Origin of the sequence: Scytonema hankhaensis NUACC26, from assembly GCF_045865695.1 — a bacterium.
Taxonomy (GTDB): Bacteria; Cyanobacteriota; Cyanobacteriia; order Cyanobacteriales; family Nostocaceae; genus Scytonema.
In genome coordinates, this window is the sequence record NZ_BAACAP010000171.1 from 1 (window position 1) to 48,208 (window position 48,208).

Consider the following 48,208-nt stretch of genomic DNA (forward strand, 5'->3'; position numbering starts at 1 on the left):
CAGTTTCGCCACTCGCCCTTGGTAGCAACTTCGCTATTATAACCTATTTTTTGATTTTGCAACAACTTTTGATATTCTTTGCTGCTTGCCCAGCAATCGCTCTCTCTAGCTCTCAGTACGAGCAACTACCATATCGGAGGTTAGTGGTCTTAAATGAGTAGTAGGTCTAAGCCCCATTGTATTTCCATATACATTCATTCCTTTTACCACATAGCTGCCCTGTGCTTCTAGCATAGCTACCTTCGTTTTGACTTTTGAATGCGTAACTTTTGACTTCCACCTTGCGGTACTAAAACCGTTCTGTCAATTCTTTGTAAACAAAGAGTTTCCAAATTTGCTTTTCAGAGCTATTTTGTAAAGAAGAGAGGAGGCTCCATATTATGATAGGTAAAAGACTTAAGCTATCTCGCTTAAGTGCAGGATTCTCACTTAGAGAACTTTCAGACAAAATTGACAACCTGGTATCAGCTCAAGCAATTGGTAAGTACGAGCGCGATGAAATGATGCCAGGTTCTAAGGTGCTGATTACTCTAGCCCAGGCATTAGGGGTGTCAGTCAACTACCTTGTTAGCGAGAGTTTGATTAATTTGGACGGTGTTGAGATCTGTAAAAGTGCCCTTACCAGCGAAAAGGGAGAGGCTTTCATCCCGGCTACAGTCGAGAGCGCTGTCGAGCGTTACCTTGAAATTGAAGACATTCTTGGTATCAAGAGCCAAGAGTGGAAGCAACTACAGGGATTTCCTTTTTCAATATACGAAATAGCGGATGCTGAGTCTGCTGCTTTTCACCAGTCGTAATCCATTTGCTACTGTAGTAATGGCACACTTGGCTGCTTTAGAAACTAGCAGCGACAGACAAGGGCGCTTGCGGCAAAAGCTAGCTTTGGTGCAGCGATTATACTCTCAAGGATTTTCGGAAAAAGAAGTTCTTAATTTATTGGCTTTCATAGATTGGATGTTAACTTTACCATTAGATTTAGAACGAGAGTTTAAACGGTCTATAGAACAATTGGAGGCGGAGCAACGTATGCAGTATGTTACGAGTTTTGAGCGCAGTGGTATTCGATTAGGGGTGTTAGAAGGTATTGGTGCAAGTTTGGAAATAAAATTTGGTAGTGAGGGATTAAGCTTACTACCAGAGATTTCCCAAATTGAAGATATCGACCAGTTAAGGAAAATTTTAGAAGGAATAAAAACCGTACAGACAGTATCGGAATTACAGCAGATATATCAACTACCAGCTAAGTAGCGTATGTATCAAAAGCAACTTAATGACGTTGGTGCTTTAATCTAGTACAACCGATGGCAGAATATAAGCATTGCTCCTCCCGTTGGGAGGCTTGCTTCATCTCCAGCTAACAGGTTATATCAGGCATAAATACATAGATAGTGCTTTTAGTCGTTTTTTTTAAATAAGTGGTCACTGATTACTGTTCACTGACTGTCTACCAGTTTCGCCACTCGCCCTTGGTAGTAGGCTCACTATTATAACCTATTTTTTGATTTTGCAACAACTTTTGATATTCTTTGCTGCTTGCCCAGCGATCGATCTCTCTAGCCCTCAACACGGGAACCGGATGAGTCAACTGGGAAGTCCGAGTAGCTTTCACCATTTCACCCAACTCTGTCTTGCTAATATCATCATAAGCACGAGCCTGAGCAATAAAAGCATCTAGATTCAGTTGCGGTGCTAGAGTTGGCGAACCACCCGCTAGTTTCATCAACACCGACATCACCACTCTAGGATCTTGAGTCGCCAACAATGCAGCGCGATCGCAAGTAAACTCAGCACAGCGTATCCATTCCAAAAGCTGCGCTTGTATTGCCTGAGCAAGAATTGATCCAATATTAGGCACCACTGCTGCAGCCAATATCAATATATTCACCGGAGTCAGGTAAACACTGTGGTCGCACTTGAGATGTCCCAACTCATGAGCAATCACCGCCTGAATTTCCTCTGGCTCCAACATATCAATCAAAGAAGTATGCACCACTATAAACGGCTGTTTTCCCCGCATAGCAAAGGTATAAGCGTTAGGAGCCGGATGCTGCCTCACGTATAATGATGGTGGTTCAATATCTAATATCTTGCAAGCGTCTAGTAACAACTGGTGTAAGTGAGGCAGTTGTTGTTCGCCCACGAGAACACTTGATGCAATATTTTCTACATAAAACACCTGCTCTGCCAGAGGTCCCAAAATATTCCGTACTATTATATCGACTCCAGGTACCTGCTTAAGTGCTTGAGTTGCCTCTAAATCTAGTGGATGGCGAAAGGAATCGGCTTTAAGACCAATCAATTGAGTTTTGAGGAGTGACATGGCAGAAGTGTTTTTAATCTTACCATTGATAGTATAGCTTTTTATGAGAAGAGGAGGGCAAGAGCGACAAAGGAGACAAGAGAACTAAGATGTAAGAATACAAGTTAATATTGCTGCTAAATATCTCAAACAAGGAGTTTATTGATGGTTGACACGGTAAACATCACTGGTATCAAACAAACCATTATTCAAAAACTTGATACAGCTTCTGTTGACACTCTTGAGGAAATTCTTGAATTACTTCAAATTCGCTCCTCTGAAGATGAGGAAGACATTATTGAATCTCGTAAAGCGCTAGAAGAAGCAAGGATAGTTGGTACAATTCCTTGGGCTGAAGTCAAGAGACAAGCTGGATTGTAAGCGCTGTGCCTTATCAAATTGAATTCACGCCTGCTGCAAATAGGCAGTTTAACAAACTCCCCAAGACAGTTCAACAACGAATAGAACGAAATCACTAATAAAGAACGGACGAGGACGCCCGTCCCACAAGTCTCAGTGGTGTTAAAAAGCTAGAAGACACAGATTCTCTTTATCGGGTTCCTGTAGGAAGCTATCGCATTATCTACCAAATTCTGGATGCTGTTTTACTGGTAACTTTTGTTAGAGTCGCCCATAGAAAAGAAGTTTACCGCTCTCGTTAGTTATTTATTTACAAGTATTTGAATTTACCCCCCTTAGTCCCCCCTGGGAAAGGGGGGAAACTAGATTTCCTGTCCCCTCCCCTTTCCCAGGGGAGGGTTAGGGTAGGGTAAAACAGAAGCTCAAACTCAGATTTGTCAACTATTTCAGGCTTGTGTATACACCGTAGTTATTTAAACTGCAGCCGACTCCTGAGGATTAACAACGCTCTGGTTCTCTTCTTCCTCAGTATTTAGAGCAACAGGCGATCGCTCTATCTTAGCTCCCGCTTGCTGCAACTTCATGTCGAGTCTGTCATAACCCCGATCCAAATAACGCAATCCTTGAACGACAGTTTTTCCTTGTGCGGCGAGTCCGGCGATGACTAACGCTGCTGATGCTCGCAAATCCGTACCGAGTACGGGTGCGCCTGATAGCATCGGAACTCCCCGAACAAATGCAGTATTCCCTTTGACACGAATGTCAGCCCCCAAGCGATTTAACTCCGAAGCATGACGCAAGCGATTCTCAAATACGGATTCGTTAATGACACTATCGCCTTCAGCCAGTGTCAGCAATGCCATAAAAGGTGCTTGCATATCTGTAGGAAAACCGGGATGCGGTAAAGTTTCGATATCAGCCGCCCTTAAAGTTTCTGCTGGCAAAGTTCGCAAGCAATTAGGAGCTTCTTCAATAATCGTGACTCCAATCTCTTTAAGTTTAGCAATCACGGGAATCAGATGCTCTGGTACAACTGGCGAGAGAAGAAGTTCCGAACGGGTAATGGCTGCTGCTACTAAAAAAGTACCCGCTTCAATGCGATCGGGAATAATACTATATTCAGTAGAATGCAACTCGGGTACGCCGACAATCGTAATCGTGCTAGTTCCCGCGCCTTGTATTTTTGCTCCCATGGCGATACAGAAGTTTGCCAAATCGATCACTTCCGGTTCGCGTGCAGCATTTTCAATAATAGTTTCGCCATCTGCAAGAGTTGCAGCCATCATTAAAGTTTCTGTTGCACCCACACTGGGAATATCTAAATAAATCTTTGCTCCCCTCAATCGGTTGTTATTACCAGGAACATAAGCATTACAAATCCCATGCTCGATCTGAACTTCAGCCCCCATTGCTTGCAGTCCTCGAACATGGAGATCTACGGGTCTTGCTCCAATAGCACAGCCCCCTGGTAACGGAACTTGTGCAACTCCCAACCGTGCCAGAATTGGACCGATCGCAAAAAAACTTGCCCTCAATTGCGTCACTAGTTCGTAAGGAGCCTTAGATGTTGTAATCTCTCTAGCATCAATCTCTAAGATTTCTCCATCTTGCTTCAAGCCAACACCCAAAGCTGACAAAACTTGACCCATCCGTGCAACGTCCGTCAATAGCGGCACATTGCGAATATAACATTCTCCAGAGCATAATAAAGCCCCAGCCATTATGACTAGTGCTGAATTTTTTGCCCCACTAATTCTTACATGACCGTGCAAACGATGCCCACCCCATATTTGCAAGACTGAGGAGTCTGCTTCAGAAGTCTTGGCATCTGGTAAGCCGCTAGAAGGAATAATAAGCCTACCCTCCATAAAGAACTATTTTATACGATAATAAGTTGGTTTCGATTCTACACGATAGATTCTGTTTGTCCACTATTTTTTTATAAATGGGGATTGGGGATTGGGGAGCGCAATAGCCAACCAAATTTAAATATTGCACTGGCAGCAACTTTTCCCAAGGTACGATAGGTTAAATACAGCTTCGTCAAAAAGCTTTGTCTAATAGTACGCCAACTATGTCAGAAATTATTATTACTGCTGTTTACTCTAACGGGATGCTGCGCCCTCACAGTCCTTTGTCCCTAACTGATGGGCAAATTGTGCGGTTGCAAGTTTTGACGGAAGAAGCATCAAAGGACGCCGAACAGATAATTCAGTCTCTAGTGGCAGAGGGACTGGTCACTCCTCCTCAACATCGCGACGATGTTGAGCCAGTATCAGAAGAAGCGTGGCGTGAACTGACCCAAAGACTGGAGGCATTAGGAGGCAAGCCGCTCTCCGAAATTATTATTGAAGAACGAGGTTAAATGTGACCGCCCATTTCGTAGATAGCAGCGCCCTGGTGAAACGGTACGTACCGGAAACTGGTAGTGCCTGGATACGGACGCTCTCGACTCAGACTGGCAACTCATTGTTCATTGGCCGAATCACTTGGGTAGAAGTCCTTAGTGCGCTGGCGAGGAGAGAACGAGAAGCTAGTTTGACTCCCACCGATAGAGCATTGATTATTCAAAGGTTTCGCTCTGACCTGAATAATCAATACCAAGTCATTGAACTTGATGCCAAACTAGCAGAAACTGCGGGTCAACTGGTCGAGCAATATCCTCTACGCGCTTATGATGCGGTACAACTGGCATCAGTGCTAAGGATTCAACCCGCTTTCGCGGCGAAGCAATCCACTTCCTTGATTTTTCTTACATCTGACGATCGCCTAAGTACTATTGCTCAAGCTCTTGGGTTACTAACCGATAATCCTAATCATCATCCCTGAGTTGAACTAGGCAGAATTCAAGTGTCTATTTGGAAACTTGATTCGTCAGTTGTTAAGCGAGGATATTATGCAAGAATCGGTAATCTATCAGGATCTACTGTAGAAGGGATAACAAAAAAACTGGAGAGTGGGAGTTGACAATTGGAAATGATTGAGCGATAATAATCAATCGTGAGTAAAATAGCAAGTAAAGAATACACGCGGAACTGGCGGAATTGGCAGACGCGCTAGATTCAGGTTCTAGTGCCGCAAGGCTTCCGGGTTCAAGTCCCGGGTTCCGCATAAAATTGTGAATGATGAATGATGAATTGCAAGTTCACTATTCATAATTCATCATTCACAATTCATCATTCATTCGATGTTAACTAGTTTACAAAATACCCTGGTAAAGCAAATTCGCAAGCTTCACTCTTCTAAGGAGAGACACAAGCAAGATCTATTCTTAATAGAGGGAACGCATCTAGTAGAAGAAGCTGTCAGCGTGAATTACCCTCTGGAAGTGGTGTGTTGTACTCCAGAATGGCAAGCAGCAAATTCTTCTTTATGGCAGCAAGCTTGTAACCTCAGTGCCAGAGCAGAAACTGTCAGCGAAGAAGTTTTGAAAGCGATCGCAACAACAGTACAACCAGATGGAATCGTGGCAATAGCAAAAAGGGGCGATCGCTCTCTAGAGGTTCCCTTTACCAATGTTGTGTTAGCATTAGAAGCAATACAAGACCCTGGCAATTTAGGAACTATAATCCGTACTGCAGCAGCAGCAGGTGTATCGGGATTGTGCCTGAGCGAAGATTGTGTCGATTTAGATAATCCAAAAGTCTTGCGTGCTTCCGCCGGACAGTGGTTTCGCCTAGCAATGGCAGTGAGTCCAGATCTCAAGACAACAGTACAGCAAAGTCAAAAAGAGGGAATGCAAGTTGTAGCAACCTTACCAAATGCGACTTTAACTTACTGGGAAGTAGATTGGTGTAAACCCAGTTTGATTTTGTTAGGAAATGAAGGTGCTGGTTTATCACCAGAATTAACTGCAATGGCAGATATACAAGTCAAAATCCCCTTACAGCCCGGTGTAGAGTCTTTAAACGTTGCCATAACTGCTGCATTGATGCTTTACGAAGTTCAAAGGCAAAGGAGTTATAAATTATGAATTGTGAATGATAAATTATGAATATTATTGTCATAATTCATCATTCATCATTCATAATTTTTCTTTATATATTGCTCGATATCAGCAACTGCATCTTCAAAAGCTTCTAAATCAATTGCTGATAAATTATTATCTTCTTGTATTTCACTGATACTGGCATCGGGCAACTTTGTAGTATCTTTATTTTCAACAGCGTCCTCATGCAGTATGTCTCCCAACTGATTGAGAGATTCCAGAAACTCCTTAGCAGCAGCACGACGCTGTGTTTGCTCATTTCGATCCATATCTGTTTACAATCCCCTTTGCTACTGACTCCTCTACTGTTACAGCACCCGCTCCCTATAAAGTTGAACCTTCACAGTTTAAACGTAGATCGTACTCCTTTATATCTAAAACTGCCACTCTACGTGCGCTCTGGAGAGTTTTTATTAAAATTTTTTACAATTAAATACTTAGGGATTAGGGATTAGGGACTGGGGACGAGGGATTACTAATTTGTAAAAATTTTTCTTGCAAAAGATTGGGGATTGGTCGGGGACGCATTGTTTTAACGTCTACCCAAACCCACAATACCTCAGCAGTGACCAATAAATCTTCTTGGTTCTGCTTGCGAATTTCATACTGTCGATAGGCGCGAGTTCCTCGCATTTCCTTCAGCCAAGTTGTAACTTCTAGGGTATCACCTGCAACTGCCGGACGGAGGTAGTCAATTTCTACCCGTCGCATAACAAACACGCCACCCAATTCTCGATAAATATCTAAAGTCAAACCCAGATGTTCTGAATGTTCTATAGCAGCTTGTTCCAAATAATTTTGGTAAACAGCATTATTTACGTGTCCCAAAGCATCCATTTCATAGTGCCGAACCCGTAGTAATGTTTTAAATGCTTGCATGAGTGTTATGAGTTGCAGAATGCAGATGATATTGTAGCAGTCTCAATCCAATAATTACCTGTTTCTCGTAGAATTTTCCCGCGAATAAGAATCAGCATTAAGTTTTTTCTCAAAAAAGAGCGAGCGCGCAAGTGTAAACCTTTACTTGTGAGACAATAATTAAAGAGATACAGATAAGAAATATAGCATTCCTAAATTATTTGTAAAAATTTCCAGTACCGTAGGTAGGGCTAAAGCCCACAACTAAGACTTTTGTGCGGCATTGCCCACCCTACTTGTGTTTTATAAATTAAATTAGGATTGCCATATCTATTCTGTAAATCGCGTTTATTTTCTCAGAAAATTATACTGAAATTGGGTTAGTGGCGTTTGGTTGAGCTACTAAGAATCGGAGGTCATTAATATGGCTACTCATCAGAATTTAATAACCAATTTGTGGCATAAAGTACAGCAAGACTCCGTAGGTTGGGGTTCGTTGATACTGTGGGTATTTGGAATGGCTATACTACTACTAACGATCGTTATGTTTTCTACTCCTTAGTAGTAAATACCTTAATACCATGAACTTTCTTAAAGTTGTAGCAGGAACTATACTAGTATTAACCGCTACTAAAATGTCTGCTCCTGTTCGCGCTCAAGATTTGCCAGTGAGTAAACCTACTCAAAACACTCAAGTTCTTGATGCTTGTGTTCGCAACCAAGCAGAAACCTTACCTATACCTTATAGCGATGTATCGCCCAACCATTGGGCTTTTAAAGCAGTGATGACAATGTATTATTGCGGAGCATTCCGTCAAGCTACACCAGCTTCATTGCTGCAACAGCCTCAACCTTCTCAAAACGAGCAGTTACCTCAAAAAAAACCTCAACCGCAAACAGAGCAATTTTAAAGAGAAATTTACATTGAAATTCTTGAAAAGAGCCTAGTTTTGAAAAACTAGGTTTTTTGTCAGTAAAAAAGTATAAGCCAATAGCTAGAGAAACAAACACGAATGTTTAGTTAGTATAGAAGTGCTAAGCAATGGCATAACTATAGGAATCATAAATGATTTGAGAAAAGTTTTAAGTAGGTAGGGCTAAAGCCCACCATATAAGGCTTTTGTGCGGCATAACCCTACCTACATATGTTTCAAAAATCAAATAGAAGTCCTAACAAAAATTATGTTAAGATAAATTCATTATGAAAACACTTGTAGCTTCTTATCAAGAAGGAAGAGAAAAACTCAAAACTCAACTACAAAATGTAGAAAAAACCGAACAAGTCGTTCAGCTAATACAAAACGAAATTAACAGGCTTGCAGATTTTAAGAGTGAATATATTAACGGATTGACTCCACAGCAAGCACGTCTTGCAACAGTCATGTTAAAAATGCTCGATCGCTATACAAGTATTTTGATGTTGGTTGAAATGCAAAGCTATACCCAAAATACTCCAGAAACTGGTAATGATAAAGTGCGATCGCAAAACCAAGAAGGCTTAACTAAATTTAGCTTTATGACTATATTGCCATTGCACAACATCACTCATATAGAGAAAAGTTTGAGCGATACGGCTTCAGCCGTTAAGCTTTTGGCTTATCGCACACAAACAATCTTACAACAAATTCAACATAATCGTGAAGTCATTAGTAGTTTGCTAGCTGGAGGTTTAGCGGGAACTGTAGCGGGAGGTTCTTGGTGGGGATTAATAGGAGCAATTACAGGAGGAATTATAGGAAAGATAGTTCAGGAAATCAAGTTACCTGAAAACTCCAATAACATCACACAGGTAGAATCTCAAAAAGAGGTAAAAATAAGTATAAATATTGATAAGTTACTAGACAACCTATATCAAGCTTTTCAGTCAATAGATTTGACGGTTGCTGCTTATGGAGTCAGAGAAGAAAAAACATCCAAAATAGAGTTGGAAAATAATTTAGACTTGATAGAGTACTTACAAGACTTAATGGCAGATGCATTGGATAAACAAATTCAACTTCCAACTGCTGTACGCCGACGGATTGAACAAGCAGCAACGATTTTAAGACACTATGGAATTGAGGCTAGAGTTTATCAACCCTTGCAGGAAGAAAATTCAGGGATAGAAGCTTTATCAATGTTTTACTTCGAGCCAAGTCTCGATCCACAAGTTACAGATTACATTACTCTAAAACACGCTTTGATTAAAGATAACCAAGTCCTTTTACCAGGAGCTGTTATTGAACCATCATCAGTGACCAGTGACCAGTGACCAGTGACCAGTGACCAGTGACCAGTGACCAGTGACCAGTGACCATATAGATTTTACAGGTGTAGATAGATTTAATTAAGAATGCAAGATTATCAAGGAATCAAAATTATAGGGTTTGATTTGGGACACGGAGAAACAGCCCTTACTTGGGTGAGAGCTAATAATTCTGAGTCAGAACCTCAAAGTTTACTTATCAATAATCGAAAAAGTCAAATTACTGCCATTGCTCATCATCCTAATAAAGGAATTATTATTGGTGAGGTGGCTTGTCAAATGTCTGATGCGACTATTTTTGAAATAGCTTTTAAATCTAGAAAATTTCAGGTTACCGAATACAAAAAAAATCTTCAAGAGTTTGTTAAGGCTATTTACCAACATCTCATTGATACCAAACAAATTCAATTAGATGATATCAATCACTTTTTTATAGGTTGTCCGTCAGGATGGTGGCAAGAAGAAATTGAAAAGTACAAGCAACTTCTCTCGGAAGGGGGATTGCCAAATGTCACAGTTGTGAAGGAGTCACGAGCAGCTTTAATGCATGCTAAAGAAAGTGGCATATTCACTATCAATGAATTGCAAAAGTCAGTATTGATTGTTGATATTGGCTCTTCTACAACAGATTACACTCTTGTCAAAGGAATGTCTGATACTCCCATAGATTTCGGACACGATTTAGGTGCATCTCTGATAGATAAAGAAATTCTCAAGACAAGTCTTAAATGTCACAAACAGTACAGGGAGGGACGAGAAGAAATTGTACGTCTAGGAGAAATCCTCAAAGATGAGGAAATTTTACAACTAGAAGAAATTTCACAACTTGAAAAAATCTTTCAGCAAAGTCCATTATATAAAAATCGATGCGAACTTCGATGTCGAAAAGCTAAAGAAGAATATTTCACTTATGAGGATTCTTACGAACAGAATCTCGTGAATGTAGGTATTGAGGATATTCAGAGAAGATTTAAATTTTTGCCGATAGTGAATGGCAAAACGATGCACGCTATTCTCAATGAACCTTTGCCAGAACTAGGGAATAAAAGTTGGCATGATGCTTTCCGAAACCAACTGCAAGAAGTCAAACAAAAGTTGGAACAAATAGGGATTCAACCTAGTTCGATTCTTCTAACGGGTAGCGCTTCTAAAATGAGCTTTATAGCGGACATATGTCAGGAAGTTTTTCCGGAGATATCTTGCAAACGGGATGGAGAACCAGAACTTTCTATCGCTAGAGGATTATCGCGTTGGGGAAGAGTCTATATTCGGACATCAGGGTTTTTGGAGGAAATCACTCAATTTCTTGACCGAGAATTGACAGGTATTGTGGGAAATCGCATACCAGCCTTTCTAGAAAAATTAGCAGAAGACTTAGCAGATGGTTTGGTAGACAAGGTGATTCAGCCTTGTGTAAAATTATGGCGCGATCGCAAAATTTTAACTCTCTCTTCTCTTGAGTCAGAAATACAGCAGCAAGCCAAAATTTGGTTAACACGAAGCGATGCTAATGACAAAATGGCTGCTAGTTTAGTTTATTGGCTGTTGGACGTTCAAAATGAGGTGAGGGAAAAGACAGATTCTATTTGTCTCAAGTATGGTTTACCCATTGGTACATTTGGAAATAAAAGCATTGATTTGGGCGATCGCGCAGAAAAAGTACCTACTTCCATATCATTTAACGATTTTACAGGGCTTTCGATTTTTGTCGGTCACCTTGTAGGTATTATTGTGGGAGTTATCTTAGCAGGCTTATTTCATATTCTGTTTTTTACAGGCATTATTGCACCAATTGTTGGCGTCTTAGCTTACTTTGTGGGTGAGTCTTTAATCAAGGATACAGATATACCTGCTTGGATACGCAATTTCGTTTCAGACGCCAGAATTAATGAACTCGCACGTCAGAAGAAACCTGAGTTACAGCAAAAAATCCAACAAACTTTCATACAAGATCCAACAATTTCCGTCAAACTTGGGAAATCGATTGGCGAATGGCTTAAGGAAAGCGTTCAAGAACAAGCTGATAAAGCGAGGTTGCTTATTGCATAGAGACGGAAAGAATTTACCCCCCTTAGTCCCCCCGATGTATTGGGGGGAAATCAGATTTCCAGTTCCCTCCCCAATGCATCGGGGAGGGTTAGGGTGGGGTAAAACACAAACACGAACTCAGCTTAGTACTATTTCACACTAAGGTACTATCTCCGAGTCAGGAGGTGTTGTTGGTCTGAGTCGTTCTCGCCAAGAACGTTTTGGAGTAGACTCTGAGGAATTACCTGTATCGGGTGTGTAGCGGCGACGAATTCTTGGAGATGAATCAGAATCATCTCTCCTGTATCGCCTTTGCAAACCTGACTCGTTAGATTCAGATTGTTCTACACGGTAGCGTCGGCGGTAGCGCCTTCTGGAACTACCTGTTTCTTCCTCGTCTTGTCGATCGTAACGCCTACTACGTCTGTATGTGTACTCTTGTGGTTGCTGCTCCTCTTGATAATAACGCCTTCTATATCTGCGTCTCCTATAGGTACGCTCTTGTGAGTTATCATCTGAGTCAACAGATCGATCGCGCCTGTAAGACCTACGAGAATTATCCTCGTCATTATCGTAAGAAGCGGCGGAACGATTCACGATTCGTCTAGCTTTCACAGCCTGTGCTTTGATAGTGCCTTTTCTACCTGCTAACTTGGGTATTGCGGGAAACTTCTCAACTGGTATTTTATTGACCACCTGTTCCATAAATTCATGCCAGGTATAAGCAGCGCTACCACTACTACCCCAGGTTGGTTTGTTATTGTCATTACCCAACCAAACACCTGTCACGACTTGAGGAATATAACCAATAAACCACAAATCGCGAGCGTCGTCTGTAGTCCCTGTCTTTCCTGCAACAGGTCTACCTATTTGGGCGGCTCGACCAGTTCCTTCCTCCACAACATTACGCAACATCCATGTCATGATAGCTGCACTATCAGCATCTAAAGCCCGTTCTGGTTTAAAGTTTGGAGACCAAATTACCTTTCCTTTACGGTCGAGAATGCGTTTAATACCGTTAGGTTCTACGTGTAAACCTTTAGTCGCAAAAGTTCCATAGGCACTCGTCAACTCTAAAAGATTGACTTCTGAAGACCCTAGTGCCAAGGAATACATTGGCTTAAGTTCTGATTTTATCCCCATTTTATGAGCCATTCTAATGGTTGGCTCAAATCCCACTTTCATCATCACCCTCACCGCAACAATGTTAATTGATTTGGTGAGAGCATCCTTCATGCTAATCCAACCTCGAAAACCCTCATCGTAGTTTTTTGGTTCGTAACCGTCTATTATTAAAGGCGAATCTAAGTACCCATCGGTGGGATTAAAACCTGCAGCGATCGCAGTAGCATATACAAACCCTTTAAATGTGGAACCGGGCTGACGACGTGCTTGAGTAACGCGATTAAACTGGTTTTTATTAAAGTCTTTTCCCCCAACCATTGCTTTTATTTCACCATTGCGGGGGTCAATGGAAACTAAGGCAGCTTGTTTAAAATTCTCCCAACGCCCTTGATTTCTCAAAGTTTTAGCCACAGCTTTTTCTGCCGCCTCTTGCCATTTTAGGTCTAGACTAGTTTCTACCGTTAAGCCACCTGCTTTGAGAACTTCAGGAGAAACGTATTTAGGTATCTCCTTTTGGACGTAGCTGATGAAATAGGGAGATTCTACTTGCCATCGTCTAGGGGCGCTTGCTTTTAAGTTAATTGGTTCGGCGGTGGCTGCTTGAAGTTCTGCTGCTGTAATAAATCCTTCTTCTCGCATCCGTTGCAAGACTATATTTCGCCGTTGTTGTGCTGCAGTACGGTTGACGATTGGCGAAAAGTTGTTTGGGGCGGGTGGCAATGCAGCGATTGTTGCCATCTCCCCTAGGGTTAGTTTGCTAACTGGTTTACTATAGTATACCCAGGCTGCATCGGCTACCCCGTATGCTCCAGAACCTAAATAAACCAAATTCAGATACCGCTCTAAAATGGCGTCTTTTGTCAATTCTGCTTCCATTTTCTGAGCCAGACGTGCTTCTTTTAGCTTGCGCCAAACTGTACGCTCTTGTTTGAGGAAGAGAATTCTAGCTAGTTGTTGCGTGATAGTGCTACCGCCTTCTACCACATTTTGCGAGCGCAAGTTATTTAATATAGCTCTTGCAATTCCTTGAGCATCGACACCATTATGCTGGGTAAACCGTCGATCTTCTGAAGCAATAAAAGCTTTTTGAAATTTATCTGGTATTTCCTCTAGCGTTAACTGTTCTCTGGTTGCTTCTCCTTGCTGTTGTAAAATTGTCCCGTCAGCAGCTTTAATAGTGAGTGTCTGTTCTCTGACAACCGCGTTTAGTTCTGTTTTGTCAGGTAGAGAACGGTCTATTGCTGCAACACCATAGCTAGCAGCGATAATTCCACCGCTTACACCCAATCCCGCCCAAAACCAGTAACGACGATAAATAGGTTTATGACCTCCGGGTAATTTGGAAATTACCTCATTCAGTGTTTTCCTCAGATTTGCCAGGGGGCTTTGTAATTTTTTATTCTGAGTTGATTCCGTGTTTTCGTCCTGATAATTTGGTTGCGGTGATTGTTTCTCCTTATCAGATTCACTCGACTGTATTTGTCGGTCTTTGAACCAGGAGGTAAACTTTACCACGTTAATCCCTCACTTCAAGCAGTTGCAATGCGATCGCCATGAAAAACTTTGTCTAATTTTAGAGCTACAACCGTGTTAGTATAACATCCGCCAAATAATAATCTGTATACCTATTGAACAAACTTTATCGATAATTTTTACTTATTATTTTGCAATTGGCAAGTGTGTTTATGAAAAGTAGTGCGATCGCGTTAGGTAGTAATCTCGGTGATTCTCTAGTAATTTTAGAAGCCGCCATGAAAACATTATCCCAAACTCCCGGCATTATCTTACAGGCAAAATCCAGTTGGTACAGAACAAAAGCTGTCGGACCTCCACAACCAGATTACATCAATGGCACTGCCATTTTGCAAGTAGAGATGATGCCAGAGCAACTGCTTGAAACTTTACTCAATATTGAAAATCAATTTGGAAGAGTGCGTTGGGAACGAATGGGACCCCGCACGTTAGATTTGGATTTGTTGTTATACGATCGCTTAATTCTACAAACTCCAAAACTCCAAGTTCCCCATCCTCGAATGCAGCAAAGAGCATTTGTGTTAGTTCCACTCGCCGAAATCGCTGCAGATTGGATAGAACCAATTTCCGGATGTAGGATTAAAGAGCTTGTTAAAGATGTAGACTGTACAGAAGTGAAACTATTGGTGGGCAATTAATTTTACAATAAGTAAGCGCAGAAAACGCTATTTTCACATCCACCGAAAGTACTAGTCTGTGTGCTTTTTAACCATAAAATAGAGTATGCCATTAGGTAGAGAATTACCCCAACTGTTAAAGCAACGCTTGTTGTACAAGGGACGCAAGTTTGACTTTGAAGTCAATCGCTTGCGTTTACCCAACAACTCTGAAGGAGAATGGGAGTGTATCCGTCACCCAGGTGGAGCTTTAGCGATACCTGTGACTTCAGAAGGTAAACTTTTGCTTGTGCGTCAGTATCGATTTACAGCAGAAGGAAGAATATTTGAGTTTCCTGCAGGAACTTTAGAATATGGAGAAGATCCTCTAGAAACCATCCAACGTGAAATCCAGGAAGAAACAGGCTTTCGCGCTCACAAGTGGCAAAAATTAGGAGAGTTTTTCCTAGCCCCAGGATATTCTAGTGAAATTATTTACGCTTTTCTCGCACAAGATTTAGAAAAGCTAGAAGAACCGCCACCACAAGATGAAGACGAAGATATGGAAACGGTTTTCTTTACGCCTGAAGAGTTGGAGAAAGCAATTCTTGAAGGCGAACAGGTAGATGCTAAATCAATTACTAGCTTTTTTCTCGCCCGTCCTTTCTTAAATCAGTGAACTGAGTTAGACTCCCGACTTCTTCAAGAAGTCGGGAGTCTAGACATTTGTTATCAATTATGAAAAAAAGTAAAGCCTTTAACAATGCTGGAAAGCTGACAGCACTTCTATGTTTAATCGCATTGTTCCTGACACCTTTTGCGATCGTCAATGCAGGAGAACGAGGTGTATTAATGGAATTTGGTAAAGTGCAAGGCAGAGTTCTCGGAGAAGGTATTCACGTTATTATACCAGTAGTCAACACAGTAAAAAAATTGAGCGTGCGAGTTCAGAAGCAAAGTATTTTTTCTGAAGCTTCCTCAAAAGATTTGCAGAATATTGCCACAGACATTACTCTAAACTGGCATTTGATTCCAGAGAGAGCTAACACTATTTTCCAAACAATTGGAGATGAAAAGAACGTTGTCGATCGCATTATCACTCCAGCAATTGAAGAAGTGCTCAAGGCAATATTTGCTCAATATACAGCTGAAGAAATTATTACCAAACGAGCAGTAATGAAAGCAGGAGTGGACGAGACCTTAACAAATCGACTAGCGAATTACCACATTGCAGTTGATGATATTTCTCTTACTCACATTCACTTCTCCCAAAATTTTAATGAAGCTGTGGAATCAAAGCAAGTTGCTGCACAAGCAGCCAAACGTGCAGAATTTGTAGCCTTAAAAGCATCAAGAGAAGCAGAAGCCAAAGTGAATTTAGCAAAAGGTGAGGCGGAAGCAGACAGAATACTCCGCGAAAACTTAACACCAGAGATTCTGGAAAGGCACGCATTAGAAAAATGGGATGGCAAGCTTCCAACCGTTGTTGGTCAAGGCAACCAAAAGTTATTAAATTTGACAGATTTTTTAAAATCTTATTGAATTGGTTAATGGTTAGTGGTTGATACAACTAACAACTATCTACCAACAACTATCAACTAACTATTTGAAAACAAATTCGGAGTTTCAAGAACTTTTAACTGAATTAATGCTAAAATAACAGCTGTAAAAATAGTTGATGTGACTAAGCCTGTAATCAACTCTTTTCTGGGATTGCGTTCTGTTGATTGGTTTTGAAATACATCCAAAGCTCCTCTTTGCATCAATAGAATTCCAACAACGTTAGAAAGCCAATATCCTGCGATCGAACAAGGTATTAGTAGTTTTGGTGAGAATAAACTGCAGAGATATCCAAAACCGTAAGCGATGGGTAGATTGAAAATAAGGTCATTCCACCAACACAGAGGAGATAGCAAGTATCCAAAGCTGAAAAATAATCCGCCTCTTATTTTTTTGAAAATTCCTTGTTTCAAATCCAGAGGTGCATCTGACTGTAGTTGCTCTGTGGTTACCTGTGCTGCTAAGTCCGACTCCTGAGAGACTTGTGGAATATTTTGCATAATACAAATCCCGAAAAGCTTATTACATTACCGTATTATAACGGAAAATAAAGAAAAAGTCTAGTTGCAGTGCAAGATCCCCGACTTCTCTAAGGATTCATCTGGTTAACAGGGGCGACACTCCTCCTGTGGTACTCTCTCGTTCCCAGCCTCTGGCTGATACCATTTCACCAAATGATTGCTATACACGATCCCCCCTAGCCCCCCTTAAAAAGGGGGGTAAATCCTTAAAGTCCCCCTTTTTAAGGGGGATTTAGGGGGATCGCTAAAGATGTGTGTACACCGCAGCCTTAAAAAGGGGGGTAAATCCTTAAAGTCCCCCTTTTTAAGGGGGATTTAGGGGGATCTTTAAAGAGGTGGGGATATAACCACGCTATAATTAAGAGTAGAAAAATTGTTGACAACTATGAGCGCTTTACCTTTAACTAATATTTTTTTAATTTTAGGGATAGTCTTCCTCACGATTTCTGTTATTGGACAATCGCGACTAGGTTTTATGGAAATTAATCCTGGTTTTTTTGGAAGATTTATAGCTTTAATTATTGGTTTGTTTAGCTTAGCTTCTGCTGCTGCACTGGGATTATTCCCAACTGAAATGGTGGAGCTGGTGAGAACTTCTGTTTCAGAATTTATTCAACAAAATTTGGGTTAATGCAACAATTTAATTCAATGTTTTTTGATTTTAGAAAATAGTTTCAATAAACCTCAAAAGGTGGGCATTGCCCACCAGACAGGTATTAAAAAGCACCTAAAAAGCTGTATATCAGAGCAGTGAGGACAATAGAGACGATCGCAACATAAGTATATTCTCTGTGTCGTAAAAATATAACTAGAGAAATGACAACACGCAATATAGGAGTTGCAACTAGTAGTAATAATCCAAGTTGAATGATTCCACGATAGCTACCCGCTCGAATAACATCGATAACACCAATGGGAGAACGAAACTCAAATGATTCTTCTTGAAAAATGTGATACTGGGCTGGTTCAGAACCATGGCGAATTAAGTAGAGTAAACCTCCAATGAAAATAACAGCACTAGAAATAAGTACGCCATATTTCAATAAATTGCTCAGTAACGGTTCGAGTTGTAAATCGCTTAACGTCTTTGCACCTTGTTTGCTATTATCAGGTTTAGAGTTGGGAGAGGCTTGTGTGGCAGCGTCAATGTTCGGCTGAGTTAAGTTGCGATAAGCCGGAGGCTCAACGGCTAAAGCTGTATCGCCCAATTGGTGTAGCTGAAGTTGAGTTGATTCACTTTTGGAAAATGTAGGTGAACCCCGCCAAAAACCAAAACTCGTTTTTTCCATATTACGCTGCCCCTGTTGTGAAGCTATTAAATACGATTTTGCAAGCCATAAGAACCAGCACAAGACTGAACACAATTCTTAAAGTTTGAGTTTTAACCCCTATAAGAACTCGCGCTCCCAAAAAAGCACCAGGTAATACCCCTAATATGACTGGCATTGATAATGCAGGATCGATATAACCTCGTGCTAAGTAAACTCCCGTAGATGCTGCTGCTGTTACCCCAATCATAAAATTGCTTGTGGTTGTAGAAACTTTAAAGGGGACGCGCATAATTTGATCCATGGCAAGTACCTTAAATGCACCCGAACCGATACCCAATAAACCGGAGAGCACGCCAGCAACAAGCATCACGCCAAATCCAGCCGGAACGGACTGAACTTGATAAGATGTCTCTCCTTCAGCTGTGGGATAGCTACCGTTAAGTTGTAAATAATTTCCTAAAGGATCGGGTGACTCGCTTTCTGGATTATCAAGTTTAGGTTGTTGTGAAAGGTAAGCTGAATAAAGTAGAACAACAGCCAGTACTATAGTTAAAGCTTTCACAGAAATAAACGTAGCAATCAAAGCTCCAATTAAAGCCCCAATCGTTGTTGCGACTTCTAAAAACATTCCCAATCGTAAATTTGTGTAACCTTTCCTTATATATGTAGATGCTGCACCTAAAGATGTAGCAATAACAGATACTAAAGAAGCACCAACTGCATATCTAATGTCAACTCCAAAAACCGAAGCTAACAATGGGACAATAACAACTCCTCCACCCAAACCAGTTAAAGCCCCTAAAAATCCAGCAGTAAACGATCCTATCCAAACCAATAATGAAAATTCTAAAATAGTCAATTTTATTCCTCAAATTTATAATTTGTTAGTTGTTAGTTGTTGGTTGTTAATAGCAAATAACCACTGTACGGGCGCGGCGACCTTGCGCCCCTACCGCTCGCTAACTAACAAAAGAAAGTAGAGGAGTCAAAACACCACTTTCTATCAAAATCAAAGTACCTAATCCCATCAAGACAAACGGGACAAAATTATTGCCATGACAACAGAGCATTTCAGCTATTGCTCTTTGATTCGTTAATTGATACGCTGTAAAACACAAAGCTCCTACAAGCAGAAAAAACACTCCCACAATAACAAGTAAGCTTTCCAAAGAGCTACTAGCAAACAGAGGAACATAAATACTAATGTTATCGCTGCCATTAGCAAACGTCACAGCAGCAACGCTATAAACTTGTACGTTAAAAAATTTAGCAACAAACGAGCTATGGACTTGCTCTGACTCTTCCTCATCTGTGTCCGAATCTTCATCTTTACTCATCAAACCCCTAATACCAATTAGGATTGGCACTAAGCCAAAGAGTCCAATCCATGGTTTCGGTACAATAAAACCTCCAAAAAAACCAGGAAGACTAGCGAAAACCAGTACTGCAAAGCCTAAGTACTGACCGAGAATAATGTGCCAGCGACGAAACGTCTCATTGACTTGTGAAAAAAAGATTGTCAAGAGAACAATATCATCAATATTAGTAGCACCAAAAGCAGCTACCCCCGCACCCACTGCAGTTACTAATTCATTCATGTCAATTTTGGATTTTAGATTTTGGATTTTGGATTAGGTAATTTTGAAAGATATCTTTTGAATCAGATTTTATGTACGATCGATCCCCCCTAGCCCCCCTTAAAAAGGGGGGAAAATACTCTCACTCGCCCTTCTTAAAAAGGGGGGAAATACTCTCACTCGCCCCCCTTAAAAAGGGGGGAAAATACTCTCACTCGCCCCCCTTAAAAAGGGGGGAAAATACTCTCACTCGTCCCCCTTTTTAAGGGGAGCTAAGATTTCGGTTATCTGAGCTATCACTTTATAAAACATCCTCTTAAATCAATTGAAATTAAAGTCGATCGCGATCGCTAAACCGGGCATGAATTTCCTCCACACCTTGCCGCATTTCTGCAACAATACTAGGCGATCGCAATCGCTGTAATACAAACGTACCGCAAGTGACTACCAAATACATCAAGAACAGATAGGGGAAAACATCATAAGGCGCATCCGGAACGGGAAACATACTGCTCCCAGGAACACCTACACTTCCCAAGACAGGAATCATCATAAATGCAACCGCAAGCACAGAGAAAACGACATGATGCAAGCGGAGTTTGCCGATTTGATACAGATAAACTGGTGCTGCAAGAGAAATGAGGATATAAACAGTGAGAAATCCATAACTACAGATAGCTCCCAGGTAACCCATACTATCAAACAACTTAATGTTAAACAGGGACATCACCGCCGGAACTAAGAAGATAGCAAACGAACACAAAGTCACTGCAATATGGGGAGTTCGATTAAAAGAATGTGCAGCACCTAGCTTGGAGTAGAACAATCCGTGACGCGCCATCATAAAGAATACTCTAGCAGCAGGATTGATACAACCCAAAACGCAAGCAAAAAAGCTAAATAATGCTCCAAAAGCAATAAACTCTCCCAAAAATCCCATACCGACTTGTTGGGATAAAAATCTTAGAGGTTCTTCAGTTTCGGTAATCGACACACCAGTGTTGTTAAAACCCAACACTTCAATATATGTTGTCAATATATAGAATAGACCTGCCAGAACAACACTACCAATAACCGATCTGGGAATCGTTTGCAATGGTTTCTTTGCTTCATCTCCCAACGATGTCGCACTTTCAAAACCAGAAAAAGCAAACATCACCAACACCAATCCCGTTGCAACTTTACCAGGAGTGACATCGGAAAGTGTGAGTTGCGACATATCTAAAGCAAAGCCTTTATTTGCCCAAACCATCGCACACAACACTGCAATCAGAGCCAGCGAGATTCCTTCAAGCCAAAGCATTGCCATAGCAGAAAGCTGAATATCTTTATAGGCTGCATACCAGGCTATTCCCGCACCCAAAGCCAATAGTGTAATGCTAGAGGGATGAATACCTAAATGACCGATTAAAATTCCACTGAAGTTGGCGAAACCGCACAATACAGACATTCCCGTGAACAAATATGCCAGCACTAAACTCCAGCCACAAATGACGCCAGCTGTCGGACCTAAGCCTTTAACAATGTAAGAGTAGAGGGAACCAGGAGAAGCCGAACGACTCGCAAATTGATTAATGTTGATACTCACTAAGACGAGTCCAATTAAACCGATGAGAAAACTTAACCAAGCTCCTTTCCCTGAAAGTGCCACTATCAAACCAATATTAGATGCAGGAATTGTGGTAGGTGCAATAACAGCAAAGGATTGAGCTAGAACTTCCCCAAATGAGAGACAAGATGGTTTTAAACCGTGCGTACTTTTACTGTTCGATATTATTTTTTGTTTCATTTTGCGAGGTTTTCAGACCGGGAATAGCGTATATTTTGGGAGAGATTTGAGAAAATTCCAAAACGGTTAGATAAATACATTTTAAATTGTCTAATCTTTTGCATAAAAATACCTAATATATCATATTAACAAATACAATATCTCCTTTAAGTTGTCTCATTGAATTGCGATCGCGAAGTAAATCATAGCTCATATAATTTCGGCAATCAAGTCTTCAAAAACTTCTAAACGAGCCTTTTTTTCTAGCTTTTAATTCTACGCCAAGTTCATCGGAATAGTAGTCAAAATTTGCCATAAACTTGCGATCGCTCTATATAAAATGAATTTTTCCCTAAGATTATAAGACGGACAGCTATAATGGTAATGTAAGTTTTGAATTAATAATTTTGTGATTTGGTTTGGAAAAAATCATGAAAGCTTTCAAATATCTTTTGATGGTGCTGCTACTACTAGCAAATTTTGTGTTCGCTCAACCTTCCTTTGCAGATGCACCAAAAATTACGAAAAGCCCTGAATACAAAGCGTTGACCAAAGAGATTAACAAGTTGCGAACTGTCCAAGAATCTCAAACAGAACTTGCGGGTTATACGCCAAAAGAAATAGAAAACAAGCTGGGAGAATTAGAGTTACTCAAATACTCTTTTGAGTCGGGCGTAAATTGGGGTCAGTGCGAAAACAAGACTGGCAAAACTCTAGCTATTTATGGGCCAATACCAGCAAACATGGAACAAGAAGATTTTCCATATGATGCTGGGCTTTATTTTCTGGCTGACGGTCAAACAACACAAAATGACTGGGATTGTCAGGGAATTTATATACCCAGCGATGTCACTGCTACGTCCCCAACCTCTAACGGACAAAATCAGGAAATTAGTGGTGGTGTCGTTGTCAAAGTACCCAAAGGAACTAAGTTAGCGATCGCGTCCAATCAAAATACAGGAGCACTGGATTTTAATATGCCTGTTGCTCAAGTGTCCAAATCTAGTAAGATGAACTGGTTTGTTCCTAAAATCTCTCAGGCATTCTTAGATACACGAGCTACCACTGCGCCTACAACTGAGACTCCACAAATCAGTCTTGAGGATTAAGTCATTCAATAACCAGGTGCTATTAACATTTGTGGTGCTATTAACATTTGTGGTGCGGGCATCTTGCCCGCTATAAATCATTCTGTAATTCAGGTGCAGGTATCTTGCCTGCTATGAATCATCAAGCAATTCAGGTGTGGGCATCTTGCCTGCTATGAATCATCAAGCAATTCAGGTGTGGGCATCTTGCCTGCTATAAATAAAGGACGGGCGAGGACGCCCATACCACAAGAGATTGAAGATTTTTATTTTTCTTTCAAAATCTGCTTCTCTTGTGGAAGCAATGTAGTTTCTTCTGCTGTTGGCGCTTCGGTGACAGCAGTTTTTTTAGTTAAATGCGGTCTGATAATTAGGGTAACGCCAATAACCCAAGCAATTGAAACCATCCAGCCTGCTAAAATATCGCTCGGAAAGTGTACTCCAAGATAAAGTCTTGTCCAGCCAATGGCTACGACAAAAAAACTTCCAGCAATGAGCGCCACCCAAGACCAAATCGTACCCCAAGTTAAAACAACTAAGGTTGCTACTAGTGCCATGCTCATCATGGAATGACCGCTAGGAAATGAAAAATCTAATTCCGGTGCAAGTGAATCCCACAGGTGAGGGCGGACTCGATGCATGAACTCTTTTGCTGTACGGTTGATAATGGCGCTTCCTATAGTGGTTGTTAGCAAGAAAGTGAGCGATCGCCATCGTTGTAGCAGCAAAAGCAGCAGTCCAAGAAACCCGATTGCGGGAAACATAAATTTTGAAGAACCAAATTTGGTCAGTACTACTGCGATCGCATCAAGTTGCGCTGTTGCTGTAGAGTGAACTGCTATGAGAACGGGTACATCCCAAGGAAACGGAAAACCGCCTTTGCTTTCCCAAACCGCTATTGCTAGAAGCCCAAAGACTTGTAAGGGCAAGTAGATACCTATCAGTAGCAATAGCAAAGACTGCCAACGAGCAGCGAGTAATGCTTTGAAAAAGTCGAAAAAAGACTGGTTTGGTTTGTTTAAGTCAGTTTGAGACATTTGTGTAACGCTAAAACGCCGAAAGGATAAAGGTTAAACGACTATACCCCGGAACATAGGTAGGATATACCTGCATACCTCATACTTTATCCTTCATCCCTATCTAATACTCTTGGAACACACGCGGGATATATTTTATCCTTCATACTTTCCCCGATCCAGGGTGATTTGGGAATTAACAGACTAAATAGTAATTTTTTTGCTGTCAGATTTTATTCTATAAAAAAATTTACATCGCTTCCATTCCTTGCTGTATCCTGCTTTTAAGGTTTAGTTTTCTCTGTGAAGCCCTGTAACAAATAATTTATTTGTATCTGTGCGAATACGCTGGACGTTTGCGCGTCACTTAGGTTAAAGTACGGTAAGCTTATCGACTTTTGTTTTATTAAAGAAAAAGGGGTTTGAATCTACTAAGCTGACTTCCATTGGAAGTTTGGGCAACAAAACAACCCTATACAAGAGCAACCGTATGGATTATTTCTTATTACCCCTCTTTAGTTTTTTTGTTGGTGTCGTCGTTGGCTTAACGGGGATTGGTGGAGCATCTCTCATAACGCCAATGCTAATTTTTCTCTTTCAAGTTCCACCCTCCGTTGCAGTCAGCTCTGACGTAGTGGCGGCGACATTAATGAAATTTGTGGGCGGTTTTAAGCATTGGCAGCAAAAAACTATCGATTTGCAAGTGGTAAAGTGGCTAGTCTTGGGTAGCGTACCCGGTTCTTTATTTGGTGTAGGAATCCTGCACTTCATCAAGCAAACTGGAGAGGACAATCTCGATCGCGTTTTGTTGCACTCGATTGGGGTCATGATTTTATGCGTTACAATACTCGCCCTGATACAGCTATTGCTACTCACATTTTTCCCAAAGTTGAAGTTTCCCGATCTGCCAAAGTTCAATTTAGAAACGTTATTAGGTCGCGTGTTGGCAATGGGTGTTGGAGCAATTCTAGGCTGTTTGGTTGGTTTAACGAGTGTCTCTTCCGGTTCGATGTTCGCGTTGGTGCTGATTTCTTTTTTCCGCTTGGATGCTCGTAAATTAGTGGGTACAGATATTTCACAAGCAGCTATCTTGTTATTTTTTACTTCTCTTGGGCATTTGAGCTTAGGAACAGTTGATTGGGGCTTAGTGTTACCAATATGGTTTGGTTCTGTACCTGGAGTTATCCTTGGTGCTAAGCTTTGCAACATTGCTCCTCAACGTCCATTGCGTTTTGTCATCTACACGCTTTTGCTCATGGTGAGTTATAAGTTAGTTTCTCCAGTGTGAGTAAAGCCATGCGATGGTACCTCTTTCATAGAGAATGAATAAACCCAAACCAATCAATACAAAAGGAACAGCTGCTCTACCATAGCGGCTTAAAATATGAGCGATCGCCTCTTGACGGGATAATAGGTTTGCGATCGTACACCAAACTCCAATCATAACAAAGAATACAATTAAAATTACGCTCAAACTGACATAGCTATTTCCAGCAAATAAAGGTATGTAGATGCTGATATTATCGCCGCCATTTGCAAGAGTCACTGCTGCTACTTTATAAGTTTGAGGGTGCAAAAGACTGACTAGAAAAGACCCCAGAGGATGGTTTGATGAAAACAGCTTAGAATCGCTAGTTACAGTCTGAACTTCTGTCGATTCTTCTTGACTTAAGAGTTTTTTGATGCCAATTGCGATCGGTAATAATCCAAGCAATCCAATGACTTCTTGGGGTACTGCCAAACCACCAAAAAATCCAGGTAAACTAGCGAGGATAATAGCTGAAAACCCAAGGTACTGACCAATAATGATATGACGCTTGTGAAAATTAGCATCTACTTGTGAGAAAAAAAGTAGAAGGATTAAGATATCATCAATATTAGTTGCTACAAAAGCAATTATACCTGCTGTGAAAGCCGCCCAAAGTGTAGTCATGCTTGCTTTTCTGAGAGATTGTTACTTTTTGAAGAAGGCAGGAGGCAGAGGGCAAAAAGGTTACGGGTAACCTTGCGGAACTAACATTTCCTCCTACCTCCTGCCCTCTGCCTTTCAAGATAAAAACAATATGGTTGAAACGAGCGCTGCAATTAGCACGGGAATCCTTGCCTTTACTGCCACTAATATAGACGACCTTCTCATCCTATTATTGTTTTTTTCCCAAGTAAATGCCACCTTCACATACAAACATATTATTACAGGTCAGTATTTAGGTTTTTTTATCTTGATTGTCGTTAGCCTTTCTGGTTTGTTTGGGGGGTTAGTTTTATCAGCACGTTGGATTGGATTACTTGGTTTAATGCCAATCGTTATGGGTCTTAGCAGTTTGGTGAATGGGGAAGAAGAATTTTCAGAGGAAGGTGCATCTGAGACAGAAGAGTCTGAAGAATCTATATTGTCTAGTTTAGTTTCTCCTCAAACTTATAGTGTTGCATCTGTAACTATTGCTAACGGTAGCGATAATATCAGTGTTTACGTACCATTATTTGCTAGTGGTAATTTAACAAGTTTTTTTATAGTAATCTCTATTTTCTTTCTATTGTTAGGAATGTGGTGTTATCTAGCTTACAAGTTGACTCAGCAAAAAGAAATAGCCGAGATTATAACCCAATATGGTAGCTACTTTATTCCTTTTATCTTAATAGGATTGGGAATTTTTATTATTTTAAAAAGTGATTCATTAAGTCTAACGAAGCTCATTGCTAGCTGTTTTTGTTTAACAATTTTGGTAAAGAAAAATGATAATTTGTCATGAAAGTTTGCGAGCGCTTAATTTTACCAATATATAACAAAAGCGCTAAGTTTTCTCACTTCCTTAACGCTTTTCAAGAGAGAATTTACGGAAAATGTGAGAAATTTTCCTTTACTGAGCTGGCAACCAAGCTTGCAAGTCGGCAACAGTTGTAAAATCTAATAAAGCTTCTGCCAAATCTTCTAACGAAGATACCGATAAATTCTGAATTTGCTGTTGTAGCTGAGAATCCAAAGTTCTAAAGCGACGGTTAAGTTGGCGCAAAACAAGAGTTACCGCTTCTTGCTCTCGACCTTCAGCGCGACCTTGTTGCAAACCTTCTTCCATCCAACTCGTGACAATTTGCATAACTTCCTCCTTCTGCCTTGGTTCAATCCTAGCAAGCTGTTCTTCAAAAATGGCTGTTTCTTGTTCGTTTAACCTCAAGTAGGTGTCGATAAATATATATAATAAAAGCGCTAAGTTTTCTCACTCACTTAACGCTTTTCAAGAGAGAATTTACGGAAAACGTGGGGAATTCCGTTTTATGGAGTCCAAGCGATCGCAAAACAATCAACCGGGATAAGAAATAATATATATAGCTGAATAATTTATATATAATACATGAGTTCCATTTGCCGTTTGGAGATTCGCTGTTCGCAAAGATCTTGAAGCGTATGTTTTTGTAATACGTCGTAAGCTGCTTGACGAACTTCTTGCCAAACGTCATGAATAACTTCAGTTTCTACTGTTTTGATATTGGAAGGCTTACTCGGTTCATCTTCCGATCCTTCTATACAACGTAAAGCTTCCAAAACTGTAATTTTTTGAGGTTCTCGTGCTAGAACGTAACCTCCTTTCACTCCGCGTATACTCTTAATCAAACCTCCACGCCTTAAAGTTGCTAGAAGTTCTTCTAAATAGCGGTTGGGAATATTTTGACGTGCTGCTATCTCTCGGATCTGCAATGATTCGCCATCAGCATAGCATTTTGCTAGCGCTAGCAAAGAGAGAATTGCGTACTCTGTTTTGTTTGAAAGTTCCATAGCTAAGAGAGATGAGACACCAAAAAGTTACTTCATCACCTAAGACAGGGATTCAGCCTAACTTCGTAAGATTGGGTTAAAGTTCCACGTTAGTGCTCTACAGCAACCCTACTCGATTTGCAAACTCCAGATAGGTAGGGCTATACCGCACAAAAGACCTGGTTATGGGCAATGCCCAACACCACTCCTCTGGTCGCGCATAAAGACGCGCACTTCGGGTGGCTCCCCTACATGACTTCAAATCTCTTATAAATGATTTAGGATTGCTATGCGAGCTTCTGTGTTGATAAGTTGACATTACTATATAAGAAGACTGTCAATAAAATCAAGTATTTTTTTTTCTGATTTTAATAAAAAAATGTGATTGATTAGAGATTGGGGACAAGGTAGAAAATTCTACTTTATCCCTAATCGCCAATCGCCAATCCCTTGTCCCTTGCTGAGAATCTGTTCAAAAGCGCTTGCCACTCTGGTTTGAAAACGCTGTAGGTGTTTCAGCTTCCACACGGGTTGGACGATTTCTAACTTTGTGTCCGCATCGCCATCGACAACACGAATTGCGTGCAGTGTAGATAGCTGTAGTTCTTTTTTCACCATCAACTCTGGAATCGCTGCTGCGCCGACACCACTTTCAACGACTGCTTTTACCATCTCACTGCTACTGAGGACGAGAACAACTTCTAGTTCGGTCAGATCGATTCCCCAATTCTGTAGGGCTTGTTCAAACATCTGTTGCGCTCCCGAGCCTGACTCTCTCATCACCCAAGTTGTTGTTAGGAGTTCTACAGGGGAAATTTCTCTTCTTTCAAACCAAGGATGAGATCGACCTACAACTATCTGCAAGCGATCGCTTCCCACAACTTCTTTTTCCAGATAGTTTCTGAGAGAGACTTTCACATCACCCGTAACCAACCCGAAATCAAACAGCCCTGTTGCTGTTCCTTCACAAATTTCTTCCGCATTACCCAAAGTACAATTTATATGAATACCGGGATAGTGACGATTGAACTGGCTAATCTTCTCAGGTAACCAGTAATTACCAATGGTCAGACTTGACCCGAGCTTTAACTCACCCCGTTGCATATTATTTAATTCTCGCAAGCCTCTTTGAGTTAAAGACACTTGATCTAGAATTTTTTGTGCTTCTATTTGAAGCAACTTCCCAGCATCAGTAATTTCGATATGACGACCAATCCTATGAAATAATTTGACCCCATATTCTGTTTCCAGACTTTGAATGGCTGCACTAACTGCAGGTTGAGTAATGTATAGCGATTCTGCTGCACGGGTAAAGTGCATCAATTCTGCCACTGCAAGAAAAATTCGTAACTGCTCAAACGTCATATAGGCTCTTTCAAGCATTCCTGACTAAGTATTATCACCCCAACAAGCTTATCAAAAGTATACGGCTATACGGCTAGTCGGGAAAGCTACCGTAGTAAATACTGCTAATATTATGAATATTTATGAGTCTAAATTCAAAGACTGCTAAAAAAATTTTGTTCATACAGTTCCCATAGAATTATGACAACAGATGCAGAAAAACCTGAAAAACGAAAAAGCCCCAGTGCTGACCGAGTTCGAGAACATCTAGCCAACGAGCGCACCTACTTGGCATGGATGAGAAGTGGGATAGCCCTCATGGGTTTTGGAGTTCTCATTGTCCGGCTTCGCATACTCCGCCCTCCCCTTGCACCTCAAGGTCCAGGTAATGGCTGGAAACTAGGCTTAGCCTTTTCACTAGTTGGATTGCTAACGGTCATGCTTTCAACCCAGCACTACCTTGTCGTTCGTCGAGATATTGACGAAGATGCTTATGAACCAGCAGACCGTTGGGTTATTCTTTCTAGCCTTGCGGTGATTCTCCTGGGAATTGGAGTTGTCTATTATGTTTTCACCATTCCGCTTGACTCATTAAACTCCGTAATAGTTGAGTAAAAAACATACAAATCACTCCTTTGTTCATATGTAATACATTGGACCCTGTTGTATTCGAGCTTCCCTTTCCTGGCACAAATCTTGAAGCGTATGGCGACGCAAAACTTCAATAGCGGCAGTATTGGCTCGATCCCAAACTTCATGAACTAAGTTCTTTTCAAGAGTGGAAGGAACAGAAGATTCTCTCTCCTTCCTCTCACCTTCAACGACAGTCACTATTTCCAGTAGAGTAATCTGCCAAGGTTCTCGAACTAAAACGAATCCGCCTCTCGATCCGCGATGGCTTTGTACCAAACCAGCTCGCCTCAAACTCGTGAGAATTTGTTCTAGGTAACGTTCCGGTATGGGCTGTCTTGCTGTAATCTCGCTCATGGTAAGGGGATCTCTTTTTCCTTTGTTACTTGCCAGTTCTAAAAGAGCTAGCAGTGCATACTCTACTTTGGAAGACAACTCCAAAAGAGTGTAGTTTTGGCTATTCAATTCTTTCCTCAGTATACTACTGTTCATTGACGTACTTATAGTAATTTTACGAGAAACGAGTTTCCATGACAGAGTGGAATGTGGTATGATACCAAGTGCCCTTTTTAAAAAAAAGACTCAATTTTTTATCGGCTTACCGTAGATTATCTAACAAAATTCTCAAAATAAAAATCATTAAAAAATTTCTTGTGGTACATTAACTGCATTCTCAACGAATGACACCTTACATATTTTTTACTTGAAATTGTGAATTTCCGCCGCCTAATTCCATTCTTCGATGACTCCGTGTCCAGTTGGGCGCTTGAGGCACGGTTATTGCGTTGGTTGACATTGATCTGGCTGTTTGTGGGATTAATCGTTCTATTTTCTGCATCATATGCAGTTGCGGACGATCGCCACAATGACGGGCTGTATTACTTTAAGCGTCAAGTCCTGTGGGTATTAGTAGCATCAATCGTATTCAACATCATAGTCAATCTGCCCTTACGCAAGGTCATAAACATATCCCACTGGGTTGCAATCGTGCTACTGGGGGTGATTTTCCTCACTTTAGTACCGGGATTGGGAAAAAAGGCATTTGATGCATCTCGCTGGATTGCGATCGGACCAATACCAATTCAACCCTCCGAACTCATTAAACCCTTTTTAGTGTTGCAAAGTGCGCGACTCTTTGGGCAATGGGAAAGGTTAAGTTGGCGAGTGCGCTTTTTTTGGTTAGGTATTTTTTCTCTGATTATTTTAGGAATTTTAATCCAGCCTAACTTAAGTACAGCAGCACTCTGTGGAATGACAATCTGGCTAATTGCCCTTGCTGCAGGTTTACCTTACAAATACTTAGGAGGAACAGCAGCTGGAGGAGTGCTCTTGGGAGTCCTTAGTATTAGTATTAAAGAATACCAGCGCAAACGAGTGCTTTCTTTTCTAAATCCATGGGCAGATCCAACTGGAGATGGTTACCAACTGGTACAGAGCTTGTTGGCTGTCGGTTCTGGTAAACAATGGGGAGCAGGGTTTGGGCTTTCTCAACAAAAATTGTTTTATTTGCCAATTCAAGACACCGATTTTATTTTTGCTGTTTTTGCTGAAGAATTTGGTTTTGTTGGCAGTATAATGCTGCTAGTACTGCTTGCTTTATATGCTACTCTAGGATTAATCATAGCTTATAAGACCAAACATTCGGTTTATCGACTTGTAGCCATTGGGGTAACAGTGTTGATGGTGGGACAATCCTTGCTTCATGTTGGTGTTACCACTGGTGCGTTGCCAACAACTGGTTTGCCATTACCTCTATTTAGTTATGGTGGAAATTCAATGATTGCTAGTTTGCTATCTGCTGCTTTGCTGATTCGCGTAGCACGCGAAAGTAGTGAAGCCGACGTAGTACCTTTGAGAGAAGAATCAGAGAATAGACGAAGACGGCGTCTTTTTCAAAGAAATAACATCAGTTAAGAAGTTAATAACTAGTCAATTGGTCACTGGTCACTGGTCACTGTTAAATTTCTGGTTGTTTGTTGAGGCGTAACCAGTATTGGTTAATAATGTTTACCATTTCTTGTAGGTTATCAATTCCGATTGGTTTTGTTAAATATGAGTTGGCACCTAGTTCATAAGCTGAGTTAATATCACTATCTTGATCGGAAGAAGTCAGCATGATAACAAGCAAGCGTTTTAAGTCAGGTTGCTGGCGTATCCATTCAAGCACCTCAAGACCAGAAAGACGTGGTAGTTTGATATCTAGGAGTAGCAATGTTGGCAAAGGATATCGTTCGCGATTTGCGTACTCACCAACACCACTTAAGTAATTGATGACTGCATCACCGTCTTCTAAGACTTTCAAAGTATGAATTAACTGTGTCTTTTGAAAAGCTCTTTGGATAAAGAATGCGTCATTGGGATCGTCTTCTGCCACTAGAATAGTATATTCAGTCAGAGACATATATGGGTTGGTGTAGAGTTTAGTCTTGTAGCTTAACACAAATCCTTGTCAAGAATTGTCGGTTTCTCTAGAAATGGCAAAGGTTTCAGCTACATTTACGTTCTATAGGAATCCTATTTGATTTGTGAAATATACGGTAGTAGGGTGGGCATTGCCCACCAACAAGACTTTTGGTGGGCAATGCCCACCCTACTGTACTTAAAAAGTGTTACAAATTATTTATGATTCCTATATAATTCTTAAGATAAAGATTTAATGGCTTCTTTAAGCTTGACAAATTCGATTTCTTCCTGTCCTGCAACGCCCAAGCGACAAATATTAACAGTACCATTGACTTTTTCTTGTTCGCCAACGATCGCGATTAGAGGAATTTTTTTTGCTGAGAGTTCTCGAATCTTTTTAGAAATCGTGCACTCGCCAATATAGAGCTAACTACTAGTAAGAAAAATTAGTATCATTTTGGTTTTCCAACCAATCCTTGCCCAACACAATTGTCACAGGCGAATCAATGGTAATATTTGAGTCAAAGCTACCTTCTTCTTGCACGCGCACTTCTCCAAATCCCAGAATGGTACGAATTGCTTCAGCAGTATCGCGATTTCCATTTCGGACAATAATGTAAGTTGTATCTAAAGGTTCTCGCCAAGGTTCGGGTATGTAAGTGCTCGAGTATCCCACGACTTCTAGGGAACGCATTAAATTTTGCAAACTTTCACTATTGCCAGACGTACTGTCTTTAATGACGATTTGTTGCTGAGTTGAATCAGAAGATTGGGGTAGATTCATCACTTGCAGATCGAAATTCTCGAGCGCCATTTTTTCAATCTGCTTGGCATCGGGTATCCAATAGCTGGTTTTGTACTCATTAAATGTGCTAGCTCTACCTGGAAGTGTTAGCATTTCCATATTAGAGTTACCTGTCTGTACTCCAAAATTAACGAGGGTCAAAATTTCCTCAACTGTTAAATTGGTATCCAAATGAGACCGAACAACATTAAGAATTTGGGGAAATTTTGCTAGTAAAGCGGGGTTGAGAGTTTGCTCTGCTAGCGATCGCATAACTGTATGCTGTCGCTCAACTCGACCTAGATCGCCACGACCATCATGACGAAAACGCAACATTTGTAACGTTTTATCCCCATTAAGATGTTGTTTCCCTTTCTTTAAATTTATATATAAGTGTTGAGAATCATCTCGATACTTCATATCATAGGGAACATCAACGGTGACGCCTCCCAAAGCATCAATTAACTTGTTAACTCCTAAAACATTAATTCTGATATAGCGGTCAATTTCTACTCCCCCTAGGAGTTCGCTGACTGTTTTAGCACTTAAAGCAGGTCCACCAACAACATTAGCTGCATTAATTTTAACGACACCATGCCCTTCTAAAGAAACACGAGTGTCTCTAGGAACCGAAAGAATAACTATTTTTTTTTCCTCTGGGTCTAGTCTGACCAAAAGCATAACATCCGAAAGCCCTTTAAAGGAGTTAACTTGGGGTAAGTAACTCGGCTTTTTTGCTCCCTTTGGTGGATCTTGAATATCTGGTGGAAGTACGCTCATCCCCATAACTAAAATATTGACAGGACGAGTTAACTCGGAAAATTTTAGCCCTTCTCCGGCTAAGCTCGCACTCTCAAAGACTTCCGCTTCCTTTGGGGTTAGTTTGGTCTGCATCAAAGGCGTGCTAGTCATAGAAACTGCAAGCAGTCCCCCCAATGTTGCGGAAACTAGTGCGATCGCACCCATCCCCAACCACAGCCACATCCAACGCGCATTGTTAGATGGTTCACTATAATCATTTTCTGCTACTAAAGGTTTTTTAGTGGTCACTAGCTGCCTCGTACTTACTTATAGGGATTGGGGAATTTGCAAGCTATGGGAATCATAAATGATTTATGAAAAATTTTAAGTAGGTAGGGCTATGCCGCACAAAAGTATCATATGTGCGGCATAGCCCTACCTACTATGTACATTTCAAAAATCAAATAGGAGTCCTGTAAATATAAAGTTATTAAATTTGATATAACTATTTTAGCTTTTTTTCTATTTCTCCGAATAACAGCTTTTTTTGCCTACTTTTCCAACATAATCCTTAGTATAGGCAGTTTTTCATACGCAAGAAACTCGCTCTTGCAAAATCCTCACAAGTTCCTCAAATTATTTTCATATAAAAAAAGCTAGGGGGCGTGAAATATTGTAGGCAGCGTTACAAATTCAAGTGCTGCTTTCTAATTACCTAGTCGCATATTGTATACGAGGCGATCGGCTATGACAAAGACTCAAGTAGAAAAAGAATTATTCCATCACAGTAAAATTAGTTCGGAGTTTACTCATCGCCTGAACGAACTAAATCCGCATCAAGTCGTTCGCGTGCTTGTTTTACTTAACTTGAAAAATAATATTAACCAACTCTCCCATCCTCAAAAATTTTCTGACCAGCATATATCTGCTATCAAAAACATTAGTAGATTGGAAAAGCAGGCACTAAACGATATTCGTAAAATTGCTCGAGACAATGATGGAAAACTGTTAGCTGAGCATTTCAATTTACTAGGTATCATCCCACTTGAAATAAGTGTTCCTGGGGTATATGAGTTGGCTGAACTGGATACCGTCAAAGCCGTAATGGAGGATCAAAAAGTTTATCCTCTTGAGTAAGTCATGTCATTATGCGTGAATAAACGATTCTCACAGATCCCTTCGGTGCTCTTATGATTACCTAAATACGTAGGGTGGGTACTGGAGAGGTTATTGCCCAGGAATTTGACCGGGAGATGAATAGTTATATTGAGGAATAGATTGTTGTTGCAAGCCCGAACTTCCATAGTTGGGAACGGTGGAGTTGGGATAGGTTATAACAGTACCTTGATTTGGGACAGAGTTATAGTAAGGTACGGGCGCGGGAACCGATGATGGCACAACTGGCGTTTGCTGTGGCACATTAGGCAATGCTGGAGTGCTATTGACATTGTTATATACACTCCTATGCCTGACTGAATCTACAAAGTTAGCCAAGTTGCGCTCATCACGATTCGTGTAAAAACTTTGAGGTTGGTACAATTGTGTTGGTTGAGTGTAATTTACACCAGGTGCAGTAGAGCTAGGTAGCTGATTAATTTGTGGCTGATTTGTTATACCGGGCTGCAGGTAACCTGTAGATGGAATAGTATTTTGGAGTTGATTTACAGGTAATGGCTGTGTATAACTTGTCCCAGGTATGGAATTTTGTGGTAAAAGCCCTGTTTGTCCTTGTGGTGTGTAGTTTGTACCTAAGTTAATATTTTGTGGTTGAGTGACTAGTCCTGGCTGTGTGTTGTACCCACTGCCATAGTTAATGTTTGATGGTGAATTGCCTCCACCTCCAATCAACCCATTGCTAGGTTTGGGATTCTGAATAGATGTACCGCTTACTGGTGGTGTTAGGGAATTGAGGGGGTTAACTTGAGTTGATGTGGTATTAACTTGACTGATTTGATTTGGGCTGGTTGATTTATTAAGTGCTGTTTGTAAGGGATTTTCTTGAGTTGTCGTTTGACCAACATTAGTACCATTGTTGAGTCCAATACCCAAACTCAAAGAAGTTTGTCCTACAGTAGATTGAGAAGATGTTGATGTTGGCTGACTTGCCTCTTGTAAGTTACTAAACTTCAGCAAAGTCTCTGCTTGTGCCAAAAAAGGATTATCTACCTTATTAGTTAATGCGGAGTTACCCGATGTATCTTCCGATTTTGATTTGTTATTACTTGAGGAACTCCGATCGCGATCGTTTAATCTATCTAATAAAGTTTTGTTCTTATTTGCTTGATTTTGGCTTAGGTTTTTGACTTTTGGTAAATTTGCTGGAACAGAATCACCAACCAAAAGAGGCAAATTATCAATATCGGCAGCAATAGCTTTGTCTTCTGGTGTCAAAGATGGGTCAGCCGCTTTATTAGCACCAAAGCGATCTTCCTGTTTGTTCGCCAAATCTGGTTGTACCCAATACTCCTTTATAACTAACCCGATGACAGATAAAAAAATCGCTGTTCCCCAAAAACCAGGTCTCGCCAAGTTCCATAACCGGGCTTTGAAATAGCGTAGGTAAGCGGGAGGGTAGTGACGTTGTGGCATGAGCGGCAGTATTGGAATTTACTAGAAGTTATCTGGTTAGCGAGCGGTAGGGGCGCAAGACCGCCGCACCCGTACAGTGATTATTGATATGTCTTGCGTTCAACAGTATATAAATTTACTAAAAATAAATTTCTAGAAGTGGAATCTTCTTCTATGTTACTCCTTTTACAAGGAGAAGTCATTGCCCTACGGATGACTTTTGAATTTAATTTACCTTTGGGCTACCCGTGATAAGAGATATAAACCAATTCCCAAACCTATAAAATTTGACAACCAAGCTGCCATAAACGGAGACAGAACAGCAGCTTCCCCCATGGCACCACTAATAAACCACAGTAAATAATAAGTGAAAATAACTATAACGCTGATCCCAAAACTTGTTCCTCTACCGGTTCTTTGTGGTATTGTTCCCATGGCTGCACCGACTAAGCCAAACACAACACATACAAAGGGTAAGGAAAATTTCTGTTGAATCCGAACTTCGAGTTTGCGAATTTTTTGCTCGTCACCGCCTAAACGCTCAATTTCTAGTTGCTCCAACGCTTGGGCTATGTTCATCTCGCCATAATCCCGACTTTTCTGTGCCAGATCCAATGCTGTACGCGGTAGTTTTAGTTGTTGGCGTTCAAATCGTAGAATATTACGATACGAGCTATCGGAAGCAACTAGATAAATAGTACCGTTGTAAAAATCCCAGACATTCTGACTCGGATTCCATTCCCCGGATTCTGCAACAACTATTTGATTCACTCCTTCTTGGGAACGGTCTAGAATAGTCAAGCCTTTCATTTGTTGTCCATCGAATTCATCCGCATAGAACAAACGTGTCAAAACTTTTTTCTTACTTCCATCCTCCTGCTTAACTTTTTGGTACTCTGGGTAGAAAAGATTTTGCCGCTTAGCGATCGCAGGTTGGTCTGACTTTAATGCCTTGTCTAAAATTTGAGATGCTTGGTAATTTGCTGCAGGGACAATCTGCTCGTTAAATAAAAATGATAATCCTGTGACGACAAGACTCAACATTACTCCAGTCAGTACCATGCGGTAAACACTCACCCCACACCCGCGTAAGGCAATCAGTTCGCTTTCGCTAGAAAGACGGCTGTAAGTCATCAACGTAGCCAGAAGCGTGGACATGGGAAAAGCATATACGATGAAACCCGACATTTTCAGGAAGAAAACTTGAATGGCAATGGTTAATGGTAACCCAGATTCAACTATTTTTCTGATTAATTCAAAGACAACATCAATTGAAACACCGATTGATGTAAATGCTCCGACTCCAAACAAAAATGGTGGGATTAATTCGCTGACTAGGTAACGATCCATGAGCGAAAAGGGTAACAGCGAATTAAAGGTATAGAAAGACTTAATTTGTGTCATTTGTCATTTGTCATTTATCATTTGTAATTTGTCATTTGTCATTTGTCACAGATAAATGGTAAATAAAATAAAAAAAATCTCTAAAGTACAAGTAGCTAGGCGGAAATAAACTGAACTACACTAGAAAATGTTTATATGCTGATAATTCTTACCAATGACGCATGACAAGTGACTAATGACGAGCGTCTATACCTGAAAATTATCTCCTAAATAGTACTGACGCACTAAAGGATTTTTGTATAGTTCGTCGGATGTGCCAGAAGCAAGAATTTGCCCCTCACGCATGATATAACCGCGATCTGTAATGGCAAGAGTTTCGCGGACATTATGGTCTGTAATTAGGATACCCATATTGCGATCGCTCAATCGAGCCACAATTTGCTGAATTTCTGACACAGCAATGGGATCGACTCCGGCAAATGGTTCATCCAGAAGTAAAAATGAGGGTCCTTCTTTTCCTGCAGCCAAAGCTCGTGCTAGTTCGGTTCGGCGTCGTTCGCCGCCAGAAAGTTGAATTCCTTTGCTTTTAGCGACTTTTTCCAAACGAAACTCTTGAAGTAAAGTGTCTAGTCTCCGCGCCCATTCCCAACGAGGTACATTGGTTTGTTCGAGGACTAACAAAATGTTTTCTCGGACAGTGAGTTGACGAAAAATACTGGCTTCCTGTGCGAGATAGCCAATTCCCAACCGCGCCCTTTTGTGCATTGGTAGTGGAGTCACATCCATTTTATCTAACCAGACCCTTCCCCGATCTGGCTTTTCCAAGCCGGTGGCTATGTAAAAAGTCGTCGTTTTCCCCGCACCATTAGGACCGAGTAAACCAACGATTTCTCCTTGCCCAACCGAAAGGTTAACGCGATTGACAATGGCTCGTTTGCCATAGGATTTATGAACGTTCTCTAAAACAATTTTCACTCTCAGGTTAGGGGGTAGGGGGTAGGGACAAGCTAGAGGTATTCATAAATAATGACAAATGACTAATGACTAATGACTAATTAGATTTCTTTAAAGGTGGTGTTGCAGGAGCAGGTGCAGTCGTTGGGTTATTGCTATCGTTAACGATATAAATGGATTCTACCTGACGACCTTGTTTGGGTGTAGCAACAAATCGCCCTTCGTCAATCAAATAAGTTACCGTCTCAGCTTTAATACTATTGCGTCCTTCTTGCAATACGTAGACATTACCGCTAAGAATAATCTGACGTTCGCGAGTAAAGTATTGTGCTTGTGCGGCAGTTGCTTGAATTCCTCGGGCTGGGTATACAAGCTCTACATCGCCGCGAACAGTTGCGACTTGTGTTTTCGAGTTATATTCTTGAACTTTGCCACGGATGTATAAAGGACGGTTTGGCTGTGCGGAAGTTTGAGGCGTTTGTGCGGTAGCTGTTTGTACTTGGCTAGGTAATAATGCGATTGCACTTGTAAGTGCAGCACTTAGCAGCAAGGCTAATCCAGAACAGTGCATTTTAATTTGAGGGAATTGGTAGTGGGGCTTCATATTATACGTTTGGTAATTACGAGGTCGCCTGTTATTCTAATTCTCGCAAGTACTTCTCCCAGAGATACAATACACAATTTGAACTATCCTGCGGATCGCTACTAGCTAAAGTTTTAGACGCTTTTTGACTCTTTAAGTTTCATTACAAAATTTTACAACCTTCCCTAATCCCTACTCCCTATTCTCACAATGTGAGGTAAAATCTCGTGGCTCAAGTCAAAAGTAGCATTCTTTTTTAGCTCTGCTTCTTGTAATGCTGTCAGTAGTGCCGCACTTCGATCTAATAATTCATCCACATCAATACTGCCGTAATCCGATGGGTAACGTCGCAAGCGATTGCTGCCTTCTCCAAGCAAAATCGCTGCTCCCCGCAAGTTATTGTTACCCAAATGATACAGTGCCACCGCAATTTGAAGAATGCCTTGATAAAAAGTTTTTTCTGGCTCTGTTGCTTCAATCCACAAAGCCTCTAAAGTGTCATGACAGTCATAATACTGCCCGGTATTAAACTGCTCTACACTTTGCCAAAACTCTTCGGGCATTCTTTCGTTCACGCCATTGTCTCTCTGATTTCTTTAATTGTGTCTAAAGAGATTTCTTGTTTATCTCCGGCAAATTCCTGATCTGGTCTAAGGAATAGCATACAATGGCACTCTTTCCGCTCTCGCATTGGTACGCACGGACAATTCCAAAAAGTGGCTTTAACTTCTGCTTCTTTGTCTTCATAATGACGACAGGGACACAAGGGAGCACCTAGTTCGTCTTTATGCTTGGCAAGCCCTTCAATCACAACTGCTGTTACTGAAGGTTCCGCACAAAAGAAAGTGCCTGTGCGCTTTGCGTATTGTTCGGAAAAATGTCTCATTGCCTCCAAGCTATGCTCGGTGGATTTTGAGTTAACTTCTGGTGAAATCATCGACTCGGCTACTCATAATTTAAATATTTCTTTGCATTGTACCGCAGTCAACGTAGGGTGATATGGGGGGTTGTCCCTCATCTTTAGAAGGAATTTTGAACCGCAGCCCGTAGCAGATGCACGCTGATGAAAGGAAACGTATCCGCGTATATGCGCGTTTATCGGCGGTTTCAACACTTATTCAAGTTGTGAATGCACAAGATTTGCCTATCGAATGGTTTTTTGTAACTGGGTTTGGAGTGGTTTTTGAGTATCTACTTGTATGCCTGGGTAATCTTTATTTACAATAACTTGTTCTTGTACCGTGGAAATGTCTTGCCACAATACCCAACGACTACCATTGGGTAGAGAAGAAAGTGTTAAAGGGTTTTGTGTTAACCAAATGAGGGGAGCGTGGGGAGGTTGTACACAACCATCTTCATGAAATGCGATCGCAGCTAGAGCTTCCTGGACGACTCGTTGACCTCTAATTATCCCTGTTGATGCCGTCCACAGTGCTACCTGTATTTGCTGTCGATGTGCGTAAAAATATAACGATGCTGCTGCAATGACGGCTTGTTCAAAATTATCTTCGTTCCAATTGCCCGCACTATCAATAGCAATAATGATTTCTTGCCCTCCTGTGACGAGTTCTAACTCTCGCACTCGTAATTCTCCGTAACGAGCACTGGTGCGCCAATGAATGAGACGAATGGGATCTCCTATATGGTAAGGACGAAGACAACGAGTTGATCCTTGGGTGGCTGTTTGTAAAGGTCTACCACGGGGATCGCCTCTTTTACTATCTTCATCTCCCATTTCATCGATGAGGGGACAAGTTGTGAGGGGTAAGACTTTGGGATAAACAATTGCCACAACAGGTGCATCTCGCAATCGCCGACACCAAAACAGCCCCAAAGGAGCACCAGTTCCAAGTTCGACTGTTTGCCAACGAAAAATTCCCCGACGCTGTGTTGGTTGGTGGTATACCCAGCGATAGGACTCACCATTAGGAATTCTTTCAATTGATTTCTGTACGGGTTTTCCTAAAACAAAAGGTAGCATATCTTGGACTTGCAGCAAGGTGGCTGGTTGCCGTGCTTGATTGAAGATTTCCAACTCAACTATGAGATCGTCACCAGCTGTCACTGGTTCGATAGGAAGATGTTTTACGACTAAACCCAAAAGCGATCGCGGTGGTAGGACAGATGCCAAGCCTAACAGAGCAAAACTAACGCCACTAATCGCATACAGCCAGCCCGCCATTGTATTAATACCTGCCCCAAAAAAACAAATAGCAATTCCCATTAAAACCCAACCACCGTATGCAGGGGCACAAGCGCGGGTTTCTAACCAGTTAGTAATGTTTTTAATAATTTTCATTGTTGCTGGGCTAGCTGCTATTTTTTACAAAAATGTCACAATTAGGACTTCCATTTATTATTCCCAAACAGCATTGCTCAACGAACAGATTTCATTTTTGTACTATAGTAATCCTAAATCATTTGTGAAGCGTTAGATCCCCGACTTCTTTGATTCGTCGGGGATCTGGAAACTGTAAATTTTCCCTTTCGCCTCTAAAAGGGTGGGGCTATACAAACAAAGTCCGTGCTGGCAGACTTTAATCTATGTGTTTTCCTCTAGTCGTAGCAAGGTAATGAGATGAGCAAATCTGTTAAAATCAGAAATATTATGAGTAAGTAATTGAGAGATGTTATAAGCCTGCATGGTTGCCACAATATTAGCATCATGAATTTGTTTACCTGATTTTTTGCTTTTCTCTCCAGGGAACATCCCAATTTGGAAAAAACACGCCCGCGATTAGAAATCGCCGCTACACAAACGAAGTCCGCCTACGCAGACTAGTACAAAGCCTACCTCCGTAGGCTTTGTTTGTATAGCCCCAGAATTCTATTCTGAGGGCAATGTGCCAAATCGGGATGCTCCCTCTCTCCAAGTGTTAAATTTTTCAAATAAGTTGTTGAGAAGCTGCGTAGGCAAGCTTGGTAAGCTGAACACCAAGGCTTCTAGATTTTGGGCAACGAGATACTTTAATCTTTCATCGTATAAATTTTGATGTTCCTTATTGAAAGTTTCATATTTTACGATTTACTGCGTCAATTACAGGAATTAGAATTCAAGTATATTTACGGTTTACTTAAGTAGAACTTATTTCTAACGTGGGTTTGTTCTAACCCAGTTAGTTTAACCGTTTCTGTTTATTCCACATCTACCGAAGGAAACTCATATGGATGACGATTTAATGTCGCGGTTTAAAAATCAAAAACAATCGCATTTACCTCCGCCTCCGCCCAATCACCCGCTTTTACAAAAGGTTGAGCGAGTGCAAAAAAATGCCATTTCAATTCAGCAATTAGTACGCGACGCTTACGATCGCCATGCATCTGATATTCATATTCGCGTAGGGGAAGTTCCCCGCTTTCGGATTCGGGGAGAGATGATCTCCTATGAAAAAGCAGAAAAAGTTTCAACCAAAATTTTCGAGGGGTATTTGGAGGAAATTCTCTCTCAAAATGCAAGACAACGGTTTGCAGAAACCAAAGAATTGGATACAGCCGTTTTTTATCCCGGTTTCTTACGTTGTCGTGTCAATTGTTTTGAGACTTTAAATGGCGGTGCAATGGTACTGAGATTAATTACATTGCAAGTTCCCTCTATTGATGGTTTGGGTTTACCACAAATCCTTAAATATATTATTGGTCACAAGCAAGGACTTGTTTTGATAACAGGACCAACTGGTTCCGGAAAGTCTACAACTTTAGCCGCAATGATTCGCCATCTCAATGAGACAGCACAAAAACACATTATCACCATAGAAGATCCCATTGAGTACGTTCACGCTTCTCAAAAATCCCTCATTAGTCAGCGAGAAGTGGGCTTACATACGAATGAATTTCATCACGCTTTAAGGTCGGTGTTACGGGAAGATCCTGACGTAATTTTGATTGGAGAAATGCGCGATCGCATAACTGTTGACACCGCATTAAAAGCCGCACAAACAGGTCACTTAGTTTTAGGAACTCTTCATACCAAAAACGCTATTGGGTCAATCAATCGCTTGCTTAATATTTATAATCCAGAAGAGCAAGCAGCCATGCGCGTCCAAATAGTTGACTCATTAGTTGCGATCGTCGCTCAACAGTTACTACCTACAACTGATGGTCGTCGCGTAGCAGCGCTAGAAATTTTAATGAATACACCAGCCATGCAAGATTACTTGCTCAAGGGTGACGAGGTAGAAGCATTCCAACTTATGGAAAGCAGTACTGGCGAAGGAATGCAAGTGATGAATCACGCCTTATGCGAGTTAATGCTTAGCGGTCAAATAAGTATTGAAGATGCTATCAGTGCTTCCCCCGACTTTGGCGATTTGCGCCGACGCGCCCGCAACGGCGGTTTAGATCCGGCGCAATCTACAAAGCGGAATTTTGAGTTGAGTTACGGTTATAAGCCGAAGTAGGCGATTGGGGAAGGTGGGGCCCCCTCTGGGGATAAGGGGCAGGCAGGGGTTCCCTTTGGGGATAAGGGGTAATGGGGATTAGCGATTGGCGATTGGCGATTGGGGAGTAAATTTTCCCAGTCCCTAGTCCCCAGTCGCCAGTCCCCAGTCCCTAGCCCCTATCTCTTCGCCAACTTCTTCGTCATCTTCCGCAGACGAATGGATTGGGGAGTGACTTCCACCAATTCCTCTGGTCCAATGTATTCCAAAGCACGCTCTAGGCTCATGTCCACAGGTGCTTGTAACTGAACCAATTCTTCACCACCAGCTGCACGGTGGTTAGTAAGTTGCTTGGTCTTACAGACGTTCAATTCCAAATCTTGGGGACGGTTGTGTTCTCCCACAATCATACCTTTGTATACTTTAGTACCTGGAGTGATAAAGAAGGAACCTCTATCTTCAGCGTTTTTCATTGCATAGAAGGTGGCAACGCCTTCTTCAAAGGAGATTAATACACCCTTATTACGAGCTTCAATATCTCCACTGATGGGACGGTAATCTAGGAAACTGTGGTTCATAATACCTTCACCACGAGTCATCCGCATGAATTCACCACGGAAACCAATTAATCCACGAGCAGGAATGACAAATTCTAGCTGGGTACGTCCGTTACCACCAACTTGCATATCTTGCATTTCACCTTTGCGTTGTCCCAAACGTTCGATACAGCTACCAACTGCATCTTCTGGAATGTCTAACACCAAAAGTTCAAAGGGTTCGCAAGGTTGTCCGTTGACTTCACGGTAAATAACCTGTGGCTGGGAAACCTGAAACTCGTAACCTTCCCGACGCATGGTTTCGATTAAGATGCCCAAGTGGAGTTCTCCTCGACCGGAAACTTGGAATTTATCGGGAGAATCGGTTTCTTCGACACGCAAAGCAACGTTCGTTTCGAGTTCGCGCATAAGGCGATCGCGCACTTGACGCGATGTGACTAACTTGCCTTCTTGACCTGCAAAGGGAGAATCGTTGACCCAGAAGGTCATTTGCAAAGTTGGTTCATCTACTTTAATAAGAGGCAATGCTTGCGGTTCGTTAGGATCGGTGATTGTTTCCCCAATATTGGCATCAGCAAAACCAGCGACTGCGACAATGTGACCTGCAGATGCTTCTGAAATTTCAATCCGCTTCAGCCCTTCAAAGCCTAGCAATTTGCTGATTTTTGCTTTGACAATTTCACCATTTTCTTTGACTAATGCGGCTTGCTGTCCCATACGAATGACGCCATTGTGAATTCTACCAATGACAATCCGCCCTAGGTATTCAGAGTAATCTAGAGTTGTGACTTGCAGTTGTACGGGTTTGTTCGCATCCCCAACTGGTGGTGGTACGTGGCGCAGGATAGCTTCAAACAGGGGTTGCATATCCTTAGCTTCGTCTTCAAGTTCGTCTTTAGCGTAGCCACTCAAACCGGAGGCGAACAAGTAGGGGAAATCACACTGATCGTCATCTGCTCCTAATTCCAAGAACAGATCTAACACTTTATCGACCGCACCATGGGGATCGGCTTGAGGACGGTCAATTTTATTGACTACGACGATGGGGCGCAGCCCTTTTTCCAATGCTTTTTTCAACACAAACCGAGTTTGGGGCATTGGGCCTTCGTTTGCATCCACAATCAGGATACAACCGTCTACCATACCGAGGACACGTTCTACTTCACCGCCAAAGTCAGCGTGTCCGGGAGTATCAACAATATTAATGAGAGTTTCTTTGTATTTAACAGCCGTATTTTTGGCAAGAATTGTAATTCCTCTCTCTCGTTCTAGGTCATTGGAGTCCATGACGCAATCCGGAACGTCTTCTCCTTCTCGAAAGATACCGGATTGTTTGAGGAGAGCATCAACAAGGGTTGTTTTGCCGTGGTCTACGTGGGCAATAATTGCGACGTTACGGATTGGGAGCGTCATAAGTGTTTAGTCAACTTAGCGAGTGGATTTTAGAATTTATATCTAGGTGGTCTTTTCCTGTAACAGAATTTGGGTAAATATGGAAATTCTGTAAACAAGCCTTAATAATTCTATCTTAACTGTTATACTTCGTTTGTTTTTCGATAACAACCAGAAAATTTTGGGAAAACTTTGCGTTCAGTTAAAATTGAGCACATTACAAGATTTCAGCACCTAAAGACAAGGGAGCCGAAGCGCGATTTGCTTGCCCTGGATGTATGACCTTTAAGAGTGATTGCAAGCAGCTATAGTTTCTGTAGCTGTAGGATAACCGCCTGTTAGCAAAGACTGAATGAAGCGCTTTGCTTGTAGATACTGGTTCCGTAAGAAGGAGAGGGTTGTTTGACAAAGGACGCTTTTGATGTATCCCACCAAAACTCCCCATTTGTGAAGTTCACCAACAGAACTCGCTTGCTGAAACTTCCGTTTATAAAATTCTTGCCAGAAATCAGGAGCTTGCTTTGTTTCATTCTTTCGCCAGCGCTTGCGCCACAGAATAAAATCTTGTTTTTTGGGTGGTTCGGCTTCTACTAACGGTGGCAAATCGGCGTAGCTTACAAACCTTGTTAATCCTTGTGCTACTACAAGAATGACGTTAGGCCACAAACGAATCTCTTTGATTTGCTCAATTTTTATCTTTAAGAGGAGCGATATTGCTTCTGGCGTGACAAATCTTGCTAGTGGGTGAACAGACTTGGATTCAGATTGTGGTGTTATCTTGACTTCTCCCTCGGTTTAAAACGCGAGGGATTCTACCATGGATCTTCGTCCGTGCTCTCAAGAGACACTCCGTAACGTTGTACGAAATGAATTCTTGAGATCGCGGAACAAATCATACCGATGTGGCGCAGTCAAACACGCCCTACCCACCTTGACTAGGACAAGTCCTAGCTGTGTGGCTACTTTAGCCATGATATTGGCAGCAGCATTGCAGTCAGCCTGAATAATTTTTCCGTTTTTGGTTTTGTAGGTTCCTCGCGTAATGCGATTTCCAGACGGTTTATATCCTTCGGGTTTCTCACCGTATTTCGGTAATAAATCGCCATCCAAAAACGATGCGACTGAGGTGTGTGCTTCTTCGGTAATTGTCAAAACAATACCGTATTCTGGTACTAGTTGTTTAAGCCGTTCAATTAACCTACCAGTTGGAATTGGTACAAAATTTTGGTTCCCTCGTTTGCCCATGTCGGAACCATTTTTCTGTCCTTCATTCCAGCCAATAATAAGATTTCCAATGCCATCAGCAAGGCATCGATTAATAATGAATCGGGCAGCTTTGTTGATGGCATCTCGCATCTGATTGTTACGCTTGCGTTGAATCCTATCAAGATTCGAGTCCCAATAAAAATCAGGCTTCCCTTGTTTGTATTTAGCAACCAGACGACAATAACCTTGGTTCATTGATTTCAATTTCCGACCATCAATGATTAAGCTTTTACCAAGGGATGAAACTCCTGTTAACCAATTAGTTCCACCATGGTCAAATGACCAAGCCTGAGTGTAATCAAGATTTGGATTAACTTCAATCACTTGCTTGCCATCATCAATTACCCAATCTATCCAGAACTCCCCATAATAAGGACGAATTGTCACTTCTTTCACCCAATCCGAATCAATAAATTCTGGTAAGGGTAACGCAATTTCAGTTAACAAATGTGGCTTAGTTTCTCTACTAATTGACGGATAAAAACAACCATCTTTGTAGGTCAGTGCTTGTCGTGGGAATGTGATTGCTGCAAGTCCACCACTTTTTCTATATTTTGGTAACGATGGTCTATCAACAACACCAGTGTAATATGCATTAACCAAGGAGTTATAACTAGTAATCGATTCACCTACAGATTTTAAAGTTTGTTGTGCTGCCTGTGCAGCCAAAGATTTGTAGTGAGGATTATCCTTAAGTACGGTTACCAGTTCGGGATAAGTGGTGAAACATTTGTAAGTTTTCCAGCCATGCCGCAATTCGTCACCACGCCAATAAGTCGTAAAAGCGTTGCCCAACTCTTCAAGTCTTGAATAATGAGTTTGACGAACATGATAAAGAGCACAATTAATCAAACTGTTAGCATATTCGCATTGATTTATCCAATACGCTTGTTCAATATCTGTAAACTTGGCTTTGACTGGTAAAGTTTTGTACACTTTGTTCGGGGAGCTTACACGTAGATAAATGGGCCACCTTATTTAGGATATCACCTAATACCAATAAATAAGTCAGGAGGTTTGATAGCGAAGCGTGGCGCGAATGCGCCATAGGTTGCCCATTTATCTGGGGTTTGGGTCTAGCACGTACAATCAGGGGAAACCTTTATTGGGTTACAATCTTTTCGAGGATAAAGCCAAAACTATCATTGAAAGAAGACTCAACCGAGTTAGTCTTGGCAATTTTGGTAATTATCGTTCGGTTGGAGAAGGAGTGTGTGAATTAAAAATCAACTATAGTCCTGGATACCGCATCTATTTTGGTCAAATTGGAACAACAATTGTACTGCTGCTGTGTGGAGGCGATAAAAGTACTCAAGACCAAGATATTCTTAAAGCAATAGAATTTTGGAAAGAATTTAGGAGAAGAGAAAATGCCAACTAGTGATAGTTATTTTGCTGATTTAATTTTACGTCTTAAAGATCCAAATTATGCTGCACTTTATCTCGATACTCATTTTGAATCGGAAGAAGGAGAAGCATTCGAGCCTAGATTAATTCAACTAGCGTTAACTCATGTAGCAAAAGCGCTAGGAGAAGAACATATGACACCAGAACAAGCAAAACTTCACCTAGAAAAATTAGATGAATTGCTTTCACAACCCGGTGCTGAGGCAATTTATAACTTAGGTAATTGGTTAAATGCACTAGGTTTAAAACTTACTGTTAGTGTTGCTCCTAAAGTA

52 protein-coding genes, 1 tRNA gene and 1 pseudogene are annotated in these 48,208 nt (G+C 41.2%); 25 read left to right on the plus strand and 29 right to left on the minus strand.

Features of this window, described 5'->3' with window-relative positions:
- Positions 1-380 precede the first annotated feature (380 nt).
- Positions 381-797: a helix-turn-helix domain-containing protein gene (locus ACKTT2_RS14705; protein WP_407888058.1), complete on the plus strand. Its 417-nt coding sequence runs from the start codon at positions 381-383 to the stop codon at positions 795-797.
- Positions 766-1,248, plus strand: coding sequence for a hypothetical protein (locus ACKTT2_RS14710; RefSeq protein WP_407888060.1), 483 nt, complete (start codon positions 766-768; stop codon positions 1,246-1,248). The genes ACKTT2_RS14705 and ACKTT2_RS14710 overlap by 32 nt, the downstream gene beginning before the upstream one ends.
- 196 nt (positions 1,249-1,444) lie before the next feature.
- Here ACKTT2_RS14710 and ACKTT2_RS14715 read toward each other — a convergent pair whose 3' ends face one another.
- Positions 1,445-2,320: a M48 family metallopeptidase gene (locus tag ACKTT2_RS14715; protein WP_407888062.1), complete on the minus strand. Its 876-nt coding sequence runs from the start codon at positions 2,318-2,320 to the stop codon at positions 1,445-1,447.
- A gap of 144 nt (positions 2,321-2,464) precedes the next feature.
- Between ACKTT2_RS14715 and ACKTT2_RS14720 the strand changes: the two genes are divergently transcribed.
- Both ACKTT2_RS14720 and ACKTT2_RS14725 read left to right on the plus strand, forming a co-directional pair.
- Positions 2,465-2,680, plus strand: a complete 216-nt coding sequence (locus ACKTT2_RS14720) for a hypothetical protein (protein WP_407888064.1) — start codon at positions 2,465-2,467, stop codon at positions 2,678-2,680.
- A 161-nt stretch (positions 2,681-2,841) separates the two neighbouring features.
- Positions 2,842-2,961, plus strand: a pseudogene (locus ACKTT2_RS14725) (type II toxin-antitoxin system RelE family toxin); the annotation flags it as partial.
- Between the two features lie 171 nt (positions 2,962-3,132).
- Here the strand turns inward: ACKTT2_RS14725 and murA are convergent.
- Positions 3,133-4,527 (minus strand): UDP-N-acetylglucosamine 1-carboxyvinyltransferase, encoded by a 1,395-nt coding sequence (gene murA, locus ACKTT2_RS14730; RefSeq protein ID WP_407888066.1) that lies wholly within the window; start codon positions 4,525-4,527, stop codon positions 3,133-3,135.
- Between the two features lie 206 nt (positions 4,528-4,733).
- Between murA and ACKTT2_RS14735 the strand changes: the two genes are divergently transcribed.
- From ACKTT2_RS14735 to ACKTT2_RS14750, 4 genes are all read left to right on the plus strand, one after another.
- Entirely contained in the window at positions 4,734-5,024 is a 291-nt protein-coding gene (locus tag ACKTT2_RS14735; RefSeq protein WP_407888068.1) for an antitoxin AF2212-like protein, read from the plus strand.
- 2 nt (positions 5,025-5,026) lie between these two features.
- On the plus strand, positions 5,027-5,488 hold the full coding sequence (locus ACKTT2_RS14740; protein WP_407888070.1) for a type II toxin-antitoxin system VapC family toxin: 462 nt from the start codon (positions 5,027-5,029) through the stop codon (positions 5,486-5,488).
- 200 nt (positions 5,489-5,688) lie between these two features.
- Positions 5,689-5,770, plus strand: a tRNA-Leu gene (locus ACKTT2_RS14745).
- A gap of 76 nt (positions 5,771-5,846) precedes the next feature.
- Positions 5,847-6,632 carry a TrmH family RNA methyltransferase gene (locus ACKTT2_RS14750; RefSeq protein ID WP_407888072.1) on the plus strand — a complete coding sequence of 262 codons (786 nt, stop codon included), beginning with the start codon at positions 5,847-5,849 and terminating at the stop codon, positions 6,630-6,632.
- A 47-nt stretch (positions 6,633-6,679) separates the two neighbouring features.
- On the opposite strand, the gene ACKTT2_RS14755 is transcribed toward ACKTT2_RS14750, so the two are convergent.
- Both ACKTT2_RS14755 and ACKTT2_RS14760 read right to left on the minus strand, forming a co-directional pair.
- On the minus strand, positions 6,680-6,916 hold the full coding sequence (locus ACKTT2_RS14755) for a hypothetical protein (protein ID WP_407888074.1): 237 nt from the start codon (positions 6,914-6,916) through the stop codon (positions 6,680-6,682).
- 175 nt (positions 6,917-7,091) lie between these two features.
- Positions 7,092-7,526 (minus strand): acyl-CoA thioesterase, encoded by a 435-nt coding sequence (locus ACKTT2_RS14760; protein WP_407888076.1) that lies wholly within the window; start codon positions 7,524-7,526, stop codon positions 7,092-7,094.
- 403 nt (positions 7,527-7,929) lie between these two features.
- Between ACKTT2_RS14760 and ACKTT2_RS14765 the strand changes: the two genes are divergently transcribed.
- The 4 genes from ACKTT2_RS14765 (at position 7,930) to ACKTT2_RS14780 (ending at position 11,799) form a co-directional block, all read left to right on the plus strand.
- Positions 7,930-8,067 carry a hypothetical protein gene (locus tag ACKTT2_RS14765; RefSeq protein WP_407888078.1) on the plus strand — a complete coding sequence of 46 codons (138 nt, stop codon included), beginning with the start codon at positions 7,930-7,932 and terminating at the stop codon, positions 8,065-8,067.
- Between the two features lie 19 nt (positions 8,068-8,086).
- Positions 8,087-8,416: an S-layer protein gene (locus ACKTT2_RS14770; protein ID WP_407888081.1), complete on the plus strand. Its 330-nt coding sequence runs from the start codon at positions 8,087-8,089 to the stop codon at positions 8,414-8,416.
- A gap of 290 nt (positions 8,417-8,706) precedes the next feature.
- Positions 8,707-9,756 (plus strand): hypothetical protein, encoded by a 1,050-nt coding sequence (locus ACKTT2_RS14775; protein WP_407888083.1) that lies wholly within the window; start codon positions 8,707-8,709, stop codon positions 9,754-9,756.
- Between the two features lie 81 nt (positions 9,757-9,837).
- Complete coding sequence (locus ACKTT2_RS14780) at positions 9,838-11,799, plus strand: Hsp70 family protein (protein ID WP_407888085.1); 1,962 nt, start codon at positions 9,838-9,840, stop codon at positions 11,797-11,799.
- A gap of 138 nt (positions 11,800-11,937) precedes the next feature.
- Here the strand turns inward: ACKTT2_RS14780 and ACKTT2_RS14785 are convergent, their stop codons facing one another.
- Complete coding sequence (locus ACKTT2_RS14785) at positions 11,938-14,418, minus strand: transglycosylase domain-containing protein (protein WP_407888087.1); 2,481 nt, start codon at positions 14,416-14,418, stop codon at positions 11,938-11,940.
- 170 nt (positions 14,419-14,588) lie between these two features.
- On the opposite strand from ACKTT2_RS14785, the gene folK reads away from it, so the two are divergent.
- From folK to ACKTT2_RS14800, 3 genes are all read left to right on the plus strand, one after another.
- A complete protein-coding gene (gene folK / locus ACKTT2_RS14790) occupies positions 14,589-15,074 on the plus strand; it encodes a 2-amino-4-hydroxy-6-hydroxymethyldihydropteridine diphosphokinase (protein ID WP_407888163.1) in 486 nt (161 codons plus the stop codon).
- Between the two features lie 85 nt (positions 15,075-15,159).
- Positions 15,160-15,711 (plus strand): NUDIX hydrolase, encoded by a 552-nt coding sequence (locus ACKTT2_RS14795; protein WP_407888089.1) that lies wholly within the window; start codon positions 15,160-15,162, stop codon positions 15,709-15,711.
- A gap of 59 nt (positions 15,712-15,770) precedes the next feature.
- Entirely contained in the window at positions 15,771-16,574 is an 804-nt protein-coding gene (locus ACKTT2_RS14800; RefSeq protein WP_407888092.1) for a prohibitin family protein, read from the plus strand.
- 56 nt (positions 16,575-16,630) lie between these two features.
- Here the strand turns inward: ACKTT2_RS14800 and ACKTT2_RS14805 are convergent, their stop codons facing one another.
- Positions 16,631-17,092, minus strand: coding sequence for a DUF7980 family protein (locus ACKTT2_RS14805; protein ID WP_407888094.1), 462 nt, complete (start codon positions 17,090-17,092; stop codon positions 16,631-16,633).
- Between the two features lie 406 nt (positions 17,093-17,498).
- Here ACKTT2_RS14805 and ACKTT2_RS14810 point away from each other — a divergent pair, with 406 nt between their 5' ends.
- Complete coding sequence (locus tag ACKTT2_RS14810) at positions 17,499-17,744, plus strand: hypothetical protein (protein WP_407888096.1); 246 nt, start codon at positions 17,499-17,501, stop codon at positions 17,742-17,744.
- An 85-nt stretch (positions 17,745-17,829) separates the two neighbouring features.
- Here ACKTT2_RS14810 and ACKTT2_RS14815 read toward each other — a convergent pair whose 3' ends face one another.
- The 4 genes from ACKTT2_RS14815 to ACKTT2_RS14830 form a co-directional block, all read right to left on the minus strand.
- Positions 17,830-18,402, minus strand: coding sequence for a DUF1634 domain-containing protein (locus ACKTT2_RS14815; RefSeq protein ID WP_407888098.1), 573 nt, complete (start codon positions 18,400-18,402; stop codon positions 17,830-17,832).
- A 1-nt stretch (position 18,403) separates the two neighbouring features.
- A complete protein-coding gene (locus ACKTT2_RS14820) occupies positions 18,404-19,243 on the minus strand; it encodes a sulfite exporter TauE/SafE family protein (RefSeq protein ID WP_407888100.1) in 840 nt (279 codons plus the stop codon).
- 100 nt (positions 19,244-19,343) lie between these two features.
- On the minus strand, positions 19,344-19,982 hold the full coding sequence (locus ACKTT2_RS14825; protein ID WP_407888102.1) for a cadmium resistance transporter: 639 nt from the start codon (positions 19,980-19,982) through the stop codon (positions 19,344-19,346).
- Between the two features lie 310 nt (positions 19,983-20,292).
- Positions 20,293-21,750, minus strand: coding sequence for an APC family permease (locus tag ACKTT2_RS14830; protein ID WP_407888104.1), 1,458 nt, complete (start codon positions 21,748-21,750; stop codon positions 20,293-20,295).
- Between the two features lie 410 nt (positions 21,751-22,160).
- On the opposite strand from ACKTT2_RS14830, the gene ACKTT2_RS14835 reads away from it, so the two are divergent.
- Positions 22,161-22,838, plus strand: a complete 678-nt coding sequence (locus tag ACKTT2_RS14835; protein ID WP_407888107.1) for a hypothetical protein — start codon at positions 22,161-22,163, stop codon at positions 22,836-22,838.
- Between the two features lie 245 nt (positions 22,839-23,083).
- Here the strand turns inward: ACKTT2_RS14835 and ACKTT2_RS14840 are convergent, their stop codons facing one another.
- Positions 23,084-23,854 (minus strand): phosphatase PAP2 family protein, encoded by a 771-nt coding sequence (locus ACKTT2_RS14840; RefSeq protein ID WP_407888109.1) that lies wholly within the window; start codon positions 23,852-23,854, stop codon positions 23,084-23,086.
- Positions 23,855-24,323: 469 nt separating this feature from the next.
- Here ACKTT2_RS14840 and ACKTT2_RS14845 point away from each other — a divergent pair, with 469 nt between their 5' ends.
- Positions 24,324-25,121, plus strand: coding sequence for a sulfite exporter TauE/SafE family protein (locus tag ACKTT2_RS14845; RefSeq protein ID WP_407888111.1), 798 nt, complete (start codon positions 24,324-24,326; stop codon positions 25,119-25,121).
- On the opposite strand, the gene ACKTT2_RS14850 is transcribed toward ACKTT2_RS14845, so the two are convergent.
- Positions 25,104-25,766 carry a cadmium resistance transporter gene (locus ACKTT2_RS14850; RefSeq protein ID WP_407888113.1) on the minus strand — a complete coding sequence of 221 codons (663 nt, stop codon included), beginning with the start codon at positions 25,764-25,766 and terminating at the stop codon, positions 25,104-25,106. The two genes, ACKTT2_RS14845 and ACKTT2_RS14850, sit on opposite strands and share 18 nt — an antisense overlap.
- Positions 25,767-25,896: 130 nt before the next feature.
- On the opposite strand from ACKTT2_RS14850, the gene ACKTT2_RS14855 reads away from it, so the two are divergent.
- A complete protein-coding gene (locus ACKTT2_RS14855) occupies positions 25,897-26,583 on the plus strand; it encodes a cadmium resistance transporter (protein ID WP_407888115.1) in 687 nt (228 codons plus the stop codon).
- Between the two features lie 108 nt (positions 26,584-26,691).
- Here the strand turns inward: ACKTT2_RS14855 and ACKTT2_RS14860 are convergent, their stop codons facing one another.
- From ACKTT2_RS14860 to ACKTT2_RS14870, 3 genes are all read right to left on the minus strand, one after another.
- On the minus strand, positions 26,692-27,006 hold the full coding sequence (locus tag ACKTT2_RS14860) for a DUF4351 domain-containing protein (protein WP_407888117.1): 315 nt from the start codon (positions 27,004-27,006) through the stop codon (positions 26,692-26,694).
- A 164-nt stretch (positions 27,007-27,170) separates the two neighbouring features.
- Complete coding sequence (locus tag ACKTT2_RS14865; RefSeq protein WP_407888119.1) at positions 27,171-27,605, minus strand: RrF2 family transcriptional regulator; 435 nt, start codon at positions 27,603-27,605, stop codon at positions 27,171-27,173.
- 396 nt (positions 27,606-28,001) lie between these two features.
- Positions 28,002-28,949, minus strand: coding sequence for a LysR family transcriptional regulator (locus ACKTT2_RS14870; RefSeq protein WP_407888121.1), 948 nt, complete (start codon positions 28,947-28,949; stop codon positions 28,002-28,004).
- A 180-nt stretch (positions 28,950-29,129) separates the two neighbouring features.
- On the opposite strand from ACKTT2_RS14870, the gene ACKTT2_RS14875 reads away from it, so the two are divergent.
- Positions 29,130-29,543, plus strand: coding sequence for a YidH family protein (locus tag ACKTT2_RS14875; RefSeq protein ID WP_407888123.1), 414 nt, complete (start codon positions 29,130-29,132; stop codon positions 29,541-29,543).
- Positions 29,544-29,567: 24 nt separating this feature from the next.
- On the opposite strand, the gene ACKTT2_RS14880 is transcribed toward ACKTT2_RS14875, so the two are convergent.
- Positions 29,568-30,050 carry an RrF2 family transcriptional regulator gene (locus ACKTT2_RS14880; protein ID WP_407888125.1) on the minus strand — a complete coding sequence of 161 codons (483 nt, stop codon included), beginning with the start codon at positions 30,048-30,050 and terminating at the stop codon, positions 29,568-29,570.
- A gap of 219 nt (positions 30,051-30,269) precedes the next feature.
- On the opposite strand from ACKTT2_RS14880, the gene ACKTT2_RS14885 reads away from it, so the two are divergent.
- Complete coding sequence (locus ACKTT2_RS14885) at positions 30,270-31,472, plus strand: FtsW/RodA/SpoVE family cell cycle protein (protein ID WP_407888127.1); 1,203 nt, start codon at positions 30,270-30,272, stop codon at positions 31,470-31,472.
- A gap of 43 nt (positions 31,473-31,515) precedes the next feature.
- Here ACKTT2_RS14885 and ACKTT2_RS14890 read toward each other — a convergent pair whose 3' ends face one another.
- The 3 genes from ACKTT2_RS14890 to ACKTT2_RS14900 form a co-directional block, all read right to left on the minus strand.
- Positions 31,516-31,959, minus strand: a complete 444-nt coding sequence (locus tag ACKTT2_RS14890) for a response regulator (RefSeq protein WP_407888129.1) — start codon at positions 31,957-31,959, stop codon at positions 31,516-31,518.
- Positions 31,960-32,198: 239 nt separating this feature from the next.
- On the minus strand, positions 32,199-32,381 hold the full coding sequence (locus ACKTT2_RS14895) for a His/Gly/Thr/Pro-type tRNA ligase C-terminal domain-containing protein (RefSeq protein WP_407888165.1): 183 nt from the start codon (positions 32,379-32,381) through the stop codon (positions 32,199-32,201).
- Positions 32,382-32,394: 13 nt separating this feature from the next.
- A complete protein-coding gene (locus ACKTT2_RS14900) occupies positions 32,395-33,795 on the minus strand; it encodes an LCP family protein (RefSeq protein ID WP_407888131.1) in 1,401 nt (466 codons plus the stop codon).
- 438 nt (positions 33,796-34,233) lie between these two features.
- Between ACKTT2_RS14900 and ACKTT2_RS14905 the strand changes: the two genes are divergently transcribed.
- Entirely contained in the window at positions 34,234-34,623 is a 390-nt protein-coding gene (locus ACKTT2_RS14905) for a hypothetical protein (protein ID WP_407888133.1), read from the plus strand.
- Between the two features lie 90 nt (positions 34,624-34,713).
- Here ACKTT2_RS14905 and ACKTT2_RS14910 read toward each other — a convergent pair whose 3' ends face one another.
- From ACKTT2_RS14910 to ACKTT2_RS14940, 7 genes are all read right to left on the minus strand, one after another.
- Positions 34,714-36,075, minus strand: a complete 1,362-nt coding sequence (locus ACKTT2_RS14910; RefSeq protein ID WP_407888135.1) for a hypothetical protein — start codon at positions 36,073-36,075, stop codon at positions 34,714-34,716.
- A gap of 210 nt (positions 36,076-36,285) precedes the next feature.
- On the minus strand, positions 36,286-37,458 hold the full coding sequence (locus ACKTT2_RS14915) for an LptF/LptG family permease (RefSeq protein WP_407888137.1): 1,173 nt from the start codon (positions 37,456-37,458) through the stop codon (positions 36,286-36,288).
- Positions 37,459-37,644: 186 nt separating this feature from the next.
- The gene (gene lptB, locus ACKTT2_RS14920) at positions 37,645-38,373 is read right to left on the minus strand and encodes an LPS export ABC transporter ATP-binding protein (protein WP_407888139.1); all 729 of its coding nucleotides are present in this window, start codon (positions 38,371-38,373) and stop codon (positions 37,645-37,647) included.
- Between the two features lie 76 nt (positions 38,374-38,449).
- Complete coding sequence (locus ACKTT2_RS14925) at positions 38,450-38,956, minus strand: LptA/OstA family protein (protein WP_407888142.1); 507 nt, start codon at positions 38,954-38,956, stop codon at positions 38,450-38,452.
- A gap of 164 nt (positions 38,957-39,120) precedes the next feature.
- Complete coding sequence (locus ACKTT2_RS14930) at positions 39,121-39,510, minus strand: DUF309 domain-containing protein (protein WP_407888144.1); 390 nt, start codon at positions 39,508-39,510, stop codon at positions 39,121-39,123.
- Complete coding sequence (locus ACKTT2_RS14935; RefSeq protein ID WP_407888146.1) at positions 39,507-39,872, minus strand: ferredoxin thioredoxin reductase catalytic beta subunit; 366 nt, start codon at positions 39,870-39,872, stop codon at positions 39,507-39,509. Before ACKTT2_RS14935 ends, ACKTT2_RS14930 begins: the two co-directional genes overlap by 4 nt.
- Before the next feature lie 207 nt (positions 39,873-40,079).
- A complete protein-coding gene (locus ACKTT2_RS14940; protein WP_407888148.1) occupies positions 40,080-41,234 on the minus strand; it encodes a DUF58 domain-containing protein in 1,155 nt (384 codons plus the stop codon).
- Between the two features lie 865 nt (positions 41,235-42,099).
- On the opposite strand from ACKTT2_RS14940, the gene ACKTT2_RS14945 reads away from it, so the two are divergent.
- On the plus strand, positions 42,100-43,332 hold the full coding sequence (locus ACKTT2_RS14945; RefSeq protein ID WP_407888150.1) for a type IV pilus twitching motility protein PilT: 1,233 nt from the start codon (positions 42,100-42,102) through the stop codon (positions 43,330-43,332).
- Between the two features lie 158 nt (positions 43,333-43,490).
- Here ACKTT2_RS14945 and typA read toward each other — a convergent pair whose 3' ends face one another.
- The 3 genes from typA to ACKTT2_RS14960 form a co-directional block, all read right to left on the minus strand.
- A complete protein-coding gene (gene typA, locus ACKTT2_RS14950) occupies positions 43,491-45,281 on the minus strand; it encodes a translational GTPase TypA (RefSeq protein ID WP_407888153.1) in 1,791 nt (596 codons plus the stop codon).
- 264 nt (positions 45,282-45,545) lie between these two features.
- Positions 45,546-45,926, minus strand: coding sequence for a hypothetical protein (locus tag ACKTT2_RS14955; protein ID WP_407888155.1), 381 nt, complete (start codon positions 45,924-45,926; stop codon positions 45,546-45,548).
- A gap of 171 nt (positions 45,927-46,097) precedes the next feature.
- Positions 46,098-47,462 (minus strand): RNA-guided endonuclease InsQ/TnpB family protein, encoded by a 1,365-nt coding sequence (locus ACKTT2_RS14960; RefSeq protein WP_407888157.1) that lies wholly within the window; start codon positions 47,460-47,462, stop codon positions 46,098-46,100.
- 169 nt (positions 47,463-47,631) lie between these two features.
- Here ACKTT2_RS14960 and ACKTT2_RS14965 point away from each other — a divergent pair, with 169 nt between their 5' ends.
- Entirely contained in the window at positions 47,632-47,907 is a 276-nt protein-coding gene (locus ACKTT2_RS14965) for a type II toxin-antitoxin system RelE/ParE family toxin (RefSeq protein WP_407888159.1), read from the plus strand.
- On the plus strand, positions 47,897-48,208 hold a 312-nt coding region (locus ACKTT2_RS14970; RefSeq protein WP_407888161.1), incomplete at its 3' end, for a helix-turn-helix domain-containing transcriptional regulator. The genes ACKTT2_RS14965 and ACKTT2_RS14970, both read left to right, overlap by 11 nt.

What these genes read in the sequence shown, in the direction of transcription:
- ACKTT2_RS14735 (WP_407888068.1), top strand. Translation starts at nt 4,734, where the DNA reads ATGTCAGAAATTATTATTACTGCTGTTTACTCTAACGGGATGCTGCGC.
- ACKTT2_RS14760 (WP_407888076.1), bottom strand. Translation starts at nt 7,526, where the DNA reads ATGCAAGCATTTAAAACATTACTACGGGTTCGGCACTATGAAATGGAT.
- ACKTT2_RS14925 (WP_407888142.1), bottom strand. Translation starts at nt 38,956, where the DNA reads ATGAAGCCCCACTACCAATTCCCTCAAATTAAAATGCACTGTTCTGGA.
- ACKTT2_RS14880 (WP_407888125.1), bottom strand. Translation starts at nt 30,050, where the DNA reads ATGAACAGTAGTATACTGAGGAAAGAATTGAATAGCCAAAACTACACT.
- ACKTT2_RS14840 (WP_407888109.1), bottom strand. Translation starts at nt 23,854, where the DNA reads ATGTCTCAAACTGACTTAAACAAACCAAACCAGTCTTTTTTCGACTTT.
- ACKTT2_RS14855 (WP_407888115.1), top strand. Translation starts at nt 25,897, where the DNA reads ATGGTTGAAACGAGCGCTGCAATTAGCACGGGAATCCTTGCCTTTACT.
- ACKTT2_RS14915 (WP_407888137.1), bottom strand. Translation starts at nt 37,458, where the DNA reads ATGACACAAATTAAGTCTTTCTATACCTTTAATTCGCTGTTACCCTTT.
- murA (WP_407888066.1), bottom strand. Translation starts at nt 4,527, where the DNA reads ATGGAGGGTAGGCTTATTATTCCTTCTAGCGGCTTACCAGATGCCAAG.
- ACKTT2_RS14830 (WP_407888104.1), bottom strand. Translation starts at nt 21,750, where the DNA reads ATGAAACAAAAAATAATATCGAACAGTAAAAGTACGCACGGTTTAAAA.
- ACKTT2_RS14825 (WP_407888102.1), bottom strand. Translation starts at nt 19,982, where the DNA reads ATGAATGAATTAGTAACTGCAGTGGGTGCGGGGGTAGCTGCTTTTGGT.
- ACKTT2_RS14710 (WP_407888060.1), top strand. Translation starts at nt 766, where the DNA reads ATGCTGAGTCTGCTGCTTTTCACCAGTCGTAATCCATTTGCTACTGTA.
- ACKTT2_RS14780 (WP_407888085.1), top strand. Translation starts at nt 9,838, where the DNA reads ATGCAAGATTATCAAGGAATCAAAATTATAGGGTTTGATTTGGGACAC.
- ACKTT2_RS14940 (WP_407888148.1), bottom strand. Translation starts at nt 41,234, where the DNA reads ATGAAAATTATTAAAAACATTACTAACTGGTTAGAAACCCGCGCTTGT.
- ACKTT2_RS14870 (WP_407888121.1), bottom strand. Translation starts at nt 28,949, where the DNA reads ATGACGTTTGAGCAGTTACGAATTTTTCTTGCAGTGGCAGAATTGATG.
- ACKTT2_RS14890 (WP_407888129.1), bottom strand. Translation starts at nt 31,959, where the DNA reads ATGTCTCTGACTGAATATACTATTCTAGTGGCAGAAGACGATCCCAAT.
- ACKTT2_RS14800 (WP_407888092.1), top strand. Translation starts at nt 15,771, where the DNA reads ATGAAAAAAAGTAAAGCCTTTAACAATGCTGGAAAGCTGACAGCACTT.
- ACKTT2_RS14845 (WP_407888111.1), top strand. Translation starts at nt 24,324, where the DNA reads ATGGATTATTTCTTATTACCCCTCTTTAGTTTTTTTGTTGGTGTCGTC.
- ACKTT2_RS14805 (WP_407888094.1), bottom strand. Translation starts at nt 17,092, where the DNA reads ATGCAAAATATTCCACAAGTCTCTCAGGAGTCGGACTTAGCAGCACAG.
- ACKTT2_RS14715 (WP_407888062.1), bottom strand. Translation starts at nt 2,320, where the DNA reads ATGTCACTCCTCAAAACTCAATTGATTGGTCTTAAAGCCGATTCCTTT.
- ACKTT2_RS14815 (WP_407888098.1), bottom strand. Translation starts at nt 18,402, where the DNA reads ATGGAAAAAACGAGTTTTGGTTTTTGGCGGGGTTCACCTACATTTTCC.
- ACKTT2_RS14705 (WP_407888058.1), top strand. Translation starts at nt 381, where the DNA reads ATGATAGGTAAAAGACTTAAGCTATCTCGCTTAAGTGCAGGATTCTCA.
- folK (WP_407888163.1), top strand. Translation starts at nt 14,589, where the DNA reads ATGAAAAGTAGTGCGATCGCGTTAGGTAGTAATCTCGGTGATTCTCTA.
- ACKTT2_RS14775 (WP_407888083.1), top strand. Translation starts at nt 8,707, where the DNA reads ATGAAAACACTTGTAGCTTCTTATCAAGAAGGAAGAGAAAAACTCAAA.
- ACKTT2_RS14835 (WP_407888107.1), top strand. Translation starts at nt 22,161, where the DNA reads ATGAAAGCTTTCAAATATCTTTTGATGGTGCTGCTACTACTAGCAAAT.
- ACKTT2_RS14765 (WP_407888078.1), top strand. Translation starts at nt 7,930, where the DNA reads ATGGCTACTCATCAGAATTTAATAACCAATTTGTGGCATAAAGTACAG.
- ACKTT2_RS14750 (WP_407888072.1), top strand. Translation starts at nt 5,847, where the DNA reads ATGTTAACTAGTTTACAAAATACCCTGGTAAAGCAAATTCGCAAGCTT.
- ACKTT2_RS14865 (WP_407888119.1), bottom strand. Translation starts at nt 27,605, where the DNA reads ATGGAACTTTCAAACAAAACAGAGTACGCAATTCTCTCTTTGCTAGCG.
- ACKTT2_RS14945 (WP_407888150.1), top strand. Translation starts at nt 42,100, where the DNA reads ATGGATGACGATTTAATGTCGCGGTTTAAAAATCAAAAACAATCGCAT.
- ACKTT2_RS14935 (WP_407888146.1), bottom strand. Translation starts at nt 39,872, where the DNA reads ATGATTTCACCAGAAGTTAACTCAAAATCCACCGAGCATAGCTTGGAG.
- ACKTT2_RS14910 (WP_407888135.1), bottom strand. Translation starts at nt 36,075, where the DNA reads ATGCCACAACGTCACTACCCTCCCGCTTACCTACGCTATTTCAAAGCC.
- ACKTT2_RS14720 (WP_407888064.1), top strand. Translation starts at nt 2,465, where the DNA reads ATGGTTGACACGGTAAACATCACTGGTATCAAACAAACCATTATTCAA.
- ACKTT2_RS14795 (WP_407888089.1), top strand. Translation starts at nt 15,160, where the DNA reads ATGCCATTAGGTAGAGAATTACCCCAACTGTTAAAGCAACGCTTGTTG.
- ACKTT2_RS14755 (WP_407888074.1), bottom strand. Translation starts at nt 6,916, where the DNA reads ATGGATCGAAATGAGCAAACACAGCGTCGTGCTGCTGCTAAGGAGTTT.
- typA (WP_407888153.1), bottom strand. Translation starts at nt 45,281, where the DNA reads ATGACGCTCCCAATCCGTAACGTCGCAATTATTGCCCACGTAGACCAC.
- ACKTT2_RS14770 (WP_407888081.1), top strand. Translation starts at nt 8,087, where the DNA reads ATGAACTTTCTTAAAGTTGTAGCAGGAACTATACTAGTATTAACCGCT.
- ACKTT2_RS14850 (WP_407888113.1), bottom strand. Translation starts at nt 25,766, where the DNA reads ATGACTACACTTTGGGCGGCTTTCACAGCAGGTATAATTGCTTTTGTA.
- ACKTT2_RS14905 (WP_407888133.1), top strand. Translation starts at nt 34,234, where the DNA reads ATGACAAAGACTCAAGTAGAAAAAGAATTATTCCATCACAGTAAAATT.
- ACKTT2_RS14875 (WP_407888123.1), top strand. Translation starts at nt 29,130, where the DNA reads ATGACAACAGATGCAGAAAAACCTGAAAAACGAAAAAGCCCCAGTGCT.
- ACKTT2_RS14810 (WP_407888096.1), top strand. Translation starts at nt 17,499, where the DNA reads ATGAGCGCTTTACCTTTAACTAATATTTTTTTAATTTTAGGGATAGTC.